The 57,515-nt window shown below is 71.6% G+C and carries 48 protein-coding genes and 1 tRNA gene (2 of these 49 only partly in view); 29 read left to right on the top strand and 20 right to left on the bottom strand.

Features of this window, described 5'->3' with window-relative positions; all coding sequences use genetic code 11:
- Positions 1–435 carry the 3' portion of a ClpP family protease gene (locus tag AC1DIW_RS08720; protein WP_478107454.1) on the top strand. Its footprint begins 177 nt before the window's first position, so the window shows 435 of its 612 coding nt (coding positions 178–612); its start codon lies beyond the left edge, outside the window; its stop codon occupies positions 433–435.
- A 19-nt stretch (positions 436–454) separates the two neighbouring features.
- On the opposite strand, the gene AC1DIW_RS08715 is transcribed toward AC1DIW_RS08720, so the two are convergent.
- A complete protein-coding gene (locus AC1DIW_RS08715) occupies positions 455–862 on the bottom strand; it encodes a helix-turn-helix domain-containing protein (protein ID WP_478107452.1) in 408 nt (135 codons plus the stop codon).
- 240 nt (positions 863–1,102) lie between these two features.
- Here AC1DIW_RS08715 and AC1DIW_RS08710 point away from each other — a divergent pair, with 240 nt between their 5' ends.
- Both AC1DIW_RS08710 and AC1DIW_RS08705 read left to right on the top strand, forming a co-directional pair.
- A complete protein-coding gene (locus tag AC1DIW_RS08710; protein ID WP_478107450.1) occupies positions 1,103–2,143 on the top strand; it encodes an ATP-binding cassette domain-containing protein in 1,041 nt (346 codons plus the stop codon).
- A complete protein-coding gene (locus AC1DIW_RS08705) occupies positions 2,140–3,015 on the top strand; it encodes an ABC transporter permease (protein WP_478107449.1) in 876 nt (291 codons plus the stop codon). Before AC1DIW_RS08710 ends, AC1DIW_RS08705 begins: the two co-directional genes overlap by 4 nt.
- On the opposite strand, the gene AC1DIW_RS08700 is transcribed toward AC1DIW_RS08705, so the two are convergent.
- Both AC1DIW_RS08700 and AC1DIW_RS08695 read right to left on the bottom strand, forming a co-directional pair.
- A complete protein-coding gene (locus tag AC1DIW_RS08700; RefSeq protein WP_478107447.1) occupies positions 2,919–3,302 on the bottom strand; it encodes a cupin domain-containing protein in 384 nt (127 codons plus the stop codon). The genes AC1DIW_RS08705 and AC1DIW_RS08700 overlap by 97 nt on opposite strands.
- Before the next feature lie 169 nt (positions 3,303–3,471).
- A complete protein-coding gene (locus tag AC1DIW_RS08695; RefSeq protein WP_442277535.1) occupies positions 3,472–4,503 on the bottom strand; it encodes a LacI family DNA-binding transcriptional regulator in 1,032 nt (343 codons plus the stop codon).
- Between the two features lie 239 nt (positions 4,504–4,742).
- On the opposite strand from AC1DIW_RS08695, the gene AC1DIW_RS08690 reads away from it, so the two are divergent.
- Positions 4,743–9,860 (top strand): GH92 family glycosyl hydrolase, encoded by a 5,118-nt coding sequence (locus tag AC1DIW_RS08690; RefSeq protein WP_478107445.1) that lies wholly within the window; start codon positions 4,743–4,745, stop codon positions 9,858–9,860.
- Between the two features lie 14 nt (positions 9,861–9,874).
- On the opposite strand, the gene AC1DIW_RS08685 is transcribed toward AC1DIW_RS08690, so the two are convergent.
- Together AC1DIW_RS08685 and AC1DIW_RS08680 are read right to left on the bottom strand one after the other, a co-directional pair.
- Entirely contained in the window at positions 9,875–10,276 is a 402-nt protein-coding gene (locus AC1DIW_RS08685) for a DUF3224 domain-containing protein (RefSeq protein WP_478107443.1), read from the bottom strand.
- 52 nt (positions 10,277–10,328) lie between these two features.
- Positions 10,329–10,664 carry a DUF6855 family protein gene (locus AC1DIW_RS08680; protein WP_478107441.1) on the bottom strand — a complete coding sequence of 112 codons (336 nt, stop codon included), beginning with the start codon at positions 10,662–10,664 and terminating at the stop codon, positions 10,329–10,331.
- 194 nt (positions 10,665–10,858) lie between these two features.
- Between AC1DIW_RS08680 and AC1DIW_RS08675 the strand changes: the two genes are divergently transcribed.
- Positions 10,859–11,689, top strand: a complete 831-nt coding sequence (locus tag AC1DIW_RS08675) for a DUF4118 domain-containing protein (protein WP_478107439.1) — start codon at positions 10,859–10,861, stop codon at positions 11,687–11,689.
- 75 nt (positions 11,690–11,764) lie between these two features.
- Here the strand turns inward: AC1DIW_RS08675 and AC1DIW_RS08670 are convergent, their stop codons facing one another.
- Positions 11,765–12,562, bottom strand: coding sequence for a deoxyribonuclease IV (locus tag AC1DIW_RS08670; RefSeq protein WP_478107437.1), 798 nt, complete (start codon positions 12,560–12,562; stop codon positions 11,765–11,767).
- A gap of 73 nt (positions 12,563–12,635) precedes the next feature.
- Here AC1DIW_RS08670 and AC1DIW_RS08665 point away from each other — a divergent pair, with 73 nt between their 5' ends.
- Entirely contained in the window at positions 12,636–13,172 is a 537-nt protein-coding gene (locus AC1DIW_RS08665; protein ID WP_478107435.1) for a DUF4395 domain-containing protein, read from the top strand.
- Positions 13,173–13,176: 4 nt separating this feature from the next.
- On the opposite strand, the gene AC1DIW_RS08660 is transcribed toward AC1DIW_RS08665, so the two are convergent.
- On the bottom strand, positions 13,177–14,163 hold the full coding sequence (locus tag AC1DIW_RS08660; protein WP_478107434.1) for an LLM class F420-dependent oxidoreductase: 987 nt from the start codon (positions 14,161–14,163) through the stop codon (positions 13,177–13,179).
- A gap of 224 nt (positions 14,164–14,387) precedes the next feature.
- Here AC1DIW_RS08660 and AC1DIW_RS08655 point away from each other — a divergent pair, with 224 nt between their 5' ends.
- The 4 genes from AC1DIW_RS08655 (at position 14,388) to AC1DIW_RS08640 (ending at position 18,224) form a co-directional block, all read left to right on the top strand.
- Entirely contained in the window at positions 14,388–14,948 is a 561-nt protein-coding gene (locus tag AC1DIW_RS08655; RefSeq protein WP_442277527.1) for a type 1 glutamine amidotransferase domain-containing protein, read from the top strand.
- Positions 14,949–15,056: 108 nt separating this feature from the next.
- A complete protein-coding gene (locus tag AC1DIW_RS08650) occupies positions 15,057–16,382 on the top strand; it encodes a M20/M25/M40 family metallo-hydrolase (protein ID WP_478107432.1) in 1,326 nt (441 codons plus the stop codon).
- A 17-nt stretch (positions 16,383–16,399) separates the two neighbouring features.
- Positions 16,400–17,833: an MFS transporter gene (locus AC1DIW_RS08645; protein WP_478107430.1), complete on the top strand. Its 1,434-nt coding sequence runs from the start codon at positions 16,400–16,402 to the stop codon at positions 17,831–17,833.
- 40 nt (positions 17,834–17,873) lie between these two features.
- The gene (locus tag AC1DIW_RS08640) at positions 17,874–18,224 is read left to right on the top strand and encodes a TfoX/Sxy family protein (RefSeq protein ID WP_442277524.1); all 351 of its coding nucleotides are present in this window, start codon (positions 17,874–17,876) and stop codon (positions 18,222–18,224) included.
- On the opposite strand, the gene AC1DIW_RS08635 is transcribed toward AC1DIW_RS08640, so the two are convergent.
- The 3 genes from AC1DIW_RS08635 to AC1DIW_RS08625 all read right to left on the bottom strand — a co-directional run bounded on the left by AC1DIW_RS08635 (position 18,221) and on the right by AC1DIW_RS08625 (position 21,786).
- Positions 18,221–19,642 carry a DUF2786 domain-containing protein gene (locus AC1DIW_RS08635; protein ID WP_478107428.1) on the bottom strand — a complete coding sequence of 474 codons (1,422 nt, stop codon included), beginning with the start codon at positions 19,640–19,642 and terminating at the stop codon, positions 18,221–18,223. The genes AC1DIW_RS08640 and AC1DIW_RS08635 overlap by 4 nt on opposite strands.
- A gap of 150 nt (positions 19,643–19,792) precedes the next feature.
- Entirely contained in the window at positions 19,793–20,233 is a 441-nt protein-coding gene (locus tag AC1DIW_RS08630; protein WP_478107426.1) for a DUF1348 family protein, read from the bottom strand.
- Positions 20,234–20,322: 89 nt separating this feature from the next.
- Positions 20,323–21,786 (bottom strand): HNH endonuclease signature motif containing protein, encoded by a 1,464-nt coding sequence (locus AC1DIW_RS08625; RefSeq protein ID WP_478107424.1) that lies wholly within the window; start codon positions 21,784–21,786, stop codon positions 20,323–20,325.
- A gap of 181 nt (positions 21,787–21,967) precedes the next feature.
- On the opposite strand from AC1DIW_RS08625, the gene AC1DIW_RS08620 reads away from it, so the two are divergent.
- The 4 genes from AC1DIW_RS08620 to AC1DIW_RS08605 all read left to right on the top strand — a co-directional run bounded on the left by AC1DIW_RS08620 (position 21,968) and on the right by AC1DIW_RS08605 (position 25,301).
- Positions 21,968–22,678, top strand: coding sequence for an alpha/beta hydrolase (locus tag AC1DIW_RS08620; protein WP_478107422.1), 711 nt, complete (start codon positions 21,968–21,970; stop codon positions 22,676–22,678).
- Between the two features lie 71 nt (positions 22,679–22,749).
- The gene (locus AC1DIW_RS08615) at positions 22,750–24,045 is read left to right on the top strand and encodes an ATP-grasp domain-containing protein (protein WP_442277519.1); all 1,296 of its coding nucleotides are present in this window, start codon (positions 22,750–22,752) and stop codon (positions 24,043–24,045) included.
- A gap of 421 nt (positions 24,046–24,466) precedes the next feature.
- Complete coding sequence (locus tag AC1DIW_RS08610) at positions 24,467–24,655, top strand: hypothetical protein (RefSeq protein WP_478107420.1); 189 nt, start codon at positions 24,467–24,469, stop codon at positions 24,653–24,655.
- Positions 24,656–24,866: 211 nt separating this feature from the next.
- Positions 24,867–25,301: a DUF5994 family protein gene (locus AC1DIW_RS08605; RefSeq protein WP_478107752.1), complete on the top strand. Its 435-nt coding sequence runs from the start codon at positions 24,867–24,869 to the stop codon at positions 25,299–25,301.
- A 51-nt stretch (positions 25,302–25,352) separates the two neighbouring features.
- Here the strand turns inward: AC1DIW_RS08605 and AC1DIW_RS08600 are convergent, their stop codons facing one another.
- Entirely contained in the window at positions 25,353–25,997 is a 645-nt protein-coding gene (locus tag AC1DIW_RS08600) for a DUF1345 domain-containing protein (protein ID WP_478107418.1), read from the bottom strand.
- Positions 25,998–26,147: 150 nt separating this feature from the next.
- Between AC1DIW_RS08600 and AC1DIW_RS08595 the strand changes: the two genes are divergently transcribed.
- The 3 genes from AC1DIW_RS08595 (at position 26,148) to AC1DIW_RS08585 (ending at position 28,661) form a co-directional block, all read left to right on the top strand.
- Complete coding sequence (locus AC1DIW_RS08595; RefSeq protein WP_442277514.1) at positions 26,148–27,176, top strand: diacylglycerol/lipid kinase family protein; 1,029 nt, start codon at positions 26,148–26,150, stop codon at positions 27,174–27,176.
- Between the two features lie 103 nt (positions 27,177–27,279).
- Complete coding sequence (locus AC1DIW_RS08590; protein WP_478107416.1) at positions 27,280–27,933, top strand: phosphatase PAP2 family protein; 654 nt, start codon at positions 27,280–27,282, stop codon at positions 27,931–27,933.
- Positions 27,930–28,661 (top strand): phosphatase PAP2 family protein, encoded by a 732-nt coding sequence (locus AC1DIW_RS08585; protein ID WP_478107414.1) that lies wholly within the window; start codon positions 27,930–27,932, stop codon positions 28,659–28,661. Before AC1DIW_RS08590 ends, AC1DIW_RS08585 begins: the two co-directional genes overlap by 4 nt.
- Before the next feature lie 79 nt (positions 28,662–28,740).
- Here the strand turns inward: AC1DIW_RS08585 and AC1DIW_RS08580 are convergent, their stop codons facing one another.
- The 4 genes from AC1DIW_RS08580 to AC1DIW_RS08565 form a co-directional block, all read right to left on the bottom strand.
- Positions 28,741–29,526, bottom strand: coding sequence for a DUF1206 domain-containing protein (locus AC1DIW_RS08580; RefSeq protein ID WP_478107412.1), 786 nt, complete (start codon positions 29,524–29,526; stop codon positions 28,741–28,743).
- 92 nt (positions 29,527–29,618) lie between these two features.
- Positions 29,619–30,461, bottom strand: a complete 843-nt coding sequence (locus AC1DIW_RS08575; RefSeq protein WP_478107410.1) for an acyl-CoA thioester hydrolase/BAAT C-terminal domain-containing protein — start codon at positions 30,459–30,461, stop codon at positions 29,619–29,621.
- 2 nt (positions 30,462–30,463) lie between these two features.
- On the bottom strand, positions 30,464–33,013 hold the full coding sequence (locus AC1DIW_RS08570; protein ID WP_478107408.1) for a DEAD/DEAH box helicase: 2,550 nt from the start codon (positions 33,011–33,013) through the stop codon (positions 30,464–30,466).
- A 40-nt stretch (positions 33,014–33,053) separates the two neighbouring features.
- Positions 33,054–34,055 carry an FUSC family protein gene (locus AC1DIW_RS08565; RefSeq protein ID WP_478107406.1) on the bottom strand — a complete coding sequence of 334 codons (1,002 nt, stop codon included), beginning with the start codon at positions 34,053–34,055 and terminating at the stop codon, positions 33,054–33,056.
- A gap of 200 nt (positions 34,056–34,255) precedes the next feature.
- On the opposite strand from AC1DIW_RS08565, the gene fdh reads away from it, so the two are divergent.
- From fdh to AC1DIW_RS08545, 4 genes are read left to right on the top strand one after another with little or no spacing between them, the layout of a single operon-like run.
- Complete coding sequence (gene fdh / locus AC1DIW_RS08560) at positions 34,256–37,582, top strand: formate dehydrogenase (RefSeq protein ID WP_478107404.1); 3,327 nt, start codon at positions 34,256–34,258, stop codon at positions 37,580–37,582.
- Between the two features lie 2 nt (positions 37,583–37,584).
- Positions 37,585–38,742 carry a 4Fe-4S dicluster domain-containing protein gene (locus AC1DIW_RS08555; RefSeq protein WP_478107402.1) on the top strand — a complete coding sequence of 386 codons (1,158 nt, stop codon included), beginning with the start codon at positions 37,585–37,587 and terminating at the stop codon, positions 38,740–38,742.
- Entirely contained in the window at positions 38,739–39,836 is a 1,098-nt protein-coding gene (gene nrfD / locus AC1DIW_RS08550) for an NrfD/PsrC family molybdoenzyme membrane anchor subunit (RefSeq protein ID WP_478107400.1), read from the top strand. Before AC1DIW_RS08555 ends, nrfD begins: the two co-directional genes overlap by 4 nt.
- Before the next feature lie 34 nt (positions 39,837–39,870).
- Positions 39,871–41,205 (top strand): L-lactate MFS transporter, encoded by a 1,335-nt coding sequence (locus AC1DIW_RS08545; protein ID WP_442277504.1) that lies wholly within the window; start codon positions 39,871–39,873, stop codon positions 41,203–41,205.
- A gap of 9 nt (positions 41,206–41,214) precedes the next feature.
- On the opposite strand, the gene AC1DIW_RS08540 is transcribed toward AC1DIW_RS08545, so the two are convergent.
- Positions 41,215–41,613 (bottom strand): rhodanese-like domain-containing protein, encoded by a 399-nt coding sequence (locus AC1DIW_RS08540; protein WP_442277503.1) that lies wholly within the window; start codon positions 41,611–41,613, stop codon positions 41,215–41,217.
- The gene (gene selD / locus AC1DIW_RS08535; protein WP_478107397.1) at positions 41,610–42,602 is read right to left on the bottom strand and encodes a selenide, water dikinase SelD; all 993 of its coding nucleotides are present in this window, start codon (positions 42,600–42,602) and stop codon (positions 41,610–41,612) included. Before selD ends, AC1DIW_RS08540 begins: the two co-directional genes overlap by 4 nt.
- 72 nt (positions 42,603–42,674) lie before the next feature.
- Between selD and AC1DIW_RS08530 the strand changes: the two genes are divergently transcribed.
- The 7 genes from AC1DIW_RS08530 to AC1DIW_RS08500 all read left to right on the top strand — a co-directional run bounded on the left by AC1DIW_RS08530 (position 42,675) and on the right by AC1DIW_RS08500 (position 53,033).
- A tRNA-Sec gene (locus tag AC1DIW_RS08530) sits at positions 42,675–42,770 on the top strand.
- A 25-nt stretch (positions 42,771–42,795) separates the two neighbouring features.
- Positions 42,796–44,100, top strand: a complete 1,305-nt coding sequence (selA, locus tag AC1DIW_RS08525) for an L-seryl-tRNA(Sec) selenium transferase (protein WP_442277501.1) — start codon at positions 42,796–42,798, stop codon at positions 44,098–44,100.
- 2 nt (positions 44,101–44,102) lie between these two features.
- The gene (gene selB, locus AC1DIW_RS08520) at positions 44,103–45,914 is read left to right on the top strand and encodes a selenocysteine-specific translation elongation factor (protein WP_478107395.1); all 1,812 of its coding nucleotides are present in this window, start codon (positions 44,103–44,105) and stop codon (positions 45,912–45,914) included.
- Between the two features lie 105 nt (positions 45,915–46,019).
- Entirely contained in the window at positions 46,020–46,499 is a 480-nt protein-coding gene (locus tag AC1DIW_RS08515) for a universal stress protein (protein WP_478107393.1), read from the top strand.
- A gap of 90 nt (positions 46,500–46,589) precedes the next feature.
- Positions 46,590–51,506, top strand: a complete 4,917-nt coding sequence (locus AC1DIW_RS08510) for an ATP-dependent helicase (protein WP_478107391.1) — start codon at positions 46,590–46,592, stop codon at positions 51,504–51,506.
- 160 nt (positions 51,507–51,666) lie between these two features.
- Positions 51,667–52,536: an Fpg/Nei family DNA glycosylase gene (locus tag AC1DIW_RS08505; RefSeq protein WP_442277496.1), complete on the top strand. Its 870-nt coding sequence runs from the start codon at positions 51,667–51,669 to the stop codon at positions 52,534–52,536.
- A gap of 68 nt (positions 52,537–52,604) precedes the next feature.
- Complete coding sequence (locus AC1DIW_RS08500; protein WP_478107389.1) at positions 52,605–53,033, top strand: VOC family protein; 429 nt, start codon at positions 52,605–52,607, stop codon at positions 53,031–53,033.
- Here the strand turns inward: AC1DIW_RS08500 and AC1DIW_RS08495 are convergent.
- The 3 genes from AC1DIW_RS08495 to AC1DIW_RS08485 form a co-directional block, all read right to left on the bottom strand.
- Positions 53,010–53,942, bottom strand: coding sequence for a carbohydrate kinase family protein (locus AC1DIW_RS08495; protein ID WP_478107387.1), 933 nt, complete (start codon positions 53,940–53,942; stop codon positions 53,010–53,012). The two genes, AC1DIW_RS08500 and AC1DIW_RS08495, sit on opposite strands and share 24 nt — an antisense overlap.
- 38 nt (positions 53,943–53,980) lie before the next feature.
- Positions 53,981–55,213 carry a hypothetical protein gene (locus AC1DIW_RS08490; RefSeq protein ID WP_478107385.1) on the bottom strand — a complete coding sequence of 411 codons (1,233 nt, stop codon included), beginning with the start codon at positions 55,211–55,213 and terminating at the stop codon, positions 53,981–53,983.
- 67 nt (positions 55,214–55,280) lie between these two features.
- Positions 55,281–57,005: a glycerol-3-phosphate dehydrogenase/oxidase gene (locus AC1DIW_RS08485; RefSeq protein ID WP_478107383.1), complete on the bottom strand. Its 1,725-nt coding sequence runs from the start codon at positions 57,003–57,005 to the stop codon at positions 55,281–55,283.
- 158 nt (positions 57,006–57,163) lie between these two features.
- Here AC1DIW_RS08485 and glpK point away from each other — a divergent pair, with 158 nt between their 5' ends.
- Positions 57,164–57,515, top strand: partial view of a glycerol kinase GlpK gene (gene glpK / locus AC1DIW_RS08480; protein ID WP_478107381.1) — the 5' portion only. It continues 1,175 nt past the right edge of the window; 352 of the gene's 1,527 nt are visible here — the first part of the coding sequence; it begins with the start codon at positions 57,164–57,166; its stop codon lies off the right edge, out of view.

Here is a 57,515-nt window from a genome sequence, read left to right as displayed (position 1 = left end):
CGGGAGGTGTCGCTCTACGTCAACAGCCCCGGGGGCTCGTTCACGGCGCTCATGGCCGTCTACGACACGATGCAGTTCGTGCCGGCGCCCGTCGCGACGTACTGCCTCGGCCAAGCGGCGTCCGCCGCGGCCGTGCTCCTCGCGGCAGGGGAGCCCGGCAGGCGCTTCGCGCTGCGACACTCCCGGGTGCTGCTCCACCAGCCGTCCGCGGGTGGGCAGGGGACGGTCAGCGACCTCGCCCTGCAGGCCGACGAGCTGCTGCGAGTGCGCACGCAGGTCGAGGAGGTGCTGAGCCTGCACACCGGGCGTTCGGTCGCGCAGCTGCGCCTCGACACCGACCGCGACAAGGTGCTCACGGCCGCGGAGGCCGTGGAGTTCGGCGTCGTCGACCACGTCGTCGAGCGCGCGACGGAGGTCCGCCTCGACGGGGATTGACCGGGGGCTCCGTCGATCGTCACGCCGCGAGGAGCACCGATCGTGTGGTGTCGGCGAGGGTGCCGGTCGGCGCCGGCGCCTCCGCAGGGGACGCGATGCTCGACCCGGCGCGGGACGTCAGGTCCAGGACACGTCCTCCGTTCGGGACGTCGCCGACGAGGTCGCGCAGCTCGCGGTGGGCCGCGCCCACGAGGCCGGTGATGCTCGACCCGAGCGCCACGCACACCGCCTCGAGCACCTCGGACGAGGGCTCCTTGAGGCCGCGCTCGACCTCGGAGAGGTAGGCGACCGAGATGCCGGCGCGGGCGGCGACCTCGGCGAGCGTGCGGCCCTGGCGGGTGCGCAGGCCGCGCAGGAGCCGGCCGTAGACCTCGCGCAGCAGCGGGGTGCGGACGCCGGGGTGCGGGCGCGGGGCGATCTGGGTCATGGCCGTCTCCGATCTGGGTGCGTTCGTCCAGCGTCGCACGGGAGCGTCCGGATGGTGCCCGGTGAGACTCGGAAGGGCGTACGCCGTGGGCGAACTCACGGAGCGGCGTGCCGAGGGTGGGTGCTGGAGGAGAAAGATGTTGACGGCGTTCACTTCGTCATCGAGGCTGTCGGTGATGACGCCTACCGTGGTCAACGCGGCAGCTCACACCTCACGCACGACTCTCTGGGGAGCCCTCACATGACCATCACCTCCGATGCGCGCGCCGCGCGCGAACGGTCCTCGGGCCCGGCCATCGAGGCCGAGCACCTCGTCAAATGCTTCGGCGACATGACGGCCGTCGACGACGTCAGCTTCTCCGTGCCGCAGGGCACGGTTCTCGGTCTGCTCGGCCCCAACGGCGCCGGCAAGACCACCACCGTCCGCATGATGACGACCCTGAGCCAACCCACCAGCGGCTCCGCCCGCGTCGCCGGCCACGACGTCGTCCGTGAGCCCGAGCTGGTCCGCCGCAGCATGGGCCTGACGGGCCAGGCCGCGACCGTCGACGAGCTGCTCACGGGCCGGGAGAACCTCCGGCTCATGGGCTCGCTCTACGGCCTGCCCAAGGGAGAGGTGCGCCGGCTGACCGGCGACCTGCTCGAGCGCTTCTCGCTCACCGACGCCGGCAACAGGGTCGTCAAGGACTACAGCGGCGGCATGCGTCGCCGGCTCGACCTCGCGGTCAGCCTCATCGCGACGCCGCCCGTGCTGTTCCTCGACGAGCCGACCACGGGCCTCGACCCGCGCAGCCGCGTCGAGCTCTGGGACGTGCTGCGCGACCTCGTCCGCGACGGCACCACGCTGCTGCTCACGACGCAGTACCTCGAGGAGGCCGACCAGCTCGCCGACCGGATCGTCGTCATCGACCACGGCCGGATCATCGCCGAGGGCACGCCGCTCGAGCTCAAGGACCAGTCGGGTCAGGCCGCCATCGTCCTCACGGTCTCGCACGCCGACCAGGTCGAGGCCGCCCGCGCCCTGCTCGCCGCCCATGTCGAGGGGGTCCACGTCGACGTCCCGGCGCGACGCCTCACCGCCCCCGCCGAGGGCCTGCACGACATGACCAGGGTCGCCGCGGTCTTCGAGCGCAGCGACATCGTCCTCGACGACCTCGGCCTCCAGCGTCCGAGCCTCGACGACGTGTTCCTCAGCCTCACCGGACACCGCACCGAGCCGGACGCTCCCGGCTCCGGCGAGTCCCCCGACACCAGCTCCACCTCCGCCAAGGAGTCCCGATGACCGACCGGACCGTCGCCACCACCACCTCCACCACCGGCGTGGCCCCCACGAGCGCGCGGACGGCGCCGCACGACTACGAGCCACCCGGCCGCGCGCGGCAGATCGCGATGATGGTGTGGCGCAACCTCAAGCACATCAAGCGCCAGCCCGAGATGCTCACGGACGTCACGATCCAACCGGTGATGTTCGTGCTCCTCTTCGCCTTCGTCTTCGGAGGTTCGATCGTCATCCCTGGCTTCAACTACCGGGAGTGGCTGATGCCGGGGATCATGGCCCAGACCATGGCCTTCTCCGCATTCATCGTGGCGATCGGCCTCAACATGGATCTCGGCAAGGGCATCATCGACCGGTTCCGCTCACTCCCGATCTCGCGGGGCTCGGTGCTCGTCGGGCGCAGCATCTACAGCATCATCCACTCGAGCATCGGCATCTTCGTCATGTCGCTGACGGGCGTGGCGATCGGTTGGCGGATCCACAACGGCGTCGGAAAGGCGCTGCTCGCCTTCGCGCTGCTGCTGCTCTTCGGTTTCGCCATGATCTGGGTGGGCATACTGGTCGGCTCGTCGATGCGCTCGCCCGAGGCGGTCAACGGGTTGATGTTCACGACGATCTTCCCGATCACGTTCCTGGCCAACACCTTTGCACCGACGGTGGGCATGGCCGGCTGGTTGCGCACCATCGCCGAGTGGAACCCGATCAGCTCACTCGTCCAGTCCATGCGTGAGCTGTGGGGCAACGGTCCGGCAGCCCTGCCCGACGCCGCTCTGCCCCTTCACTATCCCGTCCTCACGACGGTGATCTGGTCGGTCGCGATCACCGCCGTCGTCGCCCCCCTGGCGGTGCGGGCCTTCATCCGCCGCACGACTGACTGAGGACCACGGTCGACGCTCTCGAGGGCGCGGGGGACGGTGAGCCCGAGGAACGCGTGCGCCTCCTCGAGACCGAACCGGCGGTGCTCGAGCATGACCGACAGGTCGGTCGGCTCCTGCAGCTCGAGGACGAACACACCCTCGCCGATGGCATGGGGCTGGCCGCCGGGCATGAGCACGGTGCCACCGGCAGACACCTCGATGCGGTGGAGAGCGGCCAGGAGGCGCTCGTCCTGGGCCTCGACGAGCTCGGCCAGCTGCTTAGTCGGGAGCTCCTCGCGGAAGCCCACCCAGACGCAGGCGCCGGGCTCGGCGTCGAGGACGATCCACGCCTCCGTCTTGCCGTGGTCGCAACCGAGGTGCGCTGCCCAGCGGGCTCGGCAGGCGGGTCGGGTCTGACACGGTCGTCTCGGACACGGGCAGGTGTTCCTCGGGTCGGTGGGGGACGCCTTCGGCGACTCAGCGCTGTGATGTCGCACGTCGCACGCCGGAGGCGCGCACGATCAGCCGGGTCGGCATGACGACGGTCTGGGCCGGCGACTCGTCGCCGAGCAGGCGTGCGAAGAGCTGCTGGGCGGCCTTCTGCCCCATGGCAGCGGGGTCCTGGTGCACGACGGTGACCGGAGGGTCGATGAGGCCTGCGAGCTCGAAGTCGTCGAAGCCCACGAGCGACAGCGGCAGGCGCAGCTCCCGCAGGGCCAGCAGGGCGGCGATGGTGATGCGGTTGTTGCCCGTGACGACCGCGGTGACCGGCTCGCGGCCCCGCGACCACTGCGTCAGGGTCTCCTGCACCGAGGCGGCCGTGTGGGGACCCATGGAGACCCGCGGACTGCTGGGCAGACCGAGGCCCTCGTGGGTCGCGACGAATGCGTCGCGGCGCTGCCGCGCCGTCCAGAAGGCGGGGTCGTCCCCGTAGAAGGCGATGTTGCGGTGGCCGTGCGCCACGAGGTGCTCGACGGCGCTGCGGATGCCGCCGGGGTTGTCGCTGAGGATGGTGTCCCGGGGGGTGCCGCGGACCGGACGGTCCATGTAGACGATCGGGGTGTGGCTCGCCTCGAGGACGGCATCCGAGGACGCGCTCTCATCTGCGGGGACGACGATGATGCCGTCGACCCGGCGGTCCACCAGTGCCTCGATGACGGCGCGCTCGCGGGAGGGGGACCCCTCGGCGGAGGCGGTGATGAGCTGGTGCTGCCGGATGCGCGCCTCGCGTTCGACGGCCGCACCCATCTGCGAGTAGAAGGGGTTGGCGAGGTCCTCGACGACGAGGGCGATGGTGAACGTCCGGCCCTGGCGCATGAGGCGGGCGCCGTCGTGGCGACGGAAGCCGAGCCGCTCGATGACGGCGCGGACCCGCTCGGCCGTGTCGGGACGCACGCCGGGCTCGTGGTTGACCACGCGCGAGACGGTCTTGACGGAGACGTGGGCCTCGGCGGCGACGTCGGCCATGGTCGGGCGGGTGGCTGTCCGATGGTCAGACAACGCTGTCATGCCCGCAGTCTGACCAGAGGACGGCAGGGATCGCAACGTCAGCGTGCCGGCGCCGGCCCGAAACACGAAGTTCTGTCCGATTCGATGTCCGGACCGGACAGGATCGTTTTGAGCGGTTGACGCCCTTTGTCCGGTAGGGGAAGTCTCGCAGGGTCGGAACGCGGCTCGGCGTCGCTGGTGCCGACTCAGACTCAGCACGGCTCAAGACGAGCGGCTCAACGACGAGCACGGAGGAACCCATGTCCAAGAGAACCGGGATCCACAGGGGCGTCATCGCCCTGGCAGTCCTGGCCACGGCGACGGTAGGGGCGATCGCCGGTCCCGCCCAGGCGGATGCGCTCGGCGGCACTGCCGGGGCGCCGCGGTCGGCACCCGCCGCCGCTGCCGGTGCGGGTGACTTCTCGACCTCGTTCGAGACCGGTCAACCGCAGCCCGAGCTCTCCACCGTCGAGGTGGGCGCCCATGGACCGCGACAGCAGAACGTCTCCGGCACCGCGAGCGCGGACGGGAGCCTCCTCGGGTCGGTCGTCGGGGTCACGGCGAGCGCAGAGAACGCGCCCGGTGAGGTCGCCTCGAACCTCGCCGACGCCAACCCGGACAGCAAGTGGCTCGCCTTCGCCTCGGCCGGCTGGGTGCGCTACCAGCTCGGCACGCCGGCGAAGGCGCTGCGCTACTCGTTGACCTCGGCCAACGACTCGCCCGAGCGCGACCCCAAGGACTTCACCCTCCAGGGCTCGAGCGACGGCACGACGTGGACCGACCTCGACCGCCGGACCGGCATCGACTTCTCGGGCCGCTTCGCCAAGCGCACCTTCGATGTCACGACGCCGGCGACGTATGCGTACTACCGGCTCGACGTGACCGCGGTCCACTCCGGCGGCATCGTCCAGCTCGCCGACTGGGACCTCTCCGACGGCAGCACCGGATCCGGCCCGGCCACACCGATGAAGACCGTCGTCGGCTCCGGCCCGATCTCCGGCTTCAACATCAAGCCGCTCGTCGGCTGGACCGGCGTCAAGGCGCTGCGCTACTCCGGCGGCCACACCGCCGACGGCCGTGGTTACGCGTGGAACCGGTTGTTCGACGTCGACCTACCGGTCACCGCGCAGACCCGGCTCAGCTACAAGATCTTCCCCGACATGATCGCCGGCGACCTCGAGTACCCGTCGACGTATGCCGCCCTCGACGTCCGCTTCACGGACGGCACCTACCTGTCCGACCTCGGCGCCGACGACCAGCACGGAGTCGCCGCGAGCCCGAGCGGCCAGGGCAAGGGCAAGATCCTCTACGCCAACCAGTGGAACGCCGTCTCCCTCGACGTCGGCAAGGTCGCCGCCGGCAAGACGATCGACCGGGTTCTCGTCGGCTACGACAACACCGGCGGGGCGACGAAGGACACCCGCTTCGGCGGCTGGATCGATGATGTCTCGGTGCAGGCGAAGCCGGCGGTCATCGACGGCGCCGACCTGACGAACTACGTGGACGTGCGACGCGGCACCAACGCATCGAGCAGCTTCTCGCGCGGCAACAACCTGCCGATCAGCGCGCTGCCCAACGGTTTCACCTTCTTCACCCCGGTCACCAACGCCACCTCCCAGTCGTGGGAGTACTACTACCAGTCGGCCAACAATGCGGCGAACCTCCCTGTGCTGCAAGGTCTTGCGGTCTCGCACGAGCCGAGCCCGTGGATGGGTGACCGCAACCAGATGTCGGTCATGCCGTCCGTGGCGACCGGCACGCCGACGGGCAGCGCCTCAGGTCGCGGCCTCGCCTTCGACCACGCGACCGAGGTGGCTCACCCCGACTACTACAAGGTCGCTCTAGCCGGTGGCCTCACCGCCGAGACGGCCCCGGCCGACCACGGCGGTGTCTACCGGTTCACCTTTCCGGCCTCGGCCGTCAAGGGACACCTCGTCGTCGACACCATCGACGACAACGGCACCTTCGCCGTCGACGCGGCCTCGGGCACGATGACCGGTTGGGTCGACAACGGCAGCGGCCTGTCCGCCGGCCGCAGCCGGATGTTCGTCTACGGCACGTTCGACCGGCCCGCCACGGCAGTCGGCACCGCTCCGAACGGTCACACGGGCACCCGCTACGCGACCTTCGACACGACCACCGACAAGCAGGTCACGCTCAAGCTCTCGACGTCGTTCATCTCGCTCGACCAGGCGAAGAAGAACCACGCACTCGAGCTCGCGTCCCGCGACTTCGACGCCGTGCGTGCCGCGGCCAAGGAGGCCTGGAACGCCCGCCTCGGCGTCGTCAGCGTCAAGGGCGCCAACGACTCCGAGCGCACGACGCTCTACTCCAACCTCTACCGCCTCAACCTCTACCCCAACAGCCAGTTCGAAAACACCGGCACGGCTGCTGCTCCGCGCTACCAGTACGCGAGCCCCGTTGCGGCCAAGTCGGGTTCGGCCACCGCGACGACGACGAACGCCGCCGTCAAGGACGGCAAGATCTACGTCAACAACGGCTTCTGGGACACCTACCGCACCGTGTGGCCGGCCTACAGCCTGCTCTACCCGGAGGTGGCGGCCGAGATCGCCGACGGCTTCGTGCAGCAGTACCGCGACGGCGGCTGGGTCGCTCGATGGAGCTCGCCGGGCTACGCCGACCTCATGACCGGCACGAGCTCGGACGTCGCTTTCGCCGACGCGTACGCGAAGGGCGTCAAGCTGCCCGACCCGCTCGCGGCATACGACGCGGCCGTGAAGAACGCGACGGTGCTCCCGACGTCGAGTGCGGTGGGTCGCAAGGGACTCGACACCTCCACCTTCCTCGGCTACACGAGCACCAACACCGGTGAGAGCGTGTCGTGGGGACTGGAGGGGCTCGTCAACGACTTCGGCATCGGGACCATGGCGGCCAAGCTCGCCAAGGACCCGGCCACTCCGGAGGCGCGCCGTGCCCAGCTGACCGAGGAGTCGAAGTACTTCCTCGAGCGGGCGACGCACTACGGCAACCTCTTCAACCCGAAGGTCGGCTTCTTCCAGGGCCGCGCCGCCGACGGCACGTTCCCGTCGAGCTTCGACCCGGAGGCCTGGGGCGGGGACTACACGGAGACGAACGCCTGGAACTTCGCCTTCCACGCCCCGTTCGACGGCAACGGCCTGGCCAACCTCTACGGCGGCCGTGACGCGCTCGCGAAGAAGCTCGACACGTTCTTCGCGACGCCGGAGACGGCGACCAAGCCCGGCGGCTACGGCGGCGTCATCCACGAGATGCTCGAGGCCCGCGACGTCCGGATGGGCATGCTCGGCCAGAGCAACCAGGTGAGCCACCACATCGCGTACATGTACGACTGGACCGGCCAGCAGTGGAAGACGGCCGAGAAGGTCCGCGAGATCATGCGCCGGCTCTACGTCGGTGGCGAGATCGGCCAGGGCTACCCGGGCGACGAGGACAACGGCGAGATGTCGGCGTGGTACGTCCTGTCCTCGCTCGGCATCTACCCGCTCCAGGTCGGCTCGGCCAACTGGGCCATCGGCTCGCCGAAGTTCGAGCAGGTCCGGGTCAAGCGCACGCAGGGTGACCTCGTCGTCAACGCGCCTGGCAACTCCGAGACGAACATCTACGTCCAGGGCGTCACGGTCAACGGCGCCAAGCACAAGAGCGTCTCGATCAGCCAGGACGAGATCGCGGGCCCGACCACGGTCGACTTCGCGATGGGTGCCAAGCCCTCGGACTTCGGGTCCCGCGCCCAGGACGCTCCGCCGTCGCTGACGCAGGGCACCGAGGCGCCGAACCCGCTCAAGGACGCGACCGGCCCCGGCCGCGGCACCGCGACGGCGACCGACCTCGCGTCGGGCGACGACGCCAAGGCGCTCTTCGACAACACCTCGCGCACGTCGGTGGCCTTCACGTCGGCCACGCCGTCGGTGACCTTCGCCCTGTCGGGCGTCGGCCAGCGGGCCACCTGGTACACCGTCACCTCGGGACCGAAGGCCGGCGACCCGTCGGCATGGCGCCTCGAGGGCAGCAAGGACGACGGCAAGACGTGGCAGACGCTCGACACGAGGACGGCCCAGACCTTCCCGTGGCGGGTGCAGACGCGTCCGTTCGAGATCGCACACACGGGCACGTTCACGACCTACCGCCTCGTGGTCACGGCCACGGCCGGTGGCGCGGCGCCCAACCTGTCCGAGCTCGAGCTGCTCACCGACGGTTCCAAGGCCCAGCACACCGGCCTGAAGGTCTCGGCGGCCGAGCCCTTCGAGGTCGCGGAGGACACGGCGTGGTCGGGCACCGTCGCCACCTTCTCGGGTGGCGTCGCCAAGGGGACGGACGCCTCCTCCGCCACGGCGACCATCGCCTGGGGTGACGGGAGCACCTCGGCCGGCACGATCGAGGCCGGTGACCTCGGCTCGTCCACCGTCCGTGGGAGCCACACGTATGCCGATCCCGGGCCGTACCAGCCGAAGGTCTCCGTGATCCTCGGCAAGGAGACCGCCTCCACGCTCGGCAGCGCCACCGTGCACCAGGCGTCCACGCCGGCGTATGCCGCAGGCTTCGACTCCGTGTGCTTCGGCAACGTCGGTGACTCGGTGCCCTGCGACGGCGACCGGGCGGGCCTGTCCCGTGAGGCGCTCGTCGCTGCAGGCGGCGTCCCGGGCAAGCTGCTGAGCGTCCCCGGGACCGACCTGCGCTTCTCGATGCCGGGCGTCCCGGTCGGCACCAAGGACAACGCCACCGGTGCGGGGCAGACCCTCCCGGTGACCCTGGCCCCGGGGGCGACGAAGCTGTCGCTCATCGGCACGGCGACGCAGAAGAACCAGGACACCACCGCCACCGTCAACTTCACCGACGGCTCGAGCACGAGCTACAAGGTGCAGTACGGCGACTGGTGTGGCTCGCCCCAGTTCGGGAACGTCATCGCCATCCAGATGGCCTACCGCCTCAACGGGACGGGCACCGACGGCTGCCAGGTGAAGCTCTTCGCCACGGCGCCGCTGACGGTCCCGGCCGGCAAGACGGTCGACTCCGTGACGCTGCCGACGCAGGCCGGTGACCCGAAGACGACGGGACGGATCCACGTCTTCGCGGTCGCTGACAACGGCTCGGCCCTCGAGGTCGCGGCCGGCGCCGACTCCACGGCCAAGGCCGGCGCCGACACCGACGTCACGCTGGGCACGGCGAAGGGCGGCGTCCCGGCGTCGACCGGCTACACGGCCCGCGTCCAGTGGGGCGACGGCACCGTGACGGAGGACGCGGCCGTGACGACCGCGTCGGACGGCACGGCCACCGTCGAGGGCGGCCACGCCTGGGCCACCGCCGGCACCTACACGGTGCGAGTGCTCGTGTCCGACTCCCGGTCCGACGTGCTCGCCTCGCTGAAGGTCACCGTCGGCTAGTCGAGACACCCGTGTCAGCCGAGGTTGTGGTCGAAGTCCATCCGGTGGGTGCCGTCCACGTCGATGTGCAGGCGCACGGTCCCCTCGATGCCGGTCAGCTCGTCGGTGCCGCTGCCCGGCACGATGAGGCCGTACTCGTTGGCGCGGTCAGTGCCGCTGGTCGAGGCTGCGTGCACGAAGTTGAACGCGCCGCGTCGCCCGGCGACCGTGCCTTCGAAGGACTCCATCGCGACGTACGTGCCCACCCCCGAGGTCTGGTCGAAGGCGGACGTGAACTGGGTGACGCTGCGCCCCGCGACGTCGCCGGCATACGTCTTGCGCATGCGCAGGTGCCCGGTGGGCAGCGCCGTCGTCACGTCGGGGACGTAGTCGGTGACGTCGAAGTCGGACGTCGTGAAGGTCGAGGTGCTCAGCATGTGGCCGACGCTAGCGACCCGAATGTCCCTGCGATAGAACGTTCCCGACGCGTCAGCGGGCGCGCATGCGGTTGTTGCGCGGTTGGTGCTCGAGCTCGGCGAGGCCCAGCTCCTCGAGCAACGGCGGCAGGTACATCCCGGCGCGGCCGCGGTAGCCCTTGCGCAGGCCGTACCACCCGCCGAGCGGGTTGGACTCGGACCGCGCCCATGCCTCCACGGTGCCTTCCTTCGCCGGCTTCTGCTCGTCGGCCGCGCCGAGCGGCACCCAGTCGCCCTGCTCGCGCAGCCAGGCATGGAGGTCGTCGACGACCCTGGCGTCGTACGTCAGCCGCGTCGACCCGACCTGGCAGACGAGCTGCGCCGGCGTGGCGCCGTCGTCGCGGTACATGGTGTAGTCCGACGTGCCCGGTGGCGTGCGCAGTACCCACGGGTCATCGACCCTCCCCGTCCCGGTCACAGGCGTCCTCCCTCGTCGGCGTCGTCCCCACCTTTGTACTCCCGCTTCGTCAGGACGGCGTCAAGATCGCATCAGGATGTCCCGAAGGGCTGACGTCCCCACGTCGACGGGTGTTGCGTGGAGTCATGACCAACGACTGGCTGGCTGACCACCGCACGCTGATGCGGTGGGGCGCCGTGCTCCTGCCGATCGTCGTGGGCGCGGTCCTCGGGCTCCTCCGCGACACGATGGACCCGAGCACTGCGGCGATGGTGCTCGTGCTGCCGGTCGTCGCTGCCGCCGCCACGGGCGACCGCATCGCAGGGGTCCTCGCGGCCCTCGCTGCCGCCGGCAGCTTCGACTTCTTCCTCACCGAGCCGTTCTACTCGCTCTCGATCCACCGCCAGGCCGACCTGGAGCTCGCCGTCGCCCTCGTGGTCGTGGGGCTCGCCGTGACGGAGATCGCGCTCTGGGGTCGGCGGCAGCAGGCGGCTGCCCAGCGCCGGGAGGGCTACATCTCGGGCCTCACGCACCTGCTCGACCTCCCTGCCGACACGACGGAGGAGGCCCGGGCCGCTGCCATCGCCACCGCGATCACGACGGTTCTCGGTGCCGACCGGTGCACGTGGGCACCCGACCACCCCCGGTGGAACGACGCCGTCGTCGACGCAGACGGTCGGGTCACGACAGGCGGCCGGCAGATCCGGGTGGAGCGGGTGGGCCTGCCCACCGACGGCTACGCGGCCGTCGTCGTCCGGCGGGGCACCGAGGTCATCGGCCACTTCCGGGTGACGGCCTCGACGCACGTCGTGCGGCCGACCGCCGAGCAGCTGCGCGTCGCGGCGCTCCTCGCCGACCGGATGGCCGACGCACGAGCGCCGCGCCCCGCCACCGAGGAGGAGGTGGGGGGACGTGGCGCTCGCGAGGGGGTGCGCGGGACCGGCATCGTCGACGACCCCAACGCAACCCATGAGTAACCTACGGGCCCCGGAGGGCGCGGCGGGTCCAGGGTTGGTCAAGAATTCCTGACCGGAGGTCGGCAGCCGACGGGCTCAGTCGACCTGCGACCGCAGCCACGCGATGTCGGCCGTCTGGCCCACGAGGCCGCCGGGTGTCTCACAGACGACGGGCGCTCCCGCCGCGCGGATGACCTCGGCCAGCGCCTCTCCGGCGATGAGGCCGGAGCCGAAGTTCGTGTGCCGGTCGGCGCCGGAGTCGAACTCGTCACGGGAGTCGTTGGCGTGCACGAGGTCGATGCGCCCGGTGATGGCCCGCACCTCGTCGACGACCGTGCCGAGGTCGTTGCCGCCGGCGTGGGCGTGGCACGTGTCGAGACAGAAGCCGACGTTGTCGCTGCCGGACGCCTGGCCGATGGCGTCCCACAGCCGAGCGATCGCCTCGAGCCGACGCGCCATGGCGTTGTCGCCGCCCGCGGTGTTCTCGATGAGCAGCGGCACCGGCAGGTCGAGGCCGTCGATGCACTTGCGCCAGTTGTCGAAGCCCTTCGCCGCGTCCTCGTCGACCCCGAGGTGGCCCCCGTGGACGATGACGCCCTTGGCGCCGATCTCACCGGCCGCCGTCAGGTGCTGCTGGAGCAGCTTGCGGCCGGGGATGCGGATGCGGTTGTTGAGGCTCGCCACGTTGATCGGGTAGGGCGCGTGGACGTAGAGGTCGACACCCGCCGCCTCGGCGTCGGCCTTGAGCGCCTCGGCGCCACCGGCATACCGGACGACCGGGCCCTTGTAGCTCTGGGGGTCGCCGAGGAAGATCTGCGAGAGCGACGCTCCGCGCGCCGTCGCCTCGGCGATCGGGTCCTCCTGGTCGACGTGCGCACCGATGTGTAGGGCCATGGCGTCAGCGTATGCCGGGTCCGGATGATGAACGACTTGCATAAGCATGCCTTATGCAGTCAATAATGCTGGGATGAGTTCCTCGCGCTTCCCTGCCGTGGTCGACGACGTGACCGTCCGGCTCATCGCCGCCGTCGTCCTCGTCATCGGCGTCGTCGCCCTGGTCTCGTCGGCCTGGTGGCTCTATGCCGTCCTCGCCGTCGACTTCACGTTGCGGGCCGCGCTCGGACCCTCGGCCAGCCCGATCGCCCGGTTCGTGCAGCGGTGGATCCGACCCGTCGTCTCCGCGGACAAGCGGCCGACGGCCGGCCCGCCCAAGCGGTTCGCGGCGACCATCGGCGCCGTCATGACGGTCGCCGCGACCGCCCTCTGGGCCTTCGCCCTCCTGACCGGGGCGTCCGGTGCGATCGTCGGCGTCGTCGCCATCGGCGTGGTCATGGTGATCTTCCCGGCACTCGAGTCCGTCTTCGGGATCTGCGTCGGCTGCGTCCTCTTCTCCGGCCTGATCCGACTCGGCCTCGTCCCCGAGGAGGTCTGCCTCGAGTGCGCCGACATCACCAAGCGCCGCGAGCGTCTCTCCCTCGAGCGCCCGGACCGGCAGGCGGCCTGACCCGTCAGCCGGCGGCGGCACGCAGCTTCTGCAGGAGCGGCTCGGCGGCCTCGTCGAGGAAGCGCTCCTGGGCGTCCCCACCGACCTGCACGAGGGCGATGTCGGTGAAGCCGGCCTCCCAGTAGGCGCTCACCGCCTCGACGATCCGGTCCAGGTCCGGTCCGCACGGGATCGACTCGGCCACGTCCTCCGGGCGCACGAACTGCGTCGCCCCGGCGAAGCCCGCCGGCGTCGGCAGGTCGGCATTGACGGCCCAGCCGCCGCCGAACCAGCGGAACTGCTCGTGGGCGCGGGCGACGGCGGTCTCCTCGTCGGGGTCCCAGCAGATCGGGATCTGACCGATGGCGCGAGCCCCGGCGCCGATGCGCTCGGCGCCCTCGGTCCGGTTCCAGGTGTCGACGAGCTCGGCCTCCGGCTGGACGGCGATCATGTGGTCGGCCAGCGGGGCGAGCCGCTCGATCGACATGTCCCCGCTCACCGCGACAGCCACGGGCACGAGGATGTCGGGCAGGTCCCAGACCCGGGCGGAGTCGACGTCGAAGTAGTCGCCGTGGTGCGTGACGAGCTCGCCGGAGTGCAGCTTGCGGATGATCTCGATGGCCTCGACGAGCATGTCCTGCCGCGTCACGACGCCCGGCCAGCCCTCGCCGACGACGTGCTCGTTGAGGCTCTCGCCGCTGCCGAGCCCGAGGGTGAAGCGGCCGTCGGCGAGCAGCTGCATCGTCGCGGCCTTCTGGGCGATGACGGCCGGGTGGTAGCGCATCGTCGGGCACGTCACGTAGGTCATGAGCTCGACCCGCTCGGTGACCTGCGCGACGGCGCCCAGCACCGACCACGCATACGGGGCATGGCCCTGCTCGGTCAGCCACGGCGAGTAGTGGTCGCTCGAGACCTCGAAGTCGAAGCCCGCCTGCTCGGCGCGCAGGGCCCACCGGACGAGGTCCTTGGGGCCGCTCTGCTCGGTCATCAGGGTGTATCCGAAGTTCGTCACGAACGGCTCGTACCCATTCCCGGCTCTCGAGTGTCCAAGGTCTGTCCACAGTTGTGGACAGGGTGTGGACGGACCTCGTCGAGGTCGTCGGAATGAGCGGCGTCCGGTGAGCCACAGGTGACAAGGGCACGCGGTGCGGGTAGGAGCCGAAGGTGGCGCCGGACGCCACCTGAGACACCGAAGCACACCGAGCGCCCCGTCCGGGGCGAGCAGAGGAGGGCCACGTGGCCAAGCGAGTCGCATTTCTCGTCGCGAGCGAGGGCATCGAGCAGGTCGAGCTGACGGAGCCCTGGAAGGCCGTCACCGACGCCGGGCACGAGGCTGTCGTCGTCAGCCCCGAGGCCGGGGAGGTCCAGATGTTCAACCACCTCGACAAGGGCGACACCAAGCCGGTCGACATGACCGTGGCCGACGCCAAGGTCGAGGACTTCGACGCCCTGGTGCTGCCCGGCGGCGTGGCGAACCCGGACAGCCTGCGGATGCAGGCCGACGCCGTGGCGCTCGTGCGCGACTTCGTCGCGTCCGGTCGCCCGGTCGCCGCGATCTGTCACGCACCCTGGACGCTCATCGAGGCCGATGTCGTCAAGGGCCGTCGCCTCGCGTCGTGGCCGAGCCTGCAGACCGACATCCGCAACGCCGGCGGTGAGTGGGTCGACGAGTCGCTCGTCGTCGACGGCAACCTCATCACGAGCCGCAATCCCGACGACCTGCCCGACTTCTGCGGAGCCGTCGTCGAGGCGCTGGAGCACGGCTCGGCGGCTGCCACGGCGGCGCCGTCCGCCTGATCCAGAGGCCTCGGGCTGACCCCGCTCCACCCGTGACGCGCTCGCGGGTGGAGCGGGCGCCGGTCGCGTCCATGGTCCTGGCGGGCAGGGTGGCATACGCTCCGGCTCATGAAGGGGCACGACGCTGCCGTCGACGCGCTGAGGGCGCTGATCCGCATCCCGACCGTCTCCGACTGGGACCCGGCGCTCGAGGACCGGTCGGCCTTCGAGGCGCTCCTCGCCGAGCTGCGTGAGCGCTTCCCGCGTCTGCACGCGGCCTGCGAGGTGCAGCGCATCGGTGGGGACGCGCTGCTCGTGCGCTGGCCGGGTCGTACGCGTGAGGCGCCGGTCGTGCTCATGGGGCACCTCGACGTCGTGCCCGTCGGCGAGGCGTCCGCCTGGACGCACCCACCCTTCGCGGGCGACCTTGCCGACGGGCACGTCTGGGGCCGTGGGGCGCTCGACTGCAAGGGCTCGCTCGTGGCGACGTGCCAGGCCGTCGAGGACCTCATCGAGGACGGCGTCACGCCCGGACGGGACGTGTGGCTGTCGTTCGGCTGCAACGAGGAGGTGTCGGGCCGGGCCGCCCAGGATGCCGTGGCGGTCCTGCGAGAGCGAGGGGTCGAGCCGTGGTTCGTCCTCGACGAGGGCGGCGCCATCGTGCAGGGGGCCCTGCCCGGTGTCGACGCGCCGATGGCCGTCGTCGGGGTGTCCGAGAAGGGGACCGTCGACGTCGAGCTCATCGCTCGCGGCGACGGCGGTCACGCCTCCGCGCCGCGCCGGATGGGCCCGACGAGCCGGCTCGCACGCGCGATCCTGCGCCTGGAGAGGAAGCCGTTCCCGAGCCACCTGCCCGACGCCACCCTCGACATGCTCGAGCGCGCCGGCTCCCACGCGCGTATGCCGTATGCCGTGGCGTTCCGTCACGCGCGACGCCTGCGCCCCGTCCTCTCCCGGGTCCTGCCGCAGCTCGGCCACGAGACCGCCGCCATGGCACGGACGACCGTCGCCGTCACCCAGCTCTCGGGCTCGCCGGGGGCGAACGTCATCGCCGCGACGGCACGCGCCCACGTCAACATGCGCGTCATGGTCGGAGAGACCGTGGACGGCGCGGTCGCGCGAATCAGAAGCACCATCAATGACCCTCACGTCGAGGTGGTGATGGTCAGCGGAAACGAACCGAGTCCGGTGTCGCCGACGGACGACGCGGCATACGCCCTCCTCGAGTCGACGCTGAGGGACGTCTTCCCGGGCACGGTCGCGGTGCCGTACGTCATGCTCGCGGCGACCGACTCGCGCCACTTCCACCGCGTGTGGCCGCGGGTCTACCGATTCACCCCGTTCCGGATGACCGCCGCGCAGCGTGCCTCGATCCACGGGGTCGATGAGCGCATCGGCATCGACGACCTCCGCGACGGCGTCGCGTGGTACCGCCGTCTCATCGAACAGCTCTGAGCGAGAACAGGACCCGCATGTCAGACAGCACGGCGGTCACGGATGCCGCCCGGGCCGTTGCCCGCAGCCCGATCGCCAGGGTCGTCGGCTTCCTCATCTGCGTCGAGCTCGCGAGCGGGGTGCTGCAGGGCTACTACACCCCGATCTTCACCGACATCGCACGGCACCTGTCGATCAAGGATGCCGACGTCAACTGGTTCGAGGCCGCACAGCTCATCGTGTCGGCACTCGTGGTGCCGCTGCTCGCTCGACTCGGCGACCTCATCGGCCACCGACGCGTGCTCCTGCTGTCGACCGTCGTCACGGCGCTCGCCTCGTGGGTGGTCGCGTTCGCGCCGAGCTTCGGCGTGTTCCTCGTCGCCTGGGCCGTCCAGGGCTTCTACGTCGTGTGGCTGCCGATGGAGGTGGCGATCATCCACCGCCGCACCGGGGGAGCGGAGAGTCGCGTGCGCGGCGCGGCCGGACTGCTGGTCGCGGGTCTCGAGCTCGGTGTCATCGCCGGAGCCCTGACGAGTGGCGCACTGGCCGAGTCCCTCGGCATGACAGCGCTGCTCGCGCTCCCGGCCGTCGTCGTGACGCTGGCCCTCGTCGCGATCTGGTACGGCGTCGAGGAGTCGCCCGTGCTGGCCCACGGATCGGTCGACTGGCGCGGTTTCTGGCTCGTGACCCTCGCTCTCGCCCTCGTGATGGGTGGACTCGTCCTCCTGCGGGTCGTCGGCCCGGGCAGTGTGTGGCCGTGGGTGCTCCTCGTTGGCGGGGGTGCGGCGTTCGTGCCGTTCGCGCGAGTCGAGCTGGCTCACCCGGAACCGCTCGTCGACCTGCGCGTCCTGGGCGCGCGCGGTCAGTGGCCCGTGCAGCTGACGGCCTTCCTCTTCGGTGTCTCGGTCCTGGGCGCGCAGATCCCGCTGTCGACCTTCGCCCGCACCGACCCGGCCGTCACGGGCTACGGTCTCGGCGCCTCGGCGGGCAAGGTCTCGATCATCATCGGTGGCTACGTGCTGTCGCTCGCGGTGGGCGCGCTCCTGCTCCACCTCCTGGCGCACCGCACCGGCACGCGCGTGGCGATGGTCGTGGCGGCGGTGCTCGTCGCGGTGGGCTACCTGCTCTTCCTGCCGTTCCACGACACTCTCGCGCAGACCATGACGAACATGGTCGTCGCCGGTCTGGGCTCGGGCGCGCTGGTGGCCGGTCTGCCGACGGCCGCGGCCGCCCAGGCACCACCGACGCACACCGGCCTGACGACGGGCCTGACCAACACCACCAAGACGATCGGCGGAGCGTTCGCCTCGAGCGTCTTCGCGATCGCTCTCGCATCCTCCGGAACCGTCGACGCCGAGGCGACGGCTCACGCGTCCCTGTCCGGCTACCTCGTCGTCTGGGCGATCTGCGGCGTCACGGCGCTCGTCGCTGCGGTCTTCCTGGCGGTGGTCCGCGACACCGGACGGCACTGAACCGACCCCGTGGGGTGGCGCGTGGTGGTGTCATGGGGCCATGCAGATGCCCAAGCACTCCGATGAGGCCAAGGCCCACTTCCGGTCCCTCGTGAAGGACGCTCCGGGGGTCGAGGTCAAGCCCATGTTCGGCAGCCTGGGCGCCTTCGTCAACGGCAACATGTTCGCCGGCCTCTTCGGTCCGAACGTCGGGGTCAAGCTCGACGAGGCCGGGCTCGAGGAGCTGCGGGCGCTGCCGGGCAGTGGGCCCTTCGGGCCGGAGGGGCGACCGATGGGTGGCTACCTGTCACTGCCCGCGGAGCTCGACGACGAGACGCAGTCCGCGTGGCTCGACCGTGCTCGCGACCACGTCGCGACCTTGCCGCCCAAGGTGAAGAAGCCGAAACGCTAGCTCCCCTCCAAGCCGCGCGCTGCGCCGAGCTCGGCCCGGTCCGCCGCCGACCGACCGGAGTGCCAGCCCTCGGCGTCGCGCGCCGCACTGATCCTGGCCTGGCGCACCTCGGGGAACCAGGAGCCCAGGGTCTCGTCGACCCGTTCCGCCCGGGCGGCCAGGAGTGGCACGAGCTCGCGTCCACCGGTGTGAGCGGCCACCGCGGCCTCTTCCTCATGCGCTGTGGCCTCGTGCAGCCGCTCACCGATGCGGTCCGCGAAGGCGGAGAGGAAGGACTGCCGGAAGGACCGGGTGCGGCTGCCACCGTGGAGGGTGCTGCGTGAACCCGCGGCGGCGAGCGTGCGGGTCGCCTGCACGAGCAGTGAGGTGAAGAGCAGCTCGACCGCGTCGAGGTCGGGCTCGAAGCCGACGACGGTGCCGAAGCCCAGCTCACGTGACCAGACCATGCGGCACCGGTTGGCCGAGGCCACGGCCTGCAGCAGCACGGCCTTGGGGCCCTCGTAAGGGTTGTCGATGCCGATGCGTCTGCCCTGAGGGCCGTTCCGGTCGGGGCGGTCTGCGTCCCGGTCGAGCAGTGCCGCGTCGATGCTGTGGCGTGCCATGAGCGACTGCGCGCCGGCAGTGAAGGTGGCAGCTTCGGCCTCGAACGTCGTCGACTCCGCCTTGGCGAGGAGCATGCGGACGCGGCTGAGGATGCGCTCATCGGCAGCCGGCGAGGCGGCGTCGCGGGGCTCCTGCTGGCCCGGCGCCGCCTCACCGGGCAGGGCCTCACCCGGAAGGGAGGTCAGGCGCTCGAGGGCGGGCACGCGGGCGAGGAGGTGCAGCAGGCTGACGATCTGTGACACGAGAGTGAACCAGTCGGTGCCACCTGCTCGCCGGGCGTCGATCCACGTGCTGGACCGCGGCGCGGGCGGCCGGTCGTCCAGCTCGCGCAGCTGGGCAAACCACCGGCGGTCGACCGTTGCGGCTGCGTACTGCGCCAGCTCGTGGCTCATGACGTCGACGACGACCTGCTGATCCGGGGCGCCGAGCCGTCGGCCGACGAGTCGGTGGAGGTCGGCAGGCTGCCAGCCGAGCTGCCAGGCGTGCGTGGTCGCCGTCGTCAGCGAGTCGACCAGAGCCATCACGACCGTCCGCTGAGTGGTCGGCGCGGAGCACAGGGCGGCCACCGAGGCCGCCACGACGTCGAGGCCGTGCTCGTCCGCCCGGTCGAGCGCGTCGGACGCCTCGCCGAGCAGCTCGAAGAGCACGCCGCGCACCTCGGCGGCAGACGGCTCCGCGTCGGTCGTGCTGGTGCCGGACGCCGACCTGCCGAAGGCAGGACCGCGGGACGCGGCCGGACCGAATGCGGACCCGGCCCACGGGTCACCAGAGCTGCGTCGCGCCCCCTGCCGCTGCCTGCGACGTGCCTTGCCCATGCATCCTCCTCGGTTCGTGGCCCCATGCTGTCACTCGGTCGACGTGTCACCGTGACCGCGGCGGGACCCGGTGGATGGGCCCCCGCCGTTCCTGGGGGGTGTGGACAACGTCCGTGGAACGCACGGGGATGGGCAACTCAGAAGCGATGGTCAGAAGACGGGCAGCTCGCCCTCGCCGGGAGTGATGCGCAGCTCGGACTCGTCGATGGGCGCGTCGTTGATGCTCGCCTCGCGGCGGCGCATGTAGCCGAGGTCGTCGAACTCCCACTGCTCGTTGCCGTAGGACCGCCACCACTGCCCGTCGGCGTCACGCGACTCGTACTGGAAACGGACGGCGATGCGGTTGCCGGAGAAGGCCCACAGGTTCTTCCGCAGGCGGTAGTCGAGCTCACGCTCCCACTTGCGGGTCAGGAACTCGACCACGGCCGCCCGGCCGAGGACGTGCTCGCCGCGGTTGCGCCACGAGGTGTCCTCCGTGTACGCCCCCGAGACGCGCTCCGGGTCGCGGGTGTTCCACGCGTCCTCGGCCGCCTGCACCTTCTGGCGTGCCGTCTCCTCGGTGAAGGGCGGGAGGGGAGGTCGTGGATCCATCGTCGGCTCCTCGTGGCGCAGCAGCAGTCGGCTCAGACTATCGACTGGGCAGGAGGTTCACGGCCACGACTTCGCGCGCCTGGACCGAATCAGAACGGAGGCGCCTCATCGGTCAGGGGAGGGTTCGGCGTCGCATCGCGGTCCGGCGGGGCGATTCCCTCCCGCCAGTCCTTGGGATAGGTGACGTAGGTGCGGCCGGTGAGGGTGGTCCACTCGAGCCCGCCCTCGGCAACGGGCGCTGAGGTCCACACGTTGTCGGTCTTGAGATTGTGATGCGGCCGATGCTTCGAGTAGAGGTTGTCGACCGACGTCTCACCGCTCGGCCACGGTGTCTCGTGGTCGAGGTCGCAGCGGGTCGCGACCACCTCGCAGCCCGGCCCGCGACACCGGCCGTCGACCGACTGCACGTGCTCGACCATCGCCGCGGTCGGGCGGTAAGAGCGCGTGGGCCGGGACAGGGCCTCGCCGGTGCGCAGGTCGACGGGGAGGCTGCGCCAGGCCGACCCGGGGCGCGTCATGATCTCGCGGGCGTGGCCGGCCGTGACCCAACCGTGGCCGGGCAGCTCGCAGGCGGCGTCGGACGACCCCGTCGCGACCTCGAAGGGCACGATGAGCCAGACCATGCCGGCCGGCTGACCTCTCACGGGGTCGCCCGGGACGGGCCGGTCCGGAGAGTCCGTGGTGGCTGGCCCGCCGGCATGCGATGCAGCAGCTGGTGCGGTGCTCGACGTGGTGTTGGTGCCGGTCCCGGTCACCGGCTGCGGCGCCTCGAGGTGGCTCCGGAGCAGCGCTTCGGTGGCGAGGTCGCAGCGCAGCTGGTCGAGAGTACGGGGATCGCCCGCACCTCGTGCCGCGCGGGCCTCCCCGTCGAGCCGGTCCATGACCGCAGCGATCGCATCGGCGTCGGCGACGAGGGTGAGGCAGCCCATGCCGTCACCGGTGAGGCGGCCGAACACGCCCCGCCGCGACCGCGCGTGGGCCCGTCGCTCGTCCGACCCGCGGCCGTCGACGGAGGCGATCGCACGCCGCAGCCGGGTCACGAACGTCCGCTGTGGCAGGGCCCGTCCGTCCCGGCAGGGCGCGAGCACGGCCTCCTCGACGGCCGCGACGTCGGCGTCGGACAGAGCCGTCGTCTCGGACGCGACCTGCAGGGCGCGGTGCAGTGTCGTCGCGCCGGACCGGAGCGCGGCGAGGATCGTCCGGTGCCGTCGCAGCGACGTGGCGAGCGACAGTCGCCGGGCCACCTCGCCCATGCCGACCCCCGTGGCCAGGGCGATCTCCTCGGTCACGACCCGGTCGGCAGACACGTGCAGGGACCCGGGCGTCAGCGCCAGCGTCTGGACCTGCTGGGACTCGATCGTGTGCAGCGCGCCGTAGGCCGCGAGCAGTCGGGCCTCGACCCGCGCCTTCTCCGCCTCCAGTGCCTCGATGGTGCGCAACGCCCGCTCACCGATCGCCGTGAGACTGCCCTGCACGTCCGCCATGGCAGCGCTCCGGACCTGGTCGTCCTCGACCCCGAGCAGGCCCGCGCGGGAGGATGCGACGTACGGCACGAGACCCCTCCTCTCGATCGGCGACTACCGCAAGTAGAACACCTGTTCGACTCGACGTCAATGCTGCTGATCGCTCTGTGGACAGCGAATGTGGTTCGGGCACAAACGCATCCGTCGCAAGCTCTGGATCGCGAGGCGGTGGCGGTGGCCCGTGCAGAGGTCCCATGCATAGGGTCATGGCATGGCGCGAACGAGGCTCATCGTGAACGGCACGCCCGTCGGCGACGTGGACCTGACCGTCGTCACGCCCGTCGGCACCCGGCGGCCGGACCCGCTGCCGCTGCTCGTGGCCCTCGACGGCCCGGAGTACTCACGGCGGGCCAGCCTGTCGTCGACCCTGCGGGCGGCGGCCGACGCCGGACGCATCCCGCCCACCCGCGTCGCCCTGCTCGAGCCGGGTCCACGCAACGAACGGTATGCCGCCAACCCCGACCACGCCGAAGCGCTGACCCAGCACGTGCTCCCGGTGCTGCAGACGGCATACGCCACCGCGGGACGGCCCACCGTCATGGGCGCGAGCCTCGGCGGCTTGGCCGCGCTGCAGGCCGAGTGGCGCCACCCGGGCACGTTCGGGGGACTCTTCCTCCAGTCCGGGTCGTTCTTCCGCAAGCGCGTCGACGACGAGGAGGACTTCGAGTTCTGGGACCGTGTCACCACGTTCGTCACCCACGTACGACGGGCGCGTCGTCGTCGCACCGACGCGCGCATCGTCATGACGTGCGGGGCCGACGAGGGCAATCTGAGGAACAACCGGCAGATGGCGCAGACGCTCGCGGCGAGTGGTCACGACGTGACGTTCGCGGAGGTGCCGGGGAGGCACGACTGGCGCTCGTGGAAGGCCGCCTTCCATCCCCACCTGCCCGACCTGCTCGCCCGAGCACACCACGACTGACCAGCGACAGATGTCGCCGTTCCTGCAAGGATCGCAGTCGATGACCCGCCCCCGACGGTAGGAGCAGCACGATGACCGACACCGCACGGCAGGACCAGTCCATCCCGTCGACCACATCGACGACCAGGACACACCTCATCGGGCTGCTGCTCGGGGCCGAGGAGGACTGGCCCACCGCGTTCGAGTCGCTGCTCGCGCTCGTCGGGCCGATCACGACCGACGACGGCGTCACCCACGAGCTGACGAGCGAGCGCCTCACCATCGAGCCGTTCGACCTGCGACAACCGGTGCGCACCGAGCTCGTCATCGACCGCCTCGCCTACTGGTACTACCACCCGCGCGAGTGGCTCAAGAAGGCCGCGCTGATGAACGACACCTACCTGCTCAACAGCCCCTTCACCTTCCAGTCGATGGAGAAGCACAGCGCCTACGTCGCGCTCATGCGTCTGGGGCTCAAGGTCCCCGAGACCTGGCTCGTGCCCTACAAGCACCCTGTCGACAACGTCCGCTGGGCCTACACGTCGGCGAAGTACAACCGGCCGTTCGACCTCAAGGCGATCGCCAACCGGCTCGGCTACCCGATGTACATGAAGCCCTTCGACGGCGGCGGCTGGCGCGGTGTCTCGCGGATCAACGACGAGACCGACCTCATCAAGGCCTACGACGAGTCCGGCGAGATGCTCATGCACCTCCAGTCGACCATCGAGTACGACCACTTCGCGCGCGCCCTGTCGATCGGGCCCGAGACGATGGTCATGGACTTCCGTCCCGAGCAGCCGATGCACAACCGGTATGCCGTGAGCTACGACTTCCTGCAGCCCTCCGCGGGCAAGCAGACCGCCGCCATCAGCCGCATCGTCAACGCGATGTTCGGCTGGGAGTTCAACTCGTGCGAGATGCTCGTCAAGGGCGACGACGTCTATCCCATCGACTACGCCAACGCCTGTCCCGACGTCGCCGTCACGTCGCTGCACTACTACTTCCCCTGGGCCATCAAGGCCCTCGTGCGCTGGTCGACCTTCTGCCTCGTCACCGGGCGCAAGGGGCCGATGGACCTCGAGATGCGCCGCTACTTCGACATCGCAGACCGTGACGACCTCACCGACGAGCAGAAGCTCGACGCCTACCTCGCGATCGCCGACGAGTACTTCGACACCGACGCCTACTGGGCCTGGTGCGACCGGTACCTCCCGCACCTCGACGCCGCGGTCCTCGAGTGGGTGCAGTCCGACGCGTTCGACAGCCTGCTGCGCTCGACCGTCGTCACGACCTACCCGGCGCACGAGCGCGACCGGTTCCTCGCGCACTTCGGCGGCCTGCTCAGTCTGTGGGTCAAGGACGAGAAGGCGCGGCTGGCTGCTACCTGAGGCGGCGAGCGCCGTGGATGCCCCGCTGGAGACGCAGGTCGTCACGGAGCGCCGGAGGCATGGGTAGCCGTCGTCTGACCAGCTCGGCCGCAAGGCTCTCCAGCGCGTCGAGCAGCACGGCGCGAGCGGCCACCAGCAGGGCCGGATCCACTTTTCCGGACCTCAGGGCGTCCACGTCGCAGCGCGCCGCATGCACGGCCGACCTGAGCGCCACGAGTTGCAAACCGGGTGGCGGCTCGACCCGCGCATCGCCTGACATCGCGGACTCCGATCTGCAGCGCACCGTGCGTCAACCCTGAGTCCGCAGCCTACGCCTGACATGTCCCGGTGGTGGGGGCCGAGGACCTGTGGCGCCGGTTCGCGCGGTGAGACAATGGTGGCGCGGGCTGCCGCCCGCGCCATCGCCTGGAGGGTGAGGGACATGTCCGCGACGTCAGAGCCGGATCCCGCCCGGCCCCCACCTCCGGAATGGGCTCTCGGACAGGCCATGAACGATCGCGACGACGATGACACCGTGGGCCGCGACGAGCGGGCGTGGGACCTCGTGGAGAGCTACGAGACGGAACGTCACGACGACGACGACGACCCGGACGAGGGGGGCGAAGGCTGACGTCTCGCTTTTGGGCACCGTGGCGCCTGCTCCTGTCGGCCGACCGGGCGTAGCCTGAAAGGGAGACGTGATGGCCCGACCGGGGTCATCAGCGTCGGCAGACGGCAGAGGGTCCGATCCTTGCGCGGTGTCGGCCTCGACGGCGGGAAGTGACGAGCGAGCCGCGGTCCACCCGTCACACCACCGCTCCCGAGGAGCCGCTGTGAACGCCATGCCCGTGCCGACGCCCGACGCCACTTCCCCTCCCGTGGCCTCACCGTCCGCCACCGATCCGACGGCACCTGCGACCGGGCCTCCCAGTCGCCTCGCCCTGTCGCGGCATCTGGGGGTCGATGCATCCGACGGCGTGTGGTGGCCGCGCACGACCGACCTCGGGATCGAGGTGCCGCTGCTGGACGTCGCCGTTCAGGAGCGCGTGCATGCGCGGATCGCCCGGATCGGCTACGAGCGCGGCCCATGGGACGACGCACCCAGCAGGGTTCACACGCCCCTGGGCATCACCCACCTCGGTTGGTTCGAGCACAGCCGCTACCCGGACCACATCATGCTGTCGCTGAGCAACTACCAGCGGCTGGTCCTCACGGTCCTGCCACCGGGCACCGACGGCGATGCCGCCCGTGCCACCCTCGAGTCGGCTGCGGTGTAGCGGAGACGCCATGACGGCGACGGCGACGCCCGTGACCAGCCCGGTGGTCGACTAACCCCCCGTGCTTGAGCCGCCGAGGCCGGCAACGAGGTTGATCGTCGACGCGATGACGATCGTGCCGTAGAGGTAGGCGAGGAGTGTGTGCCCGAGCACCACGCGCCGGATGTCGGAGGTCTTGAGGTCGGTGTCCGAGACCTGGTAGGCCATACCGAGGTTGAAGGAGAAGTAGGCGAAGTCCGAGAAGGTCGGGTCCTCGTCCTGGTTGAAGTCGATGGGCGGCGTCGGGCTCGCGTAGTAGACGCGGGCGTAGCGCAGGACGTAGACGGTGTGGACGCACAGCCAGCCGACCGCGACCGCGCCCACGCCGATGAGGGCGTCGATGACGGGGGCTACGCCCTTCGACTGACCGCCGATGAGAAGGACGCCCACGCCTGCCAAGCTGGCCAGGCCGACGACGATGACGACGACGTCGTACCACGCAGCGTCGCCGTCACGCCCCTGCACCCGGGCTCGCGTGGAGGGGGCGTCGTGTCCGAGGACGTGCACGAGCAACGGCACGGCGAAGGCGAGGCCGCCGGCCACGAACCCGGTGAGCACATGGGTGAGGGTCTCGCCGGCGGGGCCCAAGGGCACGACGAGACCGGCGAGGACCCCGATGAGCAGGGCGACGGCCAGGCGCCGGCGAATGGTGGACACGTCCGGAGGCTACCGCTGTGCCGCCTCCCGCGGCTGGGCGTGGGCTGGGGGTGTGCTGGTGGTCGGCTGGGTGTGGAGTCCGGGTATGTCACGGGCTGGTCGAGTCCGACGGCCGCCTCGCCCCATGCCCTGAGCCCTAGGATCCCGAACATGCCCGACGCCCCCAGCGCTCGCCACCGCCTCACCGTCGTCTACAACCCCGTCAAGGTCGACGACCTCGACGCGGCGAAGGAGCTCGTGGCCAAGGCCGCAGCCCAGCACGGCTGGGAGGACCCGTCGTGGATCGAGACGACCGCGGAGGAGACCGGCGAGAAGCAGGGCCGTGAAGCGGTACGGGCCGGGTCGGACGTCGTGGCCTCGCTGGGTGGCGACGGTACCGTCCGCGCGGTTGCCTCTGCGCTCGTCGGCACGGACGTGGCTCTCGGGCTGCTTCCCGGAGGAACCGGCAACCTGCTCGCCCGCAACCTCGACCTGCCCGTCGACTCGCTCGAGAACGCCGTCGGCGCGCTGCTCGGCGGCACCGACCGGCGCATCGACGTCGGGCTCATGCGAGTGTCCGACCGGCCGATCGAGCCGCGCCGCAGCCACGGCACCCACGACGGCGGATCGCAGGTCGACGACGACGAGGAGGTCTTCCTCGTCATGGCGGGTCTCGGCCTCGACGGCCAGGTCATGGCGGGCACGAACGAGAAGGTCAAGGCCGTCGTCGGCTGGGTCGCCTACGTCCTCAGCGGGCTGCGCCAGCTCTTCAGCCGTGGCTTCCGCGTCGACGTCAGCGCGAAGGGTGGCGCCGGGGTCATCGGTGAGCAGGGCGACCACGAGCGCGACCACGACGAGCCGAGCGGCTCGGTGAGCCGGCACGCGCGCACCGTCGTCATCGGCAACTGCGGCACGCTCCAGGGTGGTCTCGAGCTGATGCCTGACGCGAAGGTCGACGACGGCTTCCTCGACGGCGTCGTGGTCGCGCCCAAGGGTGCGCTCGGCTGGCTCTCCGTCATCTCCGACCTCGTGACCCGCCACCGGGCCGGCCACCGTCGTCTCGACCGGCTGCGAGGCCGCGAGTTCACCGTCACTGCCGGTCGCCCCGTCGAGGCGGAGATCGACGGCGATCCCATCGGCGAGCACCTGTCGCTGGGCGTCCGGATCCTGCCCGAGTCACTGGTGGTCCGCGTTGGCTGACCTACGCGAGGCAGGACGTCCCCGGCCGGCCACCCGGGGGGTCGGTCGACCCAGCTGGGGTCGGCGACTGTTCAAGGCCGTCGCCTACGGTGTGGCCTTCGCCGTGCCGATCACCGCCCTGGCGTTCTTCGCGCGGGAGAAGTTCCGACCCGTCATCGATCTCGACCAGCGCCTCATCGTGGCGGCCACCGACATCACCCGCGACAACCCGTGGCTCAAGTCGACACTGCTGGTCTGGCAGGAGATGACCCAGCCCAAGTGGGTCTTCATCGTCGCCTCCGCCGTGTGTCTCGTCGTCTGGCGCCGTCACCGCGAGCTCGCGACCCACTGCCTGTGGGCGTTCATCACGATGATGGTCGCCTGGAACCTGCAGCTCGTCCTCAAGGAGGTCGTGCGCCGAGCCCGGCCCGTCGTCAGCGACCCCGTCTCGCACGCGCCCGGCTACAGCTTCCCCTCCGGACACGTCGCCTGCGCCGCCGCCATCGCGACCGTGATGACGCTGCTGCTCTGGCCGTTGCTGACCCCGGTGGCCCGCCGGTGGCTGGTGGCCGGCCTCACGGCATACGTCGTCCTGACGTCACTGGACCGCGTCTTCCTCGGCGTGCACTACCCCTCGGACGTCGTCGCCGGGATCCTCTTCGGGATCGGGCTCGGCACGGCCTCCTACATCGGATACCTCGGGTGGAACCCCGGTCCGGACGACTCCCCTCCGCCGGAGGGCGAGACCGGACCCGAGTCATCGAAAGGCACCACGTGAACCACACCTTCGTGCACCGTTACGAGCTGGACTCGTCGCGACCCTCGGTCGGGTCAGCTCTTCGTGACTTCGCCGTACGCGCGCTGGCGCCGGCGCTCGTGCTCTTCGCCGCGATCGTCGGCATCGGCTTCCTCATCATGGGCCCGCTGGGTGGCCTGCCCGCCGAGAACGACCTCAGCAAGTCGGTCGCGGCCGGCCGCACCGAGCTGATGAACTCGGTGACGATGGTGTGGTCGCACATCGGCAACACCGAGATCGTCATCGGCGTGTGTGTGATCGCCGTGGCCCTGATCTGGTGGCGCACCAAGCAGTGGTGGTATGCCGTCGTGCCGGCCATCGCGATCGCGATCCAGGCCAGCGTGTTCGTCGCCGCCACCGCCATCGCCGACCGGCCGCGGCCCACCGTGTATAAACTCGACCCGGCGCCGCCCACCTCGAGCTACCCGAGCGGCCACATGGGCGCCTCGACGGCGCTCTACCTGACCTTCGCGCTGATGGCCCAGCGGATCGAGACGGCCTGGCTGCGACGGCTCGTCACAGCGGTCTGCGTCATCATCCCGCTCCTCGTCGGCTACGCCCGGCTCTACCGCGGCATGCACCACCTCCTCGACATCCTCGTCGGGATGGTCAACGGCATCGTGTGCGCCCTGTTGGCGTGGAACTACCTGCGGCGCCGGAAGAGCGGCGACCGTGTGACGGGAGCGGTCCGCGAGGCCGTGTCGCGCTGACGCCGCCCCCTCACGACGACGACGGCCGGGAACCCTTGGGGTTCCCGGCCGTCGGCGTGCGAGCCGCGTGCAGCGAGCGTCAGACGTCGGCGTGGCGAGCGCGGCCGAAGCAGTAGACGCCGAAGGCGATGAGTCCGAGGGCGACGAGACCGAGCAGCACGGGACCGCCGGGGGCGCCGAGGAGGTTGCGCAGGGCCCCGTCGAGGCCGCGGGCCTCGCTCGGGTTGTGACGGAACGCAGCCAGGACGAAGAGGCCGCCGACGATGACGAGGGCGATGCCCTTGGCGATGTAGCCGACGCGACCAGCCTTGACGATCCACTCGCCGGGGTGGGACTCGAGGTCCTGGAGGAACTTCTTCTTCCACCCCTTGACGACGTGGTAGACGCCGACACCGACGACGGCCAGACCCACGGCGGCCACCAGCCACTGGCCCGCGGGCTGCTTCATGAGGCTCGCCGTGAAGTCGGTGGTCTGGCTCTTGCTCGAGCTCCCATGGCCGCTCGCGAACTTGAACGCCGTCCACGACAGGACGAGGTAGACGGCCGCCTTCGCGGCTGCCTTGACGCGGTCGCTCGTCTGCCACCCACCCGTGATCGCCTCGGTGACCTGCCACAGCGCCAGACCCAGCCACGCGACGACGGCGACCCACAGCAGGAGCAGGCCGAACCCGTTGTCGGCCATCGAGCCCAGGGCTCCCGACTGGTCGGCGCTCTTGCCCTTTGAGCCGAGGGCGAGCTGCAGGGCGATGACGCCGATGACGATGTGGAGCACGCCGTTGACGGCGTAGCCCACGCGGGCCGCCGTCTCCAGCGCAGGGTGGTCGCCGGCGCGCCGTGACGCGGACTTGAGGTCGGTGGAGTCCATGAACGCCATCCTGTCGATTGAGGGTGCCCGATGAGGCCACTCGGGAACATACCCGCCGAGGATGCTCCTCCGGCGCGCTACGACGGCGTGGGCTACGACAGGTCGAGCACGCGCCGGATCTCCGGCCAGGCCCGCTCGCCGAGGGCGCGATCGGCTGCCTCGGTGCCGCCGCGCGCCATTCGCTGTCCACCGGACGCGACCGCCTCGCCCGGGAGGACGACGCGATGCCCGGCCTCCGGATGCGTGACGAGGGTCGTCGGCAGGTCGAGGGCGCGCCGCCGGGCCTGGACGGCCTGGGCGAACGTCACCGACGGCCAGACCTCGTCGTCACCGCCCGCCACGAGCAGTACGTCGCCGAAGAAGCGCTCGACGGGAATGGTCGCGGCCGCGACCCGGTCGGCGGCGGTGCGCAGGCTCCGGGTGTAGACGGGCGCGAAGGCTGGTGGGTCGCCGACCGGCTCGGCGTCGTCGTCGTAGGGCACGAAGGGGACCGGCTCGCCGTTCCGCGACCAGGACGAGTGCTGCGGACGCAGCTCACCGTCGGGCCCGGGACCGACGTTCGCCCACACCACGTGGCTCGGCGCCAGCGCGACGACGGCGTCGACGATCGGGTCGTCGGCGGCGTACAGCAGGAAGGCCTCGGCGCTCTTGGAGACGCCGAGGAGCACGACCCGGTCGCAGCGCTCGGCGAGGAAGGCGACCGCGGGGGCGAAGGACTCGAGCGGGTACTCCCAGATGCCGGCCGGCTGGCCGTCACCGCCGAACCAGCGGTACGTCAGGGCGGCGGACACGCCGGTCCCGGCCAGCAGTCGGGCCCGGTCGCGCTCCACGCGGCCGCTCGACCCGGAGAGCACGAGGACGCCGGTGCCGTTGCCGCCACCCTCGGGCTCGACGAGGACTCCGTCGTGCTCGCGGGGCGTCTCACGCAGTCCCACGCTCAGCCACCCAGCCTCTCGAAGCCGGTCACCGTCAGCACGGCAGCGCCGGCGTCGTCGCTGGCAGCCAGGTCGACGACGGCCGTGATGCCCCAGTCCTTGTCGTCCTCCGGGTCGACGACGACCTGGCGCAGGCGCCACTCGGTCGGCGTGCGCTCCACCTGCAGCAGCGCGGGCGAGCGGGCGCCCTGGTCGGTCGCGATGGCGTCGTGGTCGTCGTAGTAGGCGCCGAGCGCGTCGTTCCACGCCTGGGCGTCCATGACGACCTTCTGCGGCGGGTCGGTGAGCTCGGCGACGCGGGCCTCAAGCTCGCCGAGCGCCTCCCACTCGTCGCGGGAGGCGAGCTCGACCCGGTGGAACATGGCGTTGCGGATCATCACGGTGAAGGCGCGCTCGTTGGCGGTGACCGGCCGGGCCGGGGGAGCGACGTCGGCCTGCTGGGCCACGGCGTCCGAGGGGTTGACGAGGTCCTCCCACTCGTCGAGCAGGCTCGAGTCGGTCTGCCGGACGAGCTCGCCGAGCCACTCGATGATGTCCTCGAGCTCCTCGGTGCGGTGGCTCTCCGGGACGGTGCGGCGCAGCGCGCGGTACGCGTCGGTGAGATAGCGCAGCACGAGCCCCTCCGACCGGGACAGGCCGTAGTAGGAGACGAACTCGTTGAACGTCATGCCGCGCTCGTACATCTCGCGCACGACGGACTTCGGCGAGAGGGCGTCCTGCGAGATCCACGGGTGGCTCTGGCGGTAGGCCGTCAGCGTCACCTCGAGGAGGTCGGCGAGCGGCTTGGGCCAGGTGACCTCCTCGAGCCGTTCCATCCGCTCCTCGTACTCGATGCCGTCGAGCTTCATCGCGGCGACGGCCTCGCCGCGGGCCTTGAACTCCTGGGCCCAGAGCACCTGGCGGGGGTCCTCGAGAATGGCCTCGATGACCGACACGAGATCCCTTGCGTAGGAGTCGGACTCCGGGTCGATGGTGTCCATGACGGCCAAGGCGAAGGGGGCGAGCGGCTGGTTGAGGGCGAAGTCGCGCTGCAGGTCGATCGTCAGGGCGTGCCGACGGCCGGACCCCTCCACCGTGGCGAGACGCTCCACGACGCCCGAGGTGAGCAGCTCCTTGGCCAGCACGAGCGCGTGCCGTTGCAGCCGGCGCTGGTCCTTGACCTCGTGATGGTTGTCGGAGAGCAGCCGTGCGGCGTGAGCCACCGGGTTGCCCTCTCGCGCAAGGATGTTGACGAGCATCGAGTGCGAGACGCGCATGCGTGGCTGGAGCGGCTCGGGCTCGGCGACGATGAGCCGCTCGAACGTCTCCTCGGACCAGTTGACGAAGCCGTCCGGCGCCTTCTTGCGCTGGATCTTCTTCTGCTTCTTGGGGTCGTCGCCCGCCTTCTCGACGGCACGGAGGTTGTCGATGACGTGCTCGGGTGCCTGGGCGACGACCCAGCCCCGGGCGTCGTAGCCGGCGCGACCCGCACGGCCGACGATCTGGTGGAACTCGCGCGCCTTGAGCGTGCGCTGCTTCGTCCCGTCGAACTTCGTCAGCCCCGTCAGCAGGACGGTGCGGATCGGGACGTTGATGCCGACGCCGAGGGTGTCGGTGCCGCAGATGACCTTGAGCAGGCCGTCCTGCGCGAGCTGCTCGACGAGGCGGCGGTACTTCGGCAGCATCCCCGCGTGGTGCACGCCGATGCCGTGCCGGACGAGGCGCGAGAGCGTGCGGCCGAAGCCGGACCCGAAGCGGAAGCTGCCGATCCGGGCGGCGATCGCCTCGCGCTCCTCGCGGGTCGTGATCTTGACGGCCATGAGGCTCTGCGCCCGCTCGAGGGCGGCCGCCTGCGTGAAGTGGACGACGTAGACGGGCGCGCGGTCCTTCTCGAGCAGCTCCTCGATGGTCTCGTGGAGGGGCGTCACGGCATACGAGAACTCGAGGGGGACGGGACGCTCGGTGCCCGTGATGACGGCGGTCGAGCGGCCGGTGCGCCGCGTCAGGTCGTCCTTGAACATCGTGACGTCACCGAGGGTCGCCGACATGAGGACGAACTGCGCCTGCGGCAGCTCGATGATCGGGACCTGCCAGGCCCAGCCGCGGTCGGGCTCGGAGTAGAAGTGGAACTCGTCCATGACGACGAGGCCCACGTCGGCCGAGCTCCCCTCTCGCAGGGCGAGGTTGGCAAGGATCTCGGCCGTGCAGCAGATGATCGGGGCGTCGGCGTTCACCGAAGCGTCGCCGGTGATCATGCCGACGTTGTCGGCGCCGAACTGCTCGCACAGGGCGAAGAACTTCTCGGAGACGAGCGCCTTGATCGGCGCGGTGTAGAAGCTGACCCGGTCGTCGGCGAGGGCCGTCAGGTGCGCGGCGGTCGCGACGAGCGACTTCCCGGAGCCGGTCGGCGTCGACAGGATGAGGTTGCTGCCGCTCAGGATCTCGAGGAACGCCTCCTCCTGGTGCGGGTAGAGGGTCAGGCCGCGTTCGGTCGTCCACTCGGTGAAGACCTCGTAGAGGCCGTCGGGATCGGGGTCCCGCGGGATGCGCTCGCTGAGGTTCTTCGTCACCACGTGAGTATGCCGCCCGGCAGGCTGATGCTCCCAACCGTCGTCACGCGGTGGTGGCTCGAAGGCGATCCGGGACGAGGAGCAGGACGACGGCTCCCACGAGGGCGCCGAGCACGGTCTCGAGCAGGCGGTCACGCAGGAGCGGAACGGTCGGCGAGGCGTGGGCCAGCTGTCCCATGAGCAGGGCCAGCGGGGTGATGAAGAGCAGGGCGACGGCGTAGTTGCGGCCCACGAACAGCTCGGTGAGGACCTGGAGCACGACGATGACCAGCACCGTGACGACGCCCAAGGGCCCCCACTGCAGGATCACGGCGGCCACGCCGAGCCCGAGCAGCGTGCCGACGACGCGCTGGACGCCCCGGGTCAGCCGGGACAGCAGGTCGGGGCCCGACAGGACGACCACTGCGGCGACCATGGCCCAGTACGGGTGCTGCCAGTCCAGGGCGGTGGCGACGCCGCCTGCGACCGAGAGCGCCACGACGTAGCGAACCAGGTGGGTCACGGCGCCGGGTGAGGCGAGCGCGTCCCGGAATCGTGGCACGGGCAGCACGGGTGGTGACCACGACGCCGGCTCCCGCAGGACGCCGACCTGTGCGACGAGCATCGAGAAGAGGGCACTGAGGGCGGCGATGCCTGCGGCCACGGGCACCGTCGCCGGTGTCGCGGGCACCATGGCGCTCACGGCGAAGCCGAAGACGAGGAAGAGCGGTCCCGGTGGGTGCCAGCCGTACGCGTCGGACGTGAGCGAGCCGCCGGCGGCGAGGAGCGCGCCGACGGGCACCACGAGCCAGCGTGAGTCAGGTGCGAGGGACACCAGGACGCCGAGGGTCACTGCCAGCGTGAGGAACCCGCCGGCCACGGCCTGCATCCCGGCTCGTTCGGGTCGGGCGTGGTTGCGGCCGTACAGCGACGTGAAGGCACCGAACGCGGCATACGCCGTCCACTCCACGTGACCGAGCAGGACGAGCGCCAGGAGGGGCACGAGGACGGAGACCCCCGCGCGGATCGCGACGCGATGGGCACCTCGGTGAGGCCCGAGGGCCATCAGCCCTCGGACCACGGACCTCGCGTGTCCGGGCGCGCGGGTAGGGGTCGGTTCGGGCTCGCTCGTCATCTGTGGTCGAGTCTAGTCAGCGCGTGAAGGGCGCCCGTGTGCGACGTCGCCGGAATGGGTATTGCTTCTGTGGCGTCTCGCAGACAGTCGTGCTCTCATGGTGCGGTCGCCCAGTCCAGAGAGGTGCAGCGGTGGATCCCAAGAAGACCTTCTTGTCCTGGCCGGTCGTCCGGCAGGTGCGTTCCGGTGACTTCCTCGGCCGTGGGCCCGCGGTGACCTCAGCCCACACGCGTGAGCTCGCACCCCGCACCGCCACCGCGGACAAGGTCGTCCAGAGCGTGTGCCCGTACTGCGCCGTCGGCTGCGGCCAGCGCGTCTTCGTCAAGGACGGCCGCGTCGTCCAGATCGAGGGCGACCCGGACTCGCCGGTGTCGCGGGGCCGTCTGTGCCCCAAGGGATCCGCGAGCGAGCAGCTCGTCAACAACCCGGGCCGCCAGCGCAAGGCGCTCTACCGCCGTCCCGGCGGCACGGACTGGGAGCCGATCGAGCTGTCGACGGCCGTCGAGATGGTCGCGCAGCGGTTCGTCGAGTCGCGACGTCGCACCTGGCAGGACCACGACGAGCACGGGCGCCCGCTGCGGCGCACCATGGGGATCGCCTCGTTGGGCGGAGCGACGCTCGACAACGAGGAGAACTACCTCATCAAGAAGCTCTTCACCGCCGCGGGCGCCATCCAGATCGAGAACCAAGCGCGTATTTGACACTCCTCCACGGTCCCCAGTCTGGGGTCCTCGTTCGGGCGCGGCGGCGCCACGCAGTACGTGCAGGACCTGTCCAACGCCGACTGCATCGTCATCCAGGGATCGAACATGGCCGAGTGCCATCCGGTCGCCTACCAGTGGGTGACGGAGGCGCGGCTCAAGGGAGCCCGGGTCATCCACGTCGACCCGCGCTTCACGCGTACGTCGGCCACGGCCGACAAGCACATCCCGATCCGCGCCGGCAGTGATGTCGTGCTGCTCGGCGCCCTCATCAAGTACATCCTCGACAACGAGCTCTACTTCAAGGAGTACGTCGTCGCGTACACCAACGCTGCGACGCTCGTCAGTGAGAAGTTCCAGGACACCGAGGACCTCGACGGGCTCTTCTCCGGCTACGACGACGAGAAGGGCAACTACTCCCAGGAGACGTGGGCCTACGCCAGCGCCGACGGGGACGACGACGAGACGCCCGGCACCATCGGCGGTCCCGCGGCCGGCCACGAGCACGGCCACACCAAGTCCGAGCGCGCCGCCGGTGACGAGCACGGCTCCGGTGGGCCGGCGCTCGAGCACGCCCGGGTGCTGCGTGACGAGACGTTGCAGGACCCCAACACGGTCTTCCAGATCCTCAAGCGGCACTACGCCCGCTACACCCCGGAGATGGTGGCCGACACGTGCGGCATCAGCGTCGACGACTTCGAGTACCTCGCGCGGTCGGTCACCGAGAACAGCGGCCGTGAGCGCACGACCGCGTTCGTGTATGCCGTGGGCTGGACCCAGCACACGCTCGGCGCGCAGTTCATCCGCACCGCCGCCATCGTGCAGCTGCTGCTCGGCAACATGGGCCGCCCGGGCGGCGGCATCATGGCGCTGCGCGGGCACGCCAGCATCCAGGGCTCGACCGACATCCCGACGCTGTACAACATCCTCCCCGGCTACCTCGCGATGCCCGTCGCGGGCCTGCACGACACGTGGGACGACTACCTCGGGGCGATCGGCAACAAGGAGCAGAAGGGCTTCTGGGCCAACGCCGACACGTATGCCGTGAGCCTGCTCAAGTCGTGGTGGGGCAAGGCCGCGACCGCCGAGAACGACTGGTGCTTCGACTACCTGCCGAGGCTCAGCGGGGCGCACGGCACCTACCAGACGACGATGGCGATGCTCGACGGCCAGGTCGAGGGCTACTTCCTGCTCGGCCAGAACCCCGCCGTCGGCTCGGCGCACGGGCGCATGCAGCGGCAGGCCATGGCCCACCTCAAGTGGCTCGTCGTGCGCGACTTCAACATGATCGAGTCCGCCACGTTCTGGAAGGACGGTCCCGAGATCGCCTCGGGCGAGCTCAAGACCGAGGACATCGAGACCGAGGTCTTCTTCCTCCCCGCGGCCGCGCACACCGAGAAGAGCGGGTCGTTCACCCAGACCCAGCGGATGCTCCAGTGGCACCACCAGGCGGTCCAGCCCCCGGGCGACTGCCAGAGCGAGCTGCAGTTCTTCTACGAGCTCGGTCGCCGGGTTCGCGAGCTGCTCGCCGACTCCACCGACGAGCGGGACCGTCCGCTGCTCGACCTGACGTGGGACTACCCCACGGACGAGCACGGCGACCCCGACGCCGAGGCGGTGCTCGCCGAGATCAACGGCCGCCACCTGACGGGCGACAAGGCGGGACAGCCTCTTTCGGCCTACACCGAGATGAAGGCCGACGGCTCCACCGACGGCGGCTGCTGGATCTACACCGGCGTCTACGCCGACGGCAAGAACCATGCGGCCGACCGCAGGCCCGGGCACGAGCAGGACCTCACCGCCCTCGACTGGGGCTGGGCGTGGCCGGCGAACCGCCGCATCCTCTACAACCGCGCCTCGGCCGACCCCGACGGCAACCCGTGGAGCGAGCGCAAGCGCTACATCTGGTGGGACGCCGAGGCAGGCAAGTGGACCGGTCACGACGTGCCGGACTTCGTCCCCGACAAGGCGCCCTCCTACCGTCCCGAGCCGGGGACGGGCGGTCCCGCCGGTCTTGCCGGTGACGACCCGTTCGTCATGCAGGCCGACGGCAAGGGGTGGCTCTTCGCGCCCAAGGGCATGCTCGACGGGCCGTTGCCGACCCACTACGAGCCGCAGGAGTCCCCGGTCAGCAACCCGCTCTACACGCAGCAGTCGAACCCGGCGCGCAAGGTTTTCCCGCGCAAGGACAACCTGTGGAGCCCCTCCGGTGACGCGCCCGGTGCCGACGTCTACCCGTACGTCTTCACGACCTACCGGCTGACCGAGCACCACACGGCCGGTGGCATGAGCCGGTGGCTGCCCTACCTCTCGGAGCTCCAGCCGGAGTTCTTCTGCGAGGTCTCGCCGGAGCTGGCGGCCGAGCGGGGTCTCGAGAACGGCGGGTGGGCGACCATCGTGTCGGCCCGCGCGGCCATCGAGGCACGCGTCATGGTGACCGAGCGCATGACGCCTCTGTTGATCCGGGGCCGCACGATCCACCAGATCGGGCTGCCCTACCACTGGGGTGTCGGCGGCAACGCGGTCGTGAGCGGCGACGCCGCCAACGACCTGCTCGGCATCGCGCTCGACCCCAACGTGCAGATCCAGGAGAGCAAGGCAGGCTCGTGCGACATCATGCCCGGCCGCCGACCGGCAGGTGAGGCGCTGCTGCGGCTCGTCGCGGAGCACCAGTCGCGCGCCGGAAGCACCGTCATGACGAGCAACGAGCTGCGCACCGGCCACCCCGAGTCCACCCCCGACACGAGAGGAGGCTGACGATGGGCTTCTGGCGCAACCAGCTCTCTGGCCCCACCGACCCGGCGGCCGACGCCGCGTGGGACCGGCACGAGCCACGCAAGGGCTTCTTCACCGACACCTCGATCTGCATCGGGTGCAAGGCGTGCGAGGTGGCCTGCAAGGAGTGGAACGGCATTCCCGAGGACGGTCTCGACCTGCTGAACCAGTCCTACGACAACACCGGCGCCCTCGGGGCCAGCACGTGGCGACACGTCGCGTTCGTCGAGCAGACGACCGACCGCATCGAGCAGGCTCGTGAGTCGGGGCGCAAGCTCGTCTCCCTCGGTATGCCGTCGGTGCGCTCGGGTGACGAGCCCGCCGTCGCTGGTGGCGGGGGCACGGCGACCGCGACGCTCACGGCTCCCGGTGAGCTGCGCCAGGGCGCTGCGGCTGGCCCCGGCCCGACCGACACGGCACTGCCGGACGTGCGGTGGCTCATGGCCTCCGACGTCTGCAAGCACTGCACCCACGCGGCATGTCTCGATGTCTGCCCCACCGGCGCGCTCTTCCGCACCGAGTTCGGCACGGTCGTCGTCCAGGACGACGTCTGCAACGGCTGCGGCTACTGCGTGGCGGCCTGCCCCTTCGGCGTCATCGAGCGCCGCAGCGGCCACGAGGGCCACGAGAAGGGCCCGCAGTCCCACGGCATCAGCATCAAGGGGTCGGAGGGCACCGGGGCCGCCGGTGCATCAGGCAACAAGGGCGGTGGCTCGCACCAGAACCCGCCGTCGCACGCCGAGACCAACGGCGAGGTCAAGAACGTCGGCATCGCCCAGAAGTGCACGCTCTGCTACGACCGGCTCGGCGCCGGACAGACGCCCGCGTGCGCCCAGGCCTGCCCCACGACGTCCATCAAGTTCGGCGACCTCGACGAGATGCGCGCCACCGCGCGGGCCCGTGTCGCCCAGCTGCACGAGCTCGGCTACAGCGAGGCGCGCCTCTACGGCGTCGACGACAAGGACGGTGTCGGTGGCACCGGCTCGACGTTCCTGCTCCTCGACGAGCCCGAGGTCTACGGCCTGCCGCCGGACCCGCGGGTCACGACCGCCGACCTGCCCGACATGTTCCGCAAGGCCGGCTACGCGGGGCTGACGATGCTCGCGATGGCAGCGGCCTCCTTCGTCGGGAGGCGAAAGTGACGACCAACCCCTTCGACGCCGACCGCCCGCCGGAGCGACCGCGCCGTCGCGGCAACGGAGGCGGCGCTCGCAACGGTGGCAAGCGCCGCGACGAGTCGATCATGGTCCCCGACGTCAGCTTCGACAGCTACTACGGGCGCCACATCGTCAAGCCCGCGCCGTGGGAGAAGGAGGTGGCGGCATACCTCTTCCTCGGCGGCATCGCGGCGGGCTCGGCACTGCTCGGTGCCGGCGGCGCGGCTCGCGGCTACCCCGCGCTGCAGCGCGTCGGGCGCATCGGCGCGGTCGCCGGTGCAGCCCTCGGTGGGGCGGCGCTCGCCAAGGACCTCGGCAAGCCGAGCCGCGCCCTCAACATGATGCGGACCGTCAAGCTCACCTCGCCGATGTCGGTGGGGTCGTGGATCCTGACCGCCTTCGGCAGCTTCGCCAGTGCGGCTCTCGCCTCGGAGATCGGGCGCCCGCTGCTCGAGCGGCGTTCTGGTGCCGGCGGATCCGGCGTCCTCAGCCTGGTCTCCAAGGTGCTGAAGCTCGCGGACGGACCGGCCACCGTGGGGTCGGCGTTCTTCGCGCCCCCGCTCGCCGCCTACACCGCGGTGCTGCTCGCCGACACGGCCACCCCGACGTGGCACGAGTCCTACCGCGAGCTGCCCTTCGTCTTCGTCAACTCCGCCAATCTCGCGGCCTCCGGGCTCGCACTCGTCACCGTGCCGTCGCGCGAGAACGGCCCAGCGCGCAAGCTCGCCGCCGTGAGCGCGGTCGCCGAGCTGGTGGCCTTCGAACGCATGCAGGACCAGCTCGGGCCCACGCTGTCCGAGCCGCTGCGCACCGGGAAGGCCGGCCGCCTGCTCAAGGCGAGCCGGGCCCTGACGATCTGTGGTGCCGTCGGTGCCGTCGCCCTCGGGGGCAACCGGATCGCTGCTGCCCTGAGCGGCGCGGCTCTCATGGCTGCCTCGGCGTGCACCCGCTTCGGCGTCTTCGAGGCCGGCATGGTCTCGGCGATCGACCCGAAGTACACCGTCGAGCCGCAGCGAGAGCGGCTGGAGAAGCGTCGGGCCGCCGGCGTCGTCGACGACTCCATCACCACGGCGCGCTGACGCGCCGGACCACCAGGACGAGAAGGGGAGCCTCATGAGCACCAGTGCGGTTCGGAACGACAGCACCGCCTCACCGGGCGGCAACCGGTGGCTCATCCTCGTGGCGGGCGTGCTCGTGCAGCTCGCCATCGGCGCCGTCTACGCGTGGAGCGTCTTCGCCAAGGCCATCCAGAGCCACGACGCCTTCGGCTGGTCCAAGGCGCAGGCCTCCGTGCCGTTCGAGGTCGCCATCGGCATGATCTTCGTCGGCAGCTACATCGGCGGACGCATCCAGGACCGCCGCGGTCCGCGGACCGTCGCCCTCACCGGCGGCATCATCTACAGCCTCGGCGTGATCCTCGCCTCGTTCGCCGACAAGGACCAGTTCTGGCTGCTCATCCTCGGCTACGGCATCCTCGGCGGGTTCGGCCTCGGCATGGCCTACATCGTGCCGATCGCCATGCTGCAGAAGTGGTTCCCCGACAAGCCGGGCCTCATCACCGGCATCGCCGTCGCCGGTTTCGGCTTCGGCGCGGTCATCACCGCTCCGCTCGGCCAGCGGCTCATCGCCGCCGACCCGTCGATGCCGACCAAGGCGTTCCTGCCGCTCGGGATCGGCTACCTCGTGGCCGTCGTCATCGGGGCCAGCCTCTTCCGCAACCCGCCCGCCGGCTACGTCCCGCCAGGAATGGCGCCCGCGACGGCCGGCCACGGCGCCGAGGCGCACACGAAGGACCCGGTCCCCGACGTCGACTTCACGGCCGAGGAAGCCCTGCGCACCCCGCAGTGGTACCTCCTGACCGCCATCCTCACCCTCAGCGTGACGGCCGGCATCTCGCTCATCTCGGTGGCCGCCGGCAGCGCCGGCGACGTCGCCGGCTACTCGGCCGCGGCAGCCGCGAGCCTCGTCGGCGTGCTGGGCCTGTTCAACGGCGGCGGCCGCATCCTCTGGGGCTGGCTCTCGGACCGGATCGGCAAGATGCCGGCGTTCATGGGGATCCTCGGCATCCAGGGCGTCTGCCTGCTGCTCATCCCGCACGTCGCGTCGCCGATCCTCTTCGCGATCCTCGCCGCGCTCGTCTACACCTGCTACGGCGGCGCCTTCGGCACGATGCCCTCGACGGCCGGTCGCTTCTTCGGCGTCCGCAACGCCGGTGCGATCTACGGCCTCATGCTCATCGGCTGGAGCATCGGCGGCATCGTCGGGCCGCTGCTCATCTCCTCGCTCATCGGCGAGCAGAAGGCCTACACGCTCGGTTTCACCGTCGTCGGCATCATCGCCCTCGTCGGCATGGCGCTGCCCATGCTGACGAAGAAGCCGGCGCCCCGGACGGGCACCTCGTCCGCCTCCGCGTCGACCCCCGAGGCCACCGCCGACAGGCGCCGCTGACCGCTGGGGTCATTCACGGACGTCGGGCGGCTCCTCCGACAGGGGCAGCCCGGCGGCCAGCCAGGCCTCGACGCCACCGATGACGTCGGTGGCGCGGGTCAGCCCGAGTCGCCGCAGCGAGTCGGCGGCCAGCGAGCTGCTGTAGCCCTGGCGGCAGATGACGATGACGTGCACGTCGAGGTCTCTGGCCTCTGGGATCCGGGCCGGGCTCCTGGGGTCGAGTCGCCACTCGAGCACCGTGCGGTCGATGACGAGCGCACCCGGCAGGTTTCCCTGCCTGGCGCGCTGCGTCTCGGTGCGGGTGTCGACGAGCAGAGCCCCACGCGCCTGAGCGTCCCGGGCCTGCTCCGGCGTGAGCCGCCGCAGGCCGGCCCGAGCCTGCTCGAGCAGGTCGTCCAGACGGCTCATCGCACCCGCATGACGTGCTCGCCGGGGGGCACGAGCTCGCCGATGACGGTGCCGCCGGGGATCTCGCCGGCGACGAGCAGACCGCCGCTCGTCTGGGCGTCGGCCAGCAGGAGGAGCTCGTCGAGGTCGACGGAGGCGTCGAGGTGAGGGCGCACCCAGTCGAGGTTGCGCCGGCTACCGCCGGGCACGAAGCCATCCGCGAGGGAGCTGCGCGCACCGTCGAGATAGGGCACCGCGGCGGCGTCGACGACGGCCGTCACGCCCGACGCGCGCGCCATCTTGAAGAGATGCCCGAGCAGGCCGAAGCCTGTCACGTCGGTGGCCGCCTGCACGCCGTGCGCCAGGGCGTCCCGGCTCGCGACGTCGTTGAGCGCGACCATCGACGCGACAGCCTCGGGGAACACCTCACCCGTCGCCTTGTGCCGGTTGTTGAGCACGCCGACCCCCAGCGGCTTGGTCAGGCTGAGCGGCAGACCGGCAGCGGCGGCGTCGTTGCGCAGCAGGCGATGGGGATCGGCCACGCCGGTGACGGCCATGCCGTACTTCGGCTCGGGGTCGTCGATGCTGTGGCCGCCCGCCACCGGGCAGCCGGCGAGGCGCGCGACGTCGAGGCCACCGCGCAGGACCTCGGCGGCCAGCTCGAGAGGGAGGACGTCGCGGGGCCAGCCGAGCAGGTTGACGGCCAGGACGGGGCGTCCGCCCATGGCGTAGATGTCGGAGAGCGCGTTCGCCGCAGCGATGCGGCCCCAGTCGTACGCGTCGTCGACGACCGGGGTGAAGAAGTCGGCCGTCGCCAGCACCGCCAGGCCGTCGGTGATCTGCACGGCGGCCGCGTCGTCGCCGTCGTCGAGGCCGACGAGCAGGTCGGCGTCGGCGATCCCGGTGAGGCCGCGCACCATCTCCTCGAGCTCGCCGGGCGGGATCTTGCACGCACAGCCGCCGCCGTGCGCGAACTGGGTCAGTCGCACCGTGTCCACGCCAGCAGTCATACCCCACCGTCGACGGGCGTATGCCGTCCGGCCCCCTGAGCCTGTCGAGCGGGCGATGGGTACGGTGGGCGTGGAGGTGTCCGGGCACCTGGTGGTCCCCCCGGTCTTCAACACCGGTGAGGCCGAGCATCTCGGCCTGGCGGGTTCGATTCCCGTCCACCTCCGCCAAATCTCTGCGGGAGAGGAAGTCGGTGTGGCGCAGGCAGATCCGCGGCGGACGGTCCCACGCACCGACGTGCTGATGGCGCACCCGGAGCTCGTCGCGGCCACCGCCCGGCACGGTGCCGCGACGGTCAAGGCCGCGGTGCGCTCCGCGCAGGCACTCGTCCGCTCGGGTGAGATCGCCCCGGACGACGTCGTCGCGGCCGCGCGGGCGGCTCTGCCGGCCAGGAGCACCACTCTCCGGCCTCTCCTCAACGCCACCGGTGTCGTCGTCCACACCAACATCGGCCGGGCGCCCCTCTCGGACGCCGCGGTGGACGCGGTCGTGGCGGCCGCGGCATACGTCGACGTCGAGTACGACACGGTCACGGGGGCGCGTGCCCGGCGCGGTCGGGGAACGCTCGAGGCGCTCCGCGCCGCCGTGCCGGCTGCGGGCGACGCCCTCGTCGTCAACAACGGCGCGGCTGCGCTCGTCCTCGCCACGACCGCCCTGGCATCGGGCCGGGAGGTGCTCGTCAGCCGCGGCGAGATGGTCGAGATCGGGGACGGCTTCCGGCTGCCGGACCTCATCGCCTCGACGGGCGCCCGCCTGCGCGAGGTGGGCACGACGAACCGCACGCGACTCGCCGACTATGCCGCCGCGCTCGGACCCGACACCGGCTGCGTCCTCAAGGTGCACCCGAGCAACTTCCGCGTCGAGGGCTTCACGAGCGCCGCGTCCGTGCAGGAGCTCGCGACACTGGGCGCACCGCTCGTCGTCGACATCGGCAGCGGGCTGCTGCGCCCCGACCCGATGCTGCCCGACGAGCCCGACGCCACAACGGCGCTCGCCGACGGCGCGACCCTGGTCACGGCCAGTGGCGACAAGCTGCTCGGCGGACCCCAGGCCGGTCTCGTCCTCGGCGATGCGGCCACCGTCGAGCGACTGCGACGCCATCCCCTCGCCCGTGCGCTGCGCGTCGACAAGCTCACGCTCGCGGCCCTCGAGGCGACCCTGCGCGGGCCGGTCCCCCCGGTCACCGACTACCTCCACGTCGACCTCGACCGGCTCCGAGCCCGCACCGAGCGCCTGGCCGCCGCGGTCTCGGGCGAGGTCGTCCCGGTCGAGGGACGGGTCGGTGGCGGGGGAGCGCCAGGCCTGCCCCTTCCCGGCTGGGCCGTCGCGCTCCCCGAGGCCTACGCCGAGCGTCTGCGGCGCGGCGAGACCGGCGTCGTCGCGCGCGTCGAGCGGGGCTGCTGCCTCGTCGACCTGCGTTGCGTCCCGCCGGCCCGCGACCCGGACGTCGAGCGGGCCATCCTCGCGGTTCGCGGCGGCGACGACCCGAGCGGCCACTGACCGTGCACGTCATCGCGACCGCGGGGCACGTCGACCACGGCAAGTCCACCCTGGTGCGGGCCCTGACCGGGATCGAGCCCGACCGCTGGGCCGAGGAGCGCCGTCGTGGCATGACGATCGACCTCGGCTACGCCTGGACGACCCTGGCCTCGGGCGCGGACGTGGCCTTCGTCGACGTGCCCGGACACCAGCGCTTCATCGGCAACATGCTCGCCGGGCTGGGTCCCGCGCCGGCTGTCCTGCTCGTCGTGGCGGCCGACGAGGGATGGCGTCCCCAGTCGGCCGAGCACCTCGCGGCCGTCGATGCCCTGGGCATCTCGCGCGGTCTCGTCGTCGTGACGCGCAGCGACCTCGCCGACCCCGGCCCTGCCCTCGCCGAGGCGCTCGAGCAGGTGGGCCGCACGAGCCTGGCCGGGAGCGCCGCGCTCGCGGTGTCGGCCCGCACCGGCCAGGGGATCGAGGCCCTCCGGGTCGCCCTCGACGACCTCGTCGCCTCCCTGCCGGCCCCCGACCGGACTGGACGCACGCGCCTGTGGGTCGACCGGTCCTTCTCGGTCCGGGGCAGCGGGACCGTCGTCACCGGCACCCTCGGCGCCGGGACGATCCGGCTCGGCGACGAGCTGGTCGTCCACCGCACGACCGGTGCCTCGCAGTCGGTCACTGTGCGCGGTCTCCAGAGTCTCGGTCGAACCCGTGACGAGGTGCCCGCCGTGGCCCGCGTCGCGGTCAACCTGCGTGGGGTCGGGGTCGACGAGGTGACTCGCGGCGACGCGCTGCTCACGCCCCGCGCCTGGCACGTCACGACGACGCTTGACGCACGGCTTGTCGGCGCCGGAGGTGACGAGCACGACCCCGTCGACTCGGACCGGCTCCCGTCGCACGTCATGGTCCATCTCGGCACCCTCGCGGTCGAGGCGAGGGTGCGCCCGCTCGGCCCGGGTGCGGTGCGTCTGGCCCTCCCGGCGTCCCTGCCCGTCGTCGGCGGGGACCGCATCCTCCTGCGCGACCCCGGCTCACGCCAGGTCGTGGGCGCGGTCGTCGTGGACGCAGACCCGCCGGTGCTCGACCGCCGGGGCTCGGCCGCTCGGCGGGCAGAGGTCGTCCGCGGCCTCGACGGGGCGCCCGACCTCGCCCGTGAGGTCGCCCGCCGCGGTTGGATGACGCCGGCCGACGCCGTGTCGCTCGGGATCCCGGTGCCGCCCGGTGGGCGTCCAGCCGCGACCGTCACGCGCCGCGGCGCCTGGCTCGTCGACGACGAGGCGTGGCTGGACGCGGCCAGCCGGCTGCGCGTGGCCGTGCAGCAGCGCGCCGACTCGGCCCCGATCGACCCCGTGCTGGCCCTGGAGGCGGCCCGAGCCGCCGCGGGTGCGCCCGACCGGGCCCTCGTGGCCGATCTCGCCGCCGCAGCCGGGCTCGAGGTCCGCGACGGTCGGGTCGGGCTCCCGGGCCGTGCCGCGGTCCTGGCGAGCGGGCCCGAGGCGGCCCTGGGCAGGATCGAGGAGCGGCTGCGGCGCAGCCCGTTCACGGCGCCGGAGCAGCACGAGCTCGACGCGGCCGGGCTCGGGCCCCGCGAGCTCGCAGCCGCTGAGGGCAACGGCCGCATCCTCCGGCTCCCCGGCGACGTCGTCCTGCTGCCGAACGCGCCGGCGCTCGCCATGCGGCAGCTCGCGGCGCTCCCTCAGCCGTTCACCACGAGCGACGCCCGCAAGGCCCTGGACAGCACCCGCCGCATCGTCATCCCCCTGCTCGAGCACCTCGACCGTCGGGGCTGGACGCGACGCCTCGACGGCTCGCACCGCGAGGTCGCCCGCTGAGCCGACACGGCATGCGTGCTCGTATGCCGCCCGGCGAGGGGACCAAAGCCCCTGCGCGTCCGCCGCCCCCCGTGACAGGCTGGGGCCGACGAGAGGGGGACGGGGATGGCCGAGCGCGAGAGCCGTGAGAGCCGCGAGAGCACGATCGACGCGGGCGGCGACGCCCCGCCGGGTCGGGTCGTGGTCGGGGTCGACGGGTCCGAGTCGTCGAAGCAGGCGCTGCGCTGGGCGGTTCGGCTCGCCACGAGCGAGGGGAGCACGATCGAGGCCGTCACCGCGTGGGACTACCCGCCGAGCTTCAACGCACCCGTGGACGTCAACTGGCGCCCCGACCTCGACGCGGAAACCGTCATGCGGGAGACGCTCGACGAGGTGTTCGGCGACGAGCGACCGGCCGAGCTCGAAGCGCGCGTGGTCCACGGTTCGGCTCGCACCGTCCTGATCGACGCCAGCAGGGGTGCCTCGCTCCTCGTCGTCGGCAGCCGTGGGCACGGCGGTTTCGCCGGGCTCCTGCTGGGCTCGGTCAGCTCGGCGTGCTCGGAGCACGCGCACTGTCCGGTGCTCGTCCTCCATGACCGGGACTGACCGGGACTGACCGGGACTGACCGGGCTCGGCGCGGGAACGCGGCCTGTGCCGGCTGGGGTATGTCGGTGCGGGGTGGCAGGCTGAGCCCGATGGCGAAAGGCAAGCGGGCCGACGTGCTCGACCGTTTCTCTCCGGCGACCGCCGAGTGGTTCCGGAGCAGTTTCAGCGCGCCCACGACCGCCCAGGCGGGGGCGTGGGACGCGATCAGCTCTGGCCACCACACCGTCGTCGTCGCCCCTACCGGCTCGGGCAAGACCCTGTCCGCCTTCCTCTGGGCGATCGACCGCATGGCGAGCGAGCCAGTGCCCGAGGAGCGGCTCGAGCGCTGCCGCGTCCTCTACGTCTCGCCGATGAAGGCGCTCGCGGTCGACGTCGAGCGCAACCTGCGGGCGCCCCTCGTGGGCATCGGCCACGCCGCCACGCGGCTCGAGCTGCCGCCACCTGACATCAGCGTCAGCGTCCGCTCGGGCGACACCCCGGCCAACGAGCGTCGGGCCTTCGCCCGCACGCCCACCGACATCCTCATCACGACGCCCGAGTCGCTCTTCCTCATGCTCACCTCGTCGGTGCGCGAGGCCCTCAAGGGCGTCGAGACGGTCATCCTCGACGAGGTCCACGCCGTCGCCGGCACCAAGCGCGGAGCACACCTCGCCCTCAGCCTCGAGCGGCTCGACGCCCTGCTGCCCAAGCCGGCCCAGCGCGTCGGGCTCTCGGCGACCGTGCGTCCGGTGGAGGAGGTGGCGCGCTACCTCGCGGGCGGCCGGCCGGTCGAGATCGTCCAGCCGAAGTCGACGAAGCAGTGGGAGCTCGACGTCGTCGTGCCCGTCCCCGACATGGGCGAGCTCTCGGGCTCGGCGGCCGAGATCTCGCCCGGGGTGCCCGACCTGTCGGGACCGGCCGCGGGCAACGCCCCGCAGGCGAGCATCTGGCCGCACGTCGAGGAGCGCATCGTCGACCTCATCGCCGAGCACCGGTCCACCCTCGTCTTCGCCAACTCGCGTCGTCTCGCCGAGCGGCTGACCTCACGGCTCAACGAGATCTGGGAGGAGCGGCTCGCCGAGGAGGAGGGCCTGCCGGTCCCCACCCTCGCGGCCCTGTCGACGAAGCCGCCCGCGCAGGTGATGGCCCAGGCCGGTGCCTCGCGGGGCGCGCCTGCGGTGCTGGCACGGGCCCATCACGGCTCGGTCAGCAAGGAGCACCGCGCCACCATCGAGGAGGACCTCAAGGCCGGTCGCCTCCCTGCCGTGGTCGCGACGAGCAGCCTCGAGCTCGGCATCGACATGGGCGCCGTCGACCTCGTCATCCAGGTCGAGAGCCCGCCGTCGGTCGCGAGCGGACTCCAGCGCGTGGGCCGCGCGGGCCACCAGGTCGGCGCCGTCAGCCAGGGCGTGATGTTCCCGAAGTTCCGCGGCGACCTCGTGCAGACCGCCGTCGTCGTCGAGCGCATGCGGGCGGGCGCCATCGAGTCGCTCCGCGTCCCGGCCAACCCGGTCGACGTCCTGGCCCAGCAGGTCGTCGCCATGTGTGCCATGGACGACTGGACCATCGCCGACGTCGAGGCTCTCGTCCACCGGGCGGCGAGCTTCGCCTCGCTGCCGCGCTCGGTCCTCGAGGCGACCCTCGACATGCTCGCCGGCCGCTACCCGTCCGACGAGTTCGCCGAGCTGCGTCCCCGCATCGTCTGGGACCGGGTCAGCGACACGCTCTCCGGCCGCCGCGGCTCCCAGCGCCTCGCCGTCACGAGTGGCGGCACCATCCCCGACCGGGGGTTGTATGCCGTGTTCCTCGCCTCCGGCGAGGGCCCCGGCCGCCGGGTCGGCGAGCTCGACGAGGAGATGGTCTACGAGTCCCGCGTCGGCGACGTCTTCACCCTCGGCACGTCGACGTGGCGCATCGAGGACATCACCCACGACCGGGTCCTCGTCACCCCGGCCCCCGGTCAGGCCGGCAAGCTGCCGTTCTGGAAGGGCGACCAGCAGGGACGGCCCGCCGAGCTCGGCCGCGCCCTCGGTGGCTTCGTCCGCGAGATCGTCGGCCTGACGCCCGAGCGGGCCCGGGCGCGGGTCACGGCTGCCGGGCTCGACGAGTGGGCCGCCGACAACCTCATCGGCTACCTCACGGAGCAGAAGGAGGCGACGCGCCACGTCCCCGACGACCGCACGATCGTCGTCGAGCGCTTCCGCGACGAGATCGGCGACTGGCGCGTGGCTGTGCTCTCGCCGTTCGGTGGTCAGGTGCACGCCCCGTGGGCACTGTGCGTCGCGGCGCGCATGCGCGAGCGCTTCGGCATCGACGTCCAGGCCATGCACGGCGACGACGGCATCGTCTTCCGGCTGCCCGACCTCGAGTTCGAGGACGGCGCGGCGATCGGTCAGCAGCTCGTCGAGCTCGTCACCCTCGAGCCTGAGGAGGTCAGCGCCCTCGTCACGCAGGAGATCGGCGGATCGGCCCTGTTCGCAGCGAGATTCCGGGAGTGCGCGGCGCGTGCCCTTCTCCTCCCGCGTCGGCGTCCAGACCGACGCCAGCCCCTGTGGCAGCAGCGGCAGCGGGCTGCCCAGCTGCTCGAGGTGGCGAGCCAGTACCCCAGCTTCCCGATCGTCCTCGAGGCCGTGCGCGAGTGCGTCCAGGACGTCTTCGACGTGCCGGGCCTCGTCGAGCTCATGGGCGACATCCGGTCGCGCGCCGTCAAGGTCGTCGACGTCGAGTCGAGCCAGCCGAGCCCGTTCGCGAAGTCGCTCGTCTTCGGCTACGTCGCCCAGTACCTCTACGAGGGCGACTCGCCGCTGGCCGAGCGACGCGCCGCTGCGCTCGCGCTGGACCCGTCGCTGCTCTCCGAGCTGCTCGGCCAGGGCGAGGCGCTCGCACTGCGCGACCTGCTCGACCCCGAGGCGGTCGCGCGCACCGAGGCCGAGCTGCAGCGGCTGACGCCCGAGCGAGGAGCCCGCGACGGCGAGGACGTCGCCGACCTGCTGCGCGTCCTCGGCCCGCTCTCGGTGCGCGACATCGTGGCCCGCGCCGCCGAGGGCTTCGCGCCGACCGGCGTCGAGACCGCCCTGAAGGAGCTCGAGGCAGCCAGGCGCGTCATCGCCGTCCGGGTGGGCGGTGACGACCGCTGGGCGGCCATCGAGGACGCCGCCCGCCTGCGAGACGCCCTCGGCACCGCCCTGCCCGTCGGGGTGCCGCAGGCCTTCCTCGAGCCGGCGCCCGACCCGCTGGCCGACCTCGTCGCCCGCTTCGCCCGCACCCACGGCCCCTTCGCCGTCCAGACCGTCGCCGCGTGGTGGGGCGTCGGGCCGGCGGTCGTCCACGACGCGCTGCGCCGTCTGGTCTCGGCCGGGCGGGTCGTCGAGGGCGAGCTCCTCCCGACCGAGAACGGCGGTGGCCACGGCCCGGAGTTCTGCGACGCCGAGGTGCTCCGGCTGCTCCGGAGGCGGTCGCTCGCCGCTCTGCGCCACGAGGTCGAGCCTGTCGCGCAGCCTGACCTCGCGCGCTTCCTGCCGCAGTGGCAGGGCGTCGGCGGCGGTCTGCGCGGGCGTGAGGGGCTGCTTCGCGCCGTCGAGCAGCTGACCGGTGCGGTCGTGCCGGCGAGCGCCCTCGAGTCCCTGGTCCTGCCGGCACGGGTGGCCGACTACCGCCCGGCCCTGCTCGACGAGGTGATGAGCTCGGGCGAGGTCGTCTGGCGTGGCCACGGGTCGCTCCCCGGCGACGACGGCTGGGTCAGCCTGCACCTCGCCGACGCCGCGCACCTGACCCTGACCCCGCCCGAGGTCGTCGATCTCACTGATGACGAGCAGGCGGTCCTCAGTGCGCTCGAGGGCGGCGGCGCCTACTTCTTCCGGGCGCTCGCCACCCGCGTCGGCCTCGGCGACACCGAGCTCAACGACGCGCTCTGGTCACTGTTGTGGTCGGGCCGCATCACCAACGACACCATCGCGCCGCTGCGCGCCCTGCTGGCCGGTGGCCGCACGGCGCACAAGCGCACCAGCGCCGGCCCGCGGTCGACGAGGTATGCCGGCCGGCGCGGTTCGCTGGGCCGCTTCGGCTCGCTCCGGGGCCCCCTCGCCGGCACGAGCTCCGCCCAGGTCGAGGCGGCCGAGAACGCAGCGACCACCAAGGCGCTGGCAGCCGGCCGGGCCGCAGGGTCCGGGCCGTCGACGGGCGTGGGTCGATGGACCGCCCTCCCGCCGGCCGAGTCCGACCCGACCGTGCGCGCCGTCACCAACGCCGAGCTGCTCCTCGACCGCTACGGCGTGCTGACCCGTGGCTCGGTCGTCACCGAGGACGTGCCTGGCGGCTTCGCGGCCGTGTACCGAGTGCTCGCGGCGGCCGAGGAGGCCGGCAAGGTGCGGCGCGGCTACTTCGTCGAGGGACTCGGCGCCTCGCAGTTCGCCTCGACCGGCGCGGTCGACCGACTCCGCTCGATGTCACGCCTCCCTGGCGGCGACGAGGGCGGCGGCAGGCGTGTCGACGCCGCGGACGGCGACGAGTGGCTCGCGCCCACGCCTGCTGGGTCCGCTGCGTCCGGACGGGGCGGCCAGCGCGGTCGTGAGCGCACCGGGCCGCCGGCGCTCGTCCTCGCCGCGAGCGACCCCGCAAACCCCTACGGCGCCGCCATCAGCTGGCCCGAGCGCGGGTTGACCGACGCCGCAGCCGACGAGCCGGCCGCTGCGAAGGACGGCGATGACGAGGGCGCCCCGAAGGCCTCCCGCCGCAAGGGTCACCAGCCGGGCCGCAAGGCGGGAGCCCTCGTCGTCCTCGTCGACGGCGAGCTCGTGCTCTACGTCGAGCGTGGGGGCAAGACGATGCTCTGCTGGTCCGACGACCCCGAGCACCTCCAGGCCGCGGCCGACGCGCTCGCACTCGCCGTGCGTGAAGGTGCTCTCGGCCGGCTCACCGTCGAGAAGGCCGATGGCGCCTCGGTCCTCGGCTCGGACCACCCGCTCGTCCAGGCGCTCTCACAGGCCGGATTCCACATGACCCCGCGAGGCCTGCGCCTGCGCCGCTGACCGGGAGGAGCCTGCTGGCGAGGGTCGTCTGGCGAGGGTCTTCGCCGACAGTCCCCGACGGCGGTCACAGGGCGCCGGCGCTGCCGGGCTGTCTAGGGTGGAGGGGCGCAGACAGCAGGGCAGCGTCGCCCGCGCAGAGGAGCCGAGACCAGGAGGTGGCGTGCCCGAGGGAGACACGGTGTGGCGCACCGCCACCCGCCTCAACGAGGCGCTCGCGGGCCGCGAGATCGTCGAGTCCGACCTGAGGTGGCCCGAGATCTCGACGGTGGACCTCACCGGTCGCACGACGCTCGAGGTCGTGAGCCGGGGCAAGCACGTGCTGCACCGGATCGAGGGCGGACTCACCCTGCACTCGCACCTGCGCATGGAGGGCCAGTGGCGCGTCGAGGCGACGCCGGGGCTCGCCACCCGGTGGCGGCGCAACCCGCAGCTGCGGGCCCTCGTCGCGGCGCCGGACTGGACGGCCCTCGGGCTGCGACTCGGCATGCTCGACCTCGTGCCGACGGCGCGCGAGTCCGACGTCGTGGGACACCTCGGCCCCGACGTCCTGGGCCCTGACTGGGACCTCGACCGCGCCGTCGACCGCGTCGCGGGCAGCCACGTCCCGATCGGCCAGGCCCTGCTCGACCAGCGCAACCTCGCCGGTGTGGGGACCATGTGGTGCGCCGAGACGCTCTTCCTCGAGCGCGTGCCGCCCTGGACGCCCGCCGACGAGCTCGGCCGCGAGACCGTCGAGCGCGTCGTGGCGCGGGCCCACCGCCTCATCGACAACGGTCGTCGCCATGCCGTGCAGTCGAGCACGGGGAGCTACCGCCTCGACGAGGCGCACTACGTCCACGCCCGGAGCGGCCGTCCGTGCCGGCGGTGCGGCACCACGTTGCGGGTGGCGATGATCGGCGAGCCCACGCGTGAGCGCACGATGTTCTACTGCCCGGGCTGCCAGGGAGGACTCGGGCCGACCGACGACGGTCGCTCGCAGGCTCCCCTGGGATCCAACCGCGGTGCCGCGCGCTCACGACGCTCGTACTGAAAGGGCTGTGGCTGTCGGCAGGCGGTTCTACGGTGGTGGATACCGCACCAGCCGAGAGGAGCACGTCCATGGCATCCCGCCTCAACCCCTACATCGGTTTCAAGGACAACGCCCGAGAGGCGATGGAGTTCTACAAGACGATCTTCGGCGGCGAGCTCGTCTTGTCGACCTTCGGCGAGTTCGGTGACGCCGGCCCCGCCGCCGACAAGATCATGCACGCGCAGCTCGAGACCCCGAGTGGCTACACCATCATGGCGTCCGACACCCCTGAGGGGATGCCCTACCAGGAGGGCTCGCGCATCACGGTGAGCCTGAGCGGTGACGACGGCGACGAGCTGCGCCGCTTCTGGGACGGCCTCGCCGAGGGCGGCACCGTCACCATGCCGCTCGAGAAGCAGGCTTGGGGTGACGAGTTCGGCATGGTCAACGACCGGTTCGGCATCGGCTGGCTCGTCAACATCGCCGGGGACCACTCAGGAGATGCTCCCCCCGCGTGACCCGCCGCCGAAGTGCGCGCCCAGCTCACGGGCCAGCTCGTCCCCGCCGATGAGGCTCGAGTGCGTGCCCGCTGTCCCGCACGCCCACGCCCCCGCGACCGTCCCGCTCCGCGCCGCGGCTCGCGCGTCGCCGCCCGCCAGCCACGAGTACAGGAACGCCGAGACGTAGGCGTCGCCCGCGCCGTTCGAGTCGATGGCGGGCCGACCGTCGATGTCGACGGCCGGCACCGCGAACGAGCCGCCGTCGCGCACCGTGACCCGGCTGCCCCGCGCGCCGTCCATGACGACGACGAGCCGGGCCCGGCCGCGATCGAGCACGTCCGCGACGACGTCGTGCTCGATCCCGTCGAGACGGGAGCCCGAGACGAAGACGAGGTCGGCGGCATACGCGAACGGCCGATGGTGCGGGTTGTGCCCGTCCCAGTCGTGCAGGTCGGTCGAGCTCGTCACCCCGGCAGCGGCGGCGTCCTCGAGCGCTCCCACCGTCCACGGCATGATCGAGGCGTGCACGTGGTGGGCGTGCTCCAACGGACCCCGCCAGAGCGCCGGGTCGGGGGACAGGTCGTAGGGGTGGCGCGGGTCGTAGAAGGACATCCGTCGACCGGCCGCGTCGACGAGGTTGACCGCTCGGCGGGTCCCGCTCTCGTGGACGACGTGCTCGAAGTGCAAGCCCTCGGCTGCGAAACGGTCGAGCAGCATCCGACCCTCGTGGTCATCGCCGATGACGTCGACGAACCGCGTGGTGAGGCCGAGTCGGTGACAGCCGAGCGCGACGCCGCTGCCCGTGTGGCCGACGAAGGTGCCGATCGGCGGGACGACGTGCGAGTCGGCGAGCGGGACGGGCAGAGTCTCGACCCGCACGATGGTGTCGACGCCAGCACCGCCGACGACGAGGACGTCAGTCTTCACGACCCCATTCTGCACGCCTGAAGCGTGTCGCCGACGCGTCAGGGACGGGTGACGCTGAGCAGGCCGAGGCACATCTCGTCGGTCGTGCCCTCGCCCCAGACGACGTAGCGCTCGGGCAGTCCTTGCAGGTCGGGCAGCTTGTCGCGCCAAGCCTGGTCGTGCGTGCAGCTCACCTTGATCGAGTCGCCGCGACGGATCGCCGTGGCCGGTATCGGGATCGATCCCTGGTTGTCGAAGTCCCACACCTTGATGTCGAGAAGGGTCTTGGCGCGCGGGGTGCCGGGGTTGAGCTCGATGCGCAGCGACGACCCGAGCAGGTGCATGTGACCGGCCACGGCGCGGATCGTGGCGGGCTCCTCGACCTGGCGGGTGCAGGACTGGGTGGGGCCGGGGGTCGGGATGACCGTGCCGTTGCACACGAGGAGCAGGCCGTTGACGATCGGCCCCGACATGGCCCCGAAGCGTGCGGTGACGTCGGCGACGGCCGCGGAGCGGTCGCAGAGCGGCCCGGACTTGCCTGGGCGACAGGGCAGCTCGACCGGTGCCGGATAGAGCATCGTCTCGAGCGGCTTGAGCTTCGTCGACGTCGACAGGCGCAGCTTCACCGAGGTGCGGTCGGGTGTGACCCCGTGCCGGAGGTTGTAGTGCACCTGCATGATGAGCAGCGAGCCGCGTTGCAACGGGATGCCGACATCGGCGGGCAGGACGTTCTCGCGGCCGCCGGGCGCCCAGGCGCCCACCCACGGCGCGTCGTCGAGGCTGGCCCCGCGCGAGCCCAGTCCGGTGCCGCCGAAACAGGTCCAGCCGTTGCCGCCGCTCTCGGCGTCCTTGGCGCGGGCCGCCGGGGCCGCCGACGGAGGCACCCGGAAGAGGATGACGTGGTGCACCTCGGCTGGTTGTCCGGGCGCGATGTCGAAGCCCGTGACGAACGCGTCGTGGGCGACCTTCGGGTCGAGGACGAAGCAGCGGTAGTCGTCCGTGCCGGTCGTCGGCGCCTTGGGCGTGTAGAGGACCGGCGACGTCACGGTCACCATCGTCTCGCCTGCGCGAAGGGCTGCGGGCTCGGCCGGTGCGACGGGCCGTGGGGCGGCGTGCCCGGTTGCGGCGAGCCCCGTGGCGGCGTGCTCGGCGGCGCTCGCCGTCGGGTGGCCGGTCGCGTGACCCTCGAGCCGGGCCTGCGCCGTCGGGTTGGGGGTGCCGCACCCGGCGGCCAGCAGGGCGAACGCCGCCAGCGCGGCAGCCACCGCGGGCACGCCGCGTCGAGTCCTCATCCCGTCAGTGTAGGAACGCCGACCGTCGGTGAGCCCGTTGTCGAGCCTTTGGCCCGCGCGGCCGCGCTCAGGAGCCTTCGGGCGCCCGGCTGACGGGGATGCGGCGCGCGTCCGGGGCGCTGAGGCGCTCGGCGTTGGCCTCGGAGTCGGCCAGCTCCTTCTGCGACTCGAGCTCGGCCTCGACGCGGGCGGTGTAGCCCGCCACCTCGGCCTCGACCCGCTCCGCGTCCCAGCCGAGCACGGGCGCGATGATGTCCGCGACGGCGCGGGCGCTCTCCACCCCCCGGCTCGGCGTCTCGATGGAGATGCGGGTGCGGCGGGCGAGCACGTCGTCCAGGTGCAGCGCTCCCTCGTGCGTCGCGGCATACAACGCCTCGACCTTGAGGTACTCCTCGGCGCCGGGCAGCGGCTCGTAGAGCGAGCGGTCGTCCTCGGCGAGGGCGAAGAGCTCGTGGACGAGCGAGCCGTAGCGTTCGAGCAGGTGCGTGATGCGCCAGACCGGCAGGTCCTGGTGGCGGGCGAGCCGGTCGATCTGGTTGACGAGGGCGACGTAGCCCTCGGCGCCCGAGAGTGGGATGAACTCGGTGACGCTGTCGGAGACGTTGCCGCCGATGTCCTCGCGCGCGGCGTCGACGGCGTCGGCGGCCATGACGCGGTAGGTCGTGTACTTCCCGCCGGCGATGGAGATCAGCCCTGGTTGGGGGCGGGCGACCGCGTGCTCGCGCGAGAGCTGGCTGGTGTCCTCGCTCTCGCCGGACAGCAGGGGCCGGAGGCCGGCATAGACACCTTGGATGTCGTCGTGGGTCAGCGGCACCTTGAGCACGGCGTTGATGTGCTCGAGGATGTAGTCGATGTCGGCGCGGGTCGCCGCCGGGTGGGCGAGGTCGAGCTCCCAGTCGGTGTCCGTCGTGCCGACGATCCAGTGCGTGCCCCACGGGATGACGAAGAGCACGGACTTCTCGGTGCGCAGGATGAGCCCGGTCTCGGAGTTGATCCGGTCGCGGGCCACGACGATGTGCACCCCCTTGGAGGCGCGGACGAGGAAGCGGCCCCGGCCGCCGGCCATCGTCTGGATGTCGTCGGTCCACACCCCCGTGCAGTTGATGACCACGGACGCCCGGACCTCGGTGCGCTCGCCGGTCTCGACGTCCTCGACCAGGGCGCCCACGACGCGTTCGCCGGCGCGCAGCAGCTCGACCACGCGTGCCGAGGCGACGACCGTGGCGCCGTATGCCGCCGCGGTGCGGACCGTCGTCAGCGTGTGGCGTGCGTCGTCCGCCTGGGCGTCGTAGTAGAGCAGGCCTCCGGTGAGGGCCTCGCGCTTGAGAGCCGGCGCGAGCTTGAGGGCGCCGGTGCGGGTTAGCTGCTTGTGGCGCGGGACGGAACGGGCGCCGCCCATGGAGTCGTAGAGCGTCAGGCCGGCCGTGACGTAGGGCCGCTCCCAGCCCCGGTTGGTCAGTGGGTAGAGGAACGCGACGGGCTTGACGAGGTGCGGGGCGATGCGGCTGAGCATGAGCTCACGCTCCTTGAGCGCCTCGCGCACCAGGTCGAAGTTCATCTGCTCGAGGTAGCGCAGCCCACCGTGGAACAGCTTCGAGGACCGCGACGAGGTGCCCGAGGCGAAGTCGCGCTGCTCGACGAGGGCCGTCGAGAGGCCACGCGTCGCGGCATCGAGGGCGACCCCGCCGCCCGTCACCCCGCCCCCGATGACCAGCACGTCGAAGTGCTTGGTGGCGAGACGCTTCCACGCCTGCGCCCGGTACTCCGTGTCCAGCCGCACTGGGCTCGTCATCGGTTTCCCTTCACGTCGCTGTCGAGGTGCCCACTCTATCGATCCGCGTCCGTATGCCGTATGCCGTAGTACCGCGGGTGGACGAGCCCGCTGGGCAACCGGTGGCGACCCACGGCGCGACCCGTGACGCCCACTCACCGCGACGGTACGGTCTGGTCATGCCGACGGAGCAGCGCAGCCATGTCGTGTCGATCGACCAGGGGACCACGAGCACGCGGGCCATGGTGTTCGACCGCAGGGGGCGCGTCGTCGCCGTCGACCAGCAGGAGCACCGGCAGATCTTCCCGCGTGCGGGCTGGGTCGAGCACGACCCCATGGAGATCTGGCAGAACACCCGGGCCGTCGTCGGTGGGGCGCTCGGCAAGGCCAACCTCAACGCCACCCACATCGCTGCGGTCGGCATCACGAACCAGCGCGAGACGACTGTCGTGTGGGACCGCGCGACGGGCAAGCCGATCCACAACGCCATCGTCTGGCAGGACACCCGCACCCAGGCGATCTGCGACGAGC

The organism is Terrabacter sp. 01T434, from assembly GCF_056398545.1.
This window is presented reverse-complemented; position numbering and strand designations above follow the sequence as displayed.

Bases quoted from the DNA above. Each gene is read 5' to 3' on its own strand.
- AC1DIW_RS08680 (WP_478107441.1), bottom strand. From the start codon at position 10,664: ATGTACCGCGACGACGGCGCCACGCCGGCGCAGCTCGTCTGCCAGGTC.
- AC1DIW_RS08605 (WP_478107752.1), top strand. From the start codon at position 24,867: ATGCCCGTGCCGACGCCCGACGCCACTTCCCCTCCCGTGGCCTCACCG.
- AC1DIW_RS08630 (WP_478107426.1), bottom strand. From the start codon at position 20,233: ATGGATCCACGACCTCCCCTCCCGCCCTTCACCGAGGAGACGGCACGC.
- selD (WP_478107397.1), bottom strand. From the start codon at position 42,602: ATGACTGCTGGCGTGGACACGGTGCGACTGACCCAGTTCGCGCACGGC.
- AC1DIW_RS08490 (WP_478107385.1), bottom strand. From the start codon at position 55,213: ATGAGGACTCGACGCGGCGTGCCCGCGGTGGCTGCCGCGCTGGCGGCG.
- AC1DIW_RS08580 (WP_478107412.1), bottom strand. From the start codon at position 29,526: ATGGACTCCACCGACCTCAAGTCCGCGTCACGGCGCGCCGGCGACCAC.
- AC1DIW_RS08640 (WP_442277524.1), top strand. From the start codon at position 17,874: ATGCAGATGCCCAAGCACTCCGATGAGGCCAAGGCCCACTTCCGGTCC.
- AC1DIW_RS08710 (WP_478107450.1), top strand. From the start codon at position 1,103: ATGACCATCACCTCCGATGCGCGCGCCGCGCGCGAACGGTCCTCGGGC.
- AC1DIW_RS08515 (WP_478107393.1), top strand. From the start codon at position 46,020: ATGGCCGAGCGCGAGAGCCGTGAGAGCCGCGAGAGCACGATCGACGCG.
- AC1DIW_RS08610 (WP_478107420.1), top strand. From the start codon at position 24,467: ATGTCCGCGACGTCAGAGCCGGATCCCGCCCGGCCCCCACCTCCGGAA.
- AC1DIW_RS08705 (WP_478107449.1), top strand. From the start codon at position 2,140: ATGACCGACCGGACCGTCGCCACCACCACCTCCACCACCGGCGTGGCC.
- AC1DIW_RS08500 (WP_478107389.1), top strand. From the start codon at position 52,605: ATGGCATCCCGCCTCAACCCCTACATCGGTTTCAAGGACAACGCCCGA.
- AC1DIW_RS08650 (WP_478107432.1), top strand. From the start codon at position 15,057: ATGAAGGGGCACGACGCTGCCGTCGACGCGCTGAGGGCGCTGATCCGC.
- AC1DIW_RS08565 (WP_478107406.1), bottom strand. From the start codon at position 34,055: ATGGCCCTCGGGCCTCACCGAGGTGCCCATCGCGTCGCGATCCGCGCG.
- AC1DIW_RS08540 (WP_442277503.1), bottom strand. From the start codon at position 41,613: ATGAGCCGTCTGGACGACCTGCTCGAGCAGGCTCGGGCCGGCCTGCGG.
- AC1DIW_RS08615 (WP_442277519.1), top strand. From the start codon at position 22,750: ATGACCGACACCGCACGGCAGGACCAGTCCATCCCGTCGACCACATCG.
- AC1DIW_RS08715 (WP_478107452.1), bottom strand. From the start codon at position 862: ATGACCCAGATCGCCCCGCGCCCGCACCCCGGCGTCCGCACCCCGCTG.
- AC1DIW_RS08485 (WP_478107383.1), bottom strand. From the start codon at position 57,005: ATGACGAGCCCAGTGCGGCTGGACACGGAGTACCGGGCGCAGGCGTGG.
- AC1DIW_RS08690 (WP_478107445.1), top strand. From the start codon at position 4,743: ATGTCCAAGAGAACCGGGATCCACAGGGGCGTCATCGCCCTGGCAGTC.
- AC1DIW_RS08510 (WP_478107391.1), top strand. From the start codon at position 46,590: ATGGCGAAAGGCAAGCGGGCCGACGTGCTCGACCGTTTCTCTCCGGCG.
- AC1DIW_RS08620 (WP_478107422.1), top strand. From the start codon at position 21,968: ATGGCGCGAACGAGGCTCATCGTGAACGGCACGCCCGTCGGCGACGTG.
- AC1DIW_RS08595 (WP_442277514.1), top strand. From the start codon at position 26,148: ATGCCCGACGCCCCCAGCGCTCGCCACCGCCTCACCGTCGTCTACAAC.
- AC1DIW_RS08670 (WP_478107437.1), bottom strand. From the start codon at position 12,562: ATGGCCCTACACATCGGTGCGCACGTCGACCAGGAGGACCCGATCGCC.
- AC1DIW_RS08695 (WP_442277535.1), bottom strand. From the start codon at position 4,503: ATGACAGCGTTGTCTGACCATCGGACAGCCACCCGCCCGACCATGGCC.
- AC1DIW_RS08555 (WP_478107402.1), top strand. From the start codon at position 37,585: ATGGGCTTCTGGCGCAACCAGCTCTCTGGCCCCACCGACCCGGCGGCC.
- AC1DIW_RS08665 (WP_478107435.1), top strand. From the start codon at position 12,636: ATGAGTTCCTCGCGCTTCCCTGCCGTGGTCGACGACGTGACCGTCCGG.
- AC1DIW_RS08675 (WP_478107439.1), top strand. From the start codon at position 10,859: ATGACCAACGACTGGCTGGCTGACCACCGCACGCTGATGCGGTGGGGC.
- AC1DIW_RS08545 (WP_442277504.1), top strand. From the start codon at position 39,871: ATGAGCACCAGTGCGGTTCGGAACGACAGCACCGCCTCACCGGGCGGC.
- AC1DIW_RS08645 (WP_478107430.1), top strand. From the start codon at position 16,400: ATGTCAGACAGCACGGCGGTCACGGATGCCGCCCGGGCCGTTGCCCGC.
- AC1DIW_RS08635 (WP_478107428.1), bottom strand. From the start codon at position 19,642: ATGGGCAAGGCACGTCGCAGGCAGCGGCAGGGGGCGCGACGCAGCTCT.
- AC1DIW_RS08685 (WP_478107443.1), bottom strand. From the start codon at position 10,276: ATGCTGAGCACCTCGACCTTCACGACGTCCGACTTCGACGTCACCGAC.